The organism is Bacillus cereus group sp. BfR-BA-01309, assembly GCF_022664315.1.
In the GTDB taxonomy this organism is placed as follows: Bacteria; Bacillota; Bacilli; order Bacillales; family Bacillaceae_G; genus Bacillus_A; species Bacillus_A mobilis.
In genome coordinates, this window is record NZ_JAKUHE010000008.1 from 115343 (window position 1) to 173013 (window position 57671).

Genomic DNA, 57671 nt, shown 5'->3' on the forward strand with positions numbered 1-57671 from the left:
CGTCTATGAGCTGGTGCAACATCAGTTACAATTGTTCCTGTGGCTGTTGTTGCCATACCGAACCCAATACCATGTAAGAAGCGAAGGGCAAGTAATAAAAATAAACTTTGCGCACCGAAATACATAACGGTAGCAGCTAAAAATAATGAAAGTGAAATAAATAAAATCTTCTTCCTTCCTAATTCATCAAGCCATTTTCCTGTAAATGGTCTACATAAAACAGATGAAATAAGAAAAACAGTTGCAACTAAACCAATTTCCTCAGGTTTTCCCTTTAGGCCGTCTATTACATAGATAGGTAAAGTAGTCATAAGCATATAAAATGTTAAGAAGAGAAATAGACTACTAAAACAAGTTCCGAGGAAATCCTTCGTCCAAAGTTTCTCACTTTGCATCGTCATCCCTCCAATTTAATCTAAGTTTTTAATGATTTTTTGTAACACTTGAAATGCTTGATGTAACTCGTCTTCGTTAATACCTTCTAGTGTCTTTTCTTCAAAAGTATCAACTTCTTCTTGCCATATAGGAATCATTTTTATCGCTGTTTCTGATAAAGAAATGAGCTTCTCACGGCGATCTTTTCCTTCAGTACGAATAATCCAGCCCATCGTTTCCATACGTGTTAATGTACGAGTCATCGTTGGCGATTCAACATTTAAATACTGACATAATTCTGTTTGCGTGCAAGAACCGGTTTGATTAATGCGGAAAATAACGGCCCATTGTGCACTAAATAGCCCAGTTGGAGATACGCGTTCATTAAATTTCTTTGTGAATTTTCGAGAAGTCTGGCTGACAATGTGAAAAAAATGTTGTTTTTCGTCCATATAGTTAGATCCTTTCAAATTAGTTACCTAGCTAACTATATACTTTTTTATTATAATTGTCTAGTAATAGACATGTTGATTTATGTAAAAATTTCGTATAGGTTTTATGTTGAGAACATACATTCTGCATGTTATTCTTTAAGTAAGTAAAGAATTTTCTTTCTATTAAAAAGAATGGGGGAACTTGTGATGATTAAGCCTGCAACAATGGAGTTTGTTTCACTATCGAACGGAGAAACGATTGCGTATCAGGAAGTTGGAAGGCAAAATACAGAAATTCTTGTACTCATTCACGGGAACATGACATCGTCACAACACTGGGATTTAGTTATTGAAAAGTTGCAAGATCAATACCATATTTACGCTCTTGATTTAAGAGGATTTGGCCAATCAACATATAATCAATCGATAGATTCATTACAAGACTTTGCAGAAGATGTAAAACTATTTATCGATCAATTAAAACTAGAGAAATTTTCATTAATGGGCTGGTCAATGGGCGGTGGTGTTGCGATGCAATTTACAGCGAATCATCCAACGTTTGTCGAAAAGTTAATTTTAGTAGAATCAGTGGGCATGAAGGGATATCCAATTTTTAAAAAAGATATAAATGGGCAGCCAATCGTATCAAGTTTAGTAAAGACGAAAGAAGAGGTTGCACAAGATCCCGTACAAATTGCTCCAGTGCTAGATGCGATAAAAAATATGAATAAATTATATTACCGTACAGTATGGAATCTATTAATATATACACATAATCAACCTGAACCGGATCGTTATGAAAAGTATTTAGACGATATGTTGACGCAGCGTAATTTCGTAGATGTGAATTATGCGCTCATTACATTTAATATTTCGGATGAACATAACGGAGTTGTAGAGGGAAATAAGCAAATTCATCATATTAAAGCTCCAACACTCGTCATACAAGGTGACAGAGATTACGTCGTACCGCAAGTAGTCGGTGAGGAATTAGCAAAACATTTACCAAATGCAGAGTTGAAGATATTAGAAGATTGCGGACACTCACCGTTTATAGATTGCTTAGATGTATTTATAAAACATGTTGAGGATTGGTTAGAATAGAAAGAATCCCCGAAAGTAAAAGTATTGCATATACTATAACATTTGTATGTAAAAGGGGAGAGTATCAATGCATCACCCATTTTTAGTCGCTTATTCGCCATATAATCATCATGTATATACAAAAATGGTGATAAATCCGCTGTATATGCAAGTTTCACCAGCTGTAGTTCCTTTACAAATGCAACATACGCAGCCACCAATTACTAACGCACAGCAATACGCATACGGAACTGCATTTTATAAAAATAAGTATTTTAAGCAATTTCATAACAACGTGAAAGCGCAAGTCTGGGAAGGATAAGAAGCTAAAAGATTCATTCTTTTAGCTTCTTTTTTATTGGTAATATTCGTACACGCATTTGAAGAAACGGTTTATAATGAAAAGGGGAAAGCATGAGAAGGAGAGGGAAAGGGATGTCAATGCGTTTTACATTTTGGATTATGGTTGGAATTGTAGCAATCTCAGGTTTGTCACAAGGGATGCTCTTACCGGCCATTGCAATGATTTTTGAACAAGAAGGGGTTAGCTCAAGTATTAATGGTATTCATGCGACGGCACTATATATTGGGATATTAGTTATTTCACCGTTTCTTGAAAAACCGATGCAAAAGTTTGGGATGAAGCCAATTATCGTTATTGGTGGGTTTCTCGTTATTATTTCATTATTCTTCTTTACACAAACTTTTTCATTTTGGGTATGGTTCGTTCTTAGATTTCTAGTTGGAGTCGGAGATCATATGCTTCATGTCGGAACACAAACATGGATTACGACAACAGCAGACCCAAGTAAAATAGGGAGACAAGTATCGATATACGGTGTATTCTTCGGAATTGGTTTTGCTGTTGGTCCGTATTTAGCAAGCACTGTGCAGTACGGTCTTGCAACGCCATTTATTATATCCACTATACTGTGCTTAATAGGTTGGCTATTATTACTGCCAACGAAAAATGCATTCCCGGCGCAAGATGAAAGAGAAGTGAAGCGTGAGTCATCATTTTCTCGTTATAAACAAGTTGTTGGATTAGGATGGATTGCACTGCTGGGACCACTTGCATATGGCGTACTGGAAGCGATGTTAAACAGTAACTTACCAGTATACGCGCTTCGAAAAGGATGGTCTGTTTCAGAAGTATCCTTCTTATTACCAGCGTTTGCAGTTGGGGGCATTATTACACAAATTCCGCTCGGTATATTAAGTGATAAATACGGAAGAGATCGTATTTTAACGTGGACGTTCAGCGTAAGTACGGGTATTTTCCTACTGGCAGCAGTATTTGATCAATATTATTGGATTGTCTTTGCCTGTATGCTATTAGCTGGTATGGTCATTGGATCGTGCTTCTCATTAGGCCTTGGATTTATGACAGATTTATTACCGAGACACTTATTGCCAGCAGGTAATATATTATCTGGAATCGCCTTTAGTTTAGGGAGTATACTGGGACCTGTATTAGGAGGCGTATTTATAGAAAAAATACAGTATACAAGCTTTTTTATTGCGGTTATGATTATAATAGGAATTCTCGCAATGTTATATATCGTCTACATGAAGAATCAATTCGCATCAAGAAAAATAGAAAGTAGGTTAGGGCATGACAAAACAACCTAATAAAAAGAAATTTGAAGTACTCGAAAACGAAACAATTACAGACTGCTTAGCACGTATGGAACAAGAAGGATACGCGCCATCACGTCGCATGGAAGAGCCAATCTTTCATGAAGTGAAGAAAAACGGCAAAACAGAAGTTGAACCGTGCGGTAGAAAGATTGTCTTTGAGGGGAAATTGAAGTAATACATTATATAAAAAGAATTTGCTTTCGGGTACAAGAAAGATAAAACATATAGTCACATAAAAAAATGCTGTTGATTTCAATATCAATAGCGTTTTTTTATTTAACAAATATATAGGTCAAAATGAATTTCTACTTGAATTGAAGAAAAATGCGAAACCTTTTTATAAAATATGGAAATGTTAAAACCCCTTTGATAAAATAGCAATATGCAAAAATAATTGTTTATTAATTCTTAATGTAATGAATATTCATGTTTAAATATACGAATTTAACTACATAGTTATTGTAATAAAGGGGGAGAAAGATGTTAGATGAATTGTATAATGCTTTTTTAAATGCATCGGGTTTTACAGAAAGCGCGAGGAAACGAGATCAGTATGATAAATTACATGATTATTTAAAAGATCAAGAAAGAGAGTTAAAACGCTTCATTCAAGATGCTGAATCAGCGAAGAGAGATTATGAGAGTAAAAGTAATGGCTTAGAAGCTAATAAAATTCCGGCAGTTGAATTTGAACAAAAACGTCATGAAAAGGATGAAGACTTACATACAGTATTATCCTACTTTAAAAGTGCATTAAGCGATGTTGGGTCTGCGATAGGTACAGCTTATGCAAAGTATTTGGAATATAAAGCGAAAGCAGAAGCGGAAAAAGCGTCAGCATACGCTGCAGCGACCAAGGCTTTTGAAGAAAAGAAAAAGGAAATTGAAAAACTTATCCATTAAGCATACAAAGAATGGGGGAATCAACATGAGTGGTAAAGAGGTTGAAATTATAGGAAATAACACTGCAAGTGCCATTTCTTACGCACAAAACATAGAGAACGGTATGAAGGATTCTTTAAATCAAGCGAAAAATTTAAAAGCATACGTTACATGTGCGAACTGGAATGGAAAAACGAGAGATGCCTTTTTAAGTTATCTAGATTTAATCATTCAATATAACTCAGAAATGGTAGAGGCATTTGAAGGACATACGAAAGCTTTGAAAGAGTTAGATAAAAGTATTCAAACGTACGGAGATAGATCGGAAGTAAGGGCGATAAAACAGTTGTGATGGAGAAATGAGGGATAAAAGAATGGGAAAAGAAATGAATTTTGCACCTGCTGAATTATACGTTCTCGCAGGTGCAGCTGGGGTTACGGATATATTTGGATTGCCAAACCGTGACGTAATTATTTTACTTGATGAAGAATGTGTCACGAAAGCAACTACGAGTTTAAAAGAAAAAGGCTTACTTACAAGTGAAAATGGAATTACCCCTGCAGCTTTTCAATTGATTGAGCTATTAAAGGAATATGAAAATTGTCATGAATACACGAGAATGAATAATGTATTAATTGGCTTTTTAAAAGAGGATAAAGACCGAGTGGCTGTATTAACGGAAATAGAGCCAAATAAAAAATACGAGATCGACTACATACCAAAGCCAGACGTATATTTTTCCTTATTAACACGCATCCCTTTCTTGTTGAGAGAACCGAGGGAGATAGAAGATACATTTTTCTCAAAGAGAATGACAGAAACAGAACAACAAACATTTGAGGAAAAAGATTTATCAAATAAAGACGTTATAGCGATAGAAACGTATACGAGGCCTCGTAGTAATAGAGGAGGAAAATGGGAATGTTTCTTATATTTCACTGAAGGAGAAGATTACGTTCAAATAGATGTAGAACGTAATCGATATGACTGGGTGAGTCTCTATGCGGTAAATAAGAAATTGTATGACGTGTTAAAAATGCCGTATAAAAAATTAGTTGATCCGAGACAATTTTCGTTAGGAGGTATTGAATAATGCAAGTATCAATGGGAGACGGTGGTTCTGGTGGTGGAGAAGAAGTATTAGTTAATTTTCAAGAACTACTTGATATAGTAATGAAATTAGAAGATATATATAAAATCCATGTAGACGTCATTGGAACGAATATTGAGAGTTTATTAAGCAGTGATTTTTATCAAAAAGGTGAAGCGATGAGAGTAATTGAAAAATATCCTGATATATTACACAAAACACTTGAATTTGCTGAACACTATTCTAGGTCGGCGAGACTTGTAAGGGTCGCATGTGTAGAAATGCTTGAAAAGGACGAACAATTACGTGAAATATTAAGTAAGTTGTAGAAATCACCATACGGCTGGGGGGATGAAAACGAAATGGATGTGAAATATAGACCTGAACCATGGCAAAACATGGGGGATGGTATGAATCGAATTACAAAAGATGTACTCATAAAATTACAGCGCGCAAATGAATTATTGAAAAAAATTGATGGAAGAATACGAGATTTAGACTCAGATGGCAGTATACATTTTAACCCAAAAGATCAATCGCAAAAAATCGGGGAATTACTTGATAGCTATTCGACATTACAAAGATATTGCGGAGAAGCAGGGCGATTGGTCTCTGAACATATAGATAAACCTTTTTTAGTAGAAATGGATAAATTCGCTCAAAAAATGAGAGATACATCTATTCTCAGTTTCGAAACAAATAACCGAATTGGCTCCACAACAACGACAGTATTACCAGATGCGCACGCAGGGTACGGAAGTGTACCACAAACAATACAGACGAAAAAAGATAAAATAACAGTAGAAGATATTTTTAAAGATTCACCTGCATTTGATAACGTACTTAAAGAAGAATACAAAGAACTAAAAAAACAAAATCCGGATGCAAAACTAAATTATGAAGAATACAAGAAAGTAGTCCCATCCACACGAGGATTTGAATACAAATCGATAGAAGATGAACAGAAAAAACTAGAAATGGTGCGAGATATAGGAATAGGTCTAGGAATCATCATCACAACAATCCTTTGCCCACCACTCGGAACCGCTGCCGCAGTTGTATACGGCGCTGTACAAATAAAAAGCGGTATCGACGGAGAAGACTGGGGAACACACCGGAAATTGAGCCAAGAAGAGAGGGTAGGAAACATCATTTTTGGCGGATTAGATGCAATCCCAGTTGTTGGAGCAGTAGGAAAAGGAGTAAAAGCATTCAAAGACACGAGTGAATTAGCTGATTTAGCGAAATTATTAAAATTCAAAGAAGGAATGCCTGGTTTTAATCCAAATTTGGGTGGAAATGTGGTACAATCATTGCGTGATAATAAAGCTACAATGCTTGACCGTTTGAAACTAGCGAGCCTTAAAATGGAGAAATCCGGAAATGAAAAGATGTATCAATTTGGCGAAAAAATAGCCAAAAGCATAGATGATAGGACAGCCAAATCGGCAAGTTTTGAAGTTGACGGAAATGGCTTACTATTATCTAAACAAGGTGGTGCAGATTTCCAAAACTGGGTGAATAAGCATCATACAGAAAGTAATAAGATTATAGATGATAAGATTAAGGGTGTAGAGGCTTCTCTTACGAAAAAGAATATTCTTCCGAATGAAAAATTAGCAGATCAAGAACTTATGCTGAAAAATAGTGAAGAAATTCTAAATGATGTAGGGTTAAATGAAGAGAGTATAGCATGGTTTTCTAATGCTTTAAAAAATGAAAAGATTCATCCAAATGATTGGAAAGGGAAGCTTTCATGTGTCAGCGGTGATGGAAAACATTTAACTGAGCGTGAATTAAAGTATATAAATCAAGAGCTAAAAAAGGGGCATGATGTAGATCTTGATCAGATAAAATCTTTGAGAGAAAAAGCAAGTCAAATAGCTGATGATTATGCAATTAAAATAAGAAGTGATGAAAAATGGACGCAATTAACTAAGGAACATGCAGTGTCAAAACAGCCTTCTACAATACTTGGTCATGAATTGGAAAATGCAGGTATTACAAGACCCCCAAGACATGAAGCGCATCATATTATTCCTAATAAACAAGGAGGATTAAGAAAGTATATAGAAAAATATGGTATAGATGTAAATTCAGCTTCAAATGGAGTGTTTTTACCGCAGAATTATCATCCAAATTGGCCTGGGCAAATTACGCATAGTGCACGAAATAACTTGAATGAAAAAGGGGATATGATGTTTAGACATGGTGATCAGTATATTCGATATTTAAGTGAAAAATTAAAAACGATCGATCGGTTACCTATAAGTCACCAGCTTAAGCGTGAAGAGATATTGAAGTTTATAGAGAATACTAGAAATAATTTATTAACGGGGAAAATAGAATTCCTATATAAAGATTAAGAGGAGTAGTTTAATGAAAATATGGAAAATTATTAGCAATTCTAATTTTGATCAATTAGAGTGTGAGAATGAGGAAGGACAAGAAATCTTTGATAATGCTTTTCAAGGTCAATCAGTAATTGATAAATGGGATCCACTGCAAATGAAACTTTTAAATGAGGGGGAATCATCAGATTTATTAAGTGAAATACCACTTGTTTTTACAAAAAAAGCGATAGAAGTAGTATTTGATTTAATTAAAAGGAAAGTTGAAATTCTTCCACTTGTTCATGAACGATACGAATGTTATGCAATAAATGTATTAAATGTATTAGATTGTATTGATTATGAGAATGCGGATCCTGATGATTTTGGTGGATTTGATAAATTTGCATTTATTACAGAGAAAATTAGGGGGGAGCATATTTTTTGTACATTGAATACAAAGCATAAATATGGAGATTTTCCGATTGTATCTGTACAAACTTTCGTATCAAACGAATTTAAAGAGAGAGTTGCAAAAAGTGAACTAAAAGGATTTGAATTTGAATTAGTATGGGAATCTGATGAGAAAAATGATGAACAAAAAATAGAAAATAATCCAATGATACGCCCAACGTCAATAGAAGATTTTAAGTCACATATTCAGCTACATTATGGAATGATTACGAATCATATAGAAGCCAATACAAAAATGATCACCGATGTAGAATTATATGATGTTGGACCAAATAAAATGGTTGATTTTCATACAGTAGTAACGTATCGAAATAGCTATTTCCGTATGCCAGCTCCATCGAGTGTAGATAGTGGTTATGCAGAGCTTGTCATGCATCTACCTAAGGATTGGGATGTATCAGTAGCCGCTTTGGCGAGTTCGAAATATGCTTGGCCTTTACGCCTTTTACAGGACTTTGGACAAGATGTAATGCGAAATGGATATTGGTTGGGGCAGTGGCTTGTATTTCCAAATCAATCAAAGGAATATTTAAAAAATTCGTATGTAGCCCAGTTAGGTGGAGCAGAACAAGATCTAAATGCGCCAATTCATCCATATAGTGAAGAAACAAAATTTTCCGGTGTTATGGTGGTACCACCGCTTCCACAATGTTCAGGTGCATTCAAAATGGAATTTCGTGAAGATGGTAAAAGAATAGAGGATGACTGGCCAGTATACTTCCATACATTATTACCATTATATAAAGAAGAAATCCATTGTTATTACACAGATGGACTTGATGTATTATTACAAAAATTAATGAAAAATGGCGTTGAATCAGCATTTGACTTTAATCGAGAAAATACTTGTAAGTAAGGAATAGTAAGATATTAAAAGATACTATGAAAGTATAATAATGAAGCCGTTAGTGCATAAGGTAATAATATGATCAGAAATTACACCAACCTTAAAACTATTATAGCTAATAAAAAAATTGTTACTTTATAGTGAACTAAATGGTTTGATTTAGTAAGCGATAATTGGAAATCCAGTTATCGCTTTTTGTTTTAACTAAGGGTACGGGTGATATTGGAACACCGCCTCGATACGGGGAAAGAAGAATCTCAAAGGAATCATATGATGAATTAAGAGATGGAACGCCTACTGCAAAGCTACGGGAAAAAGCTAATGAGGGCATTGAGGATAAAATAGGAACGCCTGACCCTGCTTTACCTGGTAAGTATATTACAGATAGACTTCAAGCTGATCATATCGTATCAATAAAAATATGGAAAATTTTTATAAATTAACGAAAGAACAATAACTTAAGGTTTTAAATAATGAAGAGAATTTTCTAGGATTAAGTGAAGCAGCCAATAAATCTAAGGGGTCTAAATCTTATTCTGATTGGACAATTTATAAGAAAGAAAAAATTTGAAGTTGATCCTAAGTTTAGAGAAGAGATGATAAAGAGGGAAAAGAATTAGAAATGAAATTACAAAAATAAATTGATGATTTTGTTGAAAGGAAATAAAAAAGTATATAGATAAATAAAGGAGATGACATAGCATCATTATGGAACAAAAACTTGGTTTTTTAAGAAAATATAAAAGAAATGCACAACTTATATCATGCCATGGGATTAATAAACTTGATTGTAAAAAAATACCAAATTCATGGTATGAATTGTTTCAAGAAGAAAACGTAGACAAGAGAGTTGAGAGTATTTTATCGATATGGAAAGAGCAAGTAGGAGTGGAATTAAGAAACACTATTTCTTATTTGTCTAGGCACCTTGAAGAAGTAGAGCTTATGGACATAAATGGTAGATATTCAATTTTATACACTATTAAAACAGATAATGGTGAAATTCTATATTATGAGGGGGGAAATCCCAAAGATGAGTTTAATAATGAAGAATTAGAAAAATCTTGGGATAAGATTCCTTCAACAATACGAAATTTTTATCGAACTGTTCATAATGGTTTCTATTTTTATGCGAGCCAATCTATGGGTTTAGTTCCTTTAGAAAATGTAACTTTTTTTAATGATGATGAATGGGGTATTATTGAGGAGTTAGAAGAGCCTTTACAAATTGATTTACAAACTACTTTTGGTTTCTTTAAAAGTGGTATGGGTGGTTATGTTGCAGTAGATTATAAGAATTCTAATAATGATAATGCGACTTTATGGTGGACGAATAAAGAGCCTAGATATAATATGAATTTTTGGGACATAGTTGATGAATGGATAGTAATTGGATTTGAAGTTTAGTTTAAAGGTTCTGTTGCAAAGTTTTTATATAAACAAAAAAATCCTAATTTAGTAGGTAGAGTTTATGCAACTTTGAATAGTTTCTCTAATTCATTGTACGTCGAAAAAACAAAGTACGAGCTTAGGCGAGATGACATTTTACCGGGCGATAAATATAAACACATGGAATGTATATTAGACTAACGAACTCGTACAAACTCGTAAGTTTTAACGTAACAATTGTCGCCACATGTAAAAGGTGCCATACTTGTGCTACAAAACTTACAAATTTATGCTATTTAAAAATATGTGAATTTAAAGCACTTGATTGTCGACTAAAGGCAACAATCAAGTGCTTTTTTTATAGGTAGGCATGCTATAAATTAAAGCTAACACAAATTACTAGTATTATATAATTGAAAATACATTAGCAAAAGGTGTGGACTCCGTAACCCCAATCTTTAAAGGTGTAGAAATAATGCCAGATGGAAGTGTCGTTAGATCTGGAACGAACTATAGCGGGAAATTCCAAGAAGCCCATGATGCCTCAAAGGCGAGTATTCAGAGTAGGATCTCGAATTTGGAGAGTGGTGGGGTTAAGGGTACGGGTAATATTGGCAAGGAAGCTAGTGAAGCTGGCAAACATGTAGAGGAAGTGACAATCCCTGAAAATATGCAGAAATGGGATTATCCACCTAGTGACGAATTATATAAGAAATATGAGAATGTATATAAGAATCCAAAATATTATAATCAAAAAACAGGAGAAATTCATTGGCCACCTAATGATGGATTTGTCTCGGGAACTCAAAAAGTAGAAACATTACAACCTGGAACGAGATTGGATAGATATGGTAACCCGGCGGGTTCCTTTTTAGCTCCTGAAAGCGATTCGTTCCCAAGTAGAGCTTTGGCTCCGCATAGTGAACAAGCACCTTATTATGTTTATGAGGTTATTGATGATTTTGAAGTAACTTTAGGGAAAATCGCTCCTTGGTTTGATCAGCCAGGTGGAGGAACACAAATTATTAAATATAAATCTAATGGTCGACCATACTCTATAGAAGAATTAATTGAGCTTGAAGTTATTAAACAAATAAACCCATAATGGAGTGTAAAGTATGGACTTAATTGGTATATACAATTTAATTGAAACCGAATTTAAAGTGATTAAAGGGGAAAAAGATATTATTTATGTTGCACCGGTAAGTGGAGAAGATTATCCTGAAGCTATAGTTAAGTTAACTTTCAATGAAGTAAATAATCAGTATGAGCTTTTTGAAGTTGTTAGAGGAAAAGAATACAAAGTAGATGTATTTTCAGATAAATATAAATCAGCAGTGGCTTTATATATTTTTTCGAAAAGTAAGTTAGAAGTAAGAAAATATGATGAAAATATTCAAAATGAGATTAAAAATGCAACATCATTAAGTATTATTCAAAAGATATTCAAAACTTTTTTAGATGAACAGTATTATTCTTTTTATGCACTTAAGCCAGACAGAATAATTTTAGAAAAAAGCACAAATGATAGATATAATGTATTATTTTTAGGAAAAGGTGACTCTAAGATTTATATAGATAAATCTAGAAAGTTAAATAGTGCCGCAGTTGTTCTATATAATTTTTCTTTTAAAATAAGCCAATTTTATGATTTGATTAATATGATTGGAGTAAAGACGGATTCTGATTTTATGGAAACTCTAAAAGAATTATATCTTTTGGGTTGAAAAATACAAATATATATTTTATAAATTGTTGAAAAAGCAGGTTGTTGCCTTTTCATAGATAGAGCTAGTAAGGGTAAAATATATTCTGTTGAAAATTCCTTAGATGAAATAAATGCTTTGGAAAGGTATTTTCAATGTTTTAGATATGAATAGGGTAAACGTTGGTTTTTTTAAAGGGTTACAGAAACTATTTCATACAATAATATTACGTTGTACAGGTTGATTATAGTCAGATAATCACTATGATTGGCCTGTTTTTTGTTTTAGAAAGAAAAGTGGGAAGCGTAGAGTAGTTTTATAAATATATTAAAGGTCGTGGAAAAGCTCAACAAGAGCTTGTTACGGAAGGGCAAGACTAAAGATATTACATTTACTTGTTATAGTATGTTTGATACGTAAGAATATTATGCCAGTATCCATTGACCATGGATGCTGGTTTTTTAACAGATATTCAAAATTGTAAGATTGAGTATATGTTTTTGAATGAAATTGCTTTAAAACGGGGTTATGCTGTAAATGTTACTAGTAAAATTAGATCATTCAGATAACTAGATACGTGTGATAGTTGTAGCAAAGTAATAACTGAATTTGCTAATAAATATAAGAATATTAAATTGGAAGTTATTCGCAATAACGGTGAAAGACTTAAACCATAAAAGAGGAGTTATATCATGGAAGACTGGGGATATAATGAAATATTTGAGGCGATTAACGAAGACTATAATGATTATTTAAAATTAAATAGGGGACATGAATATGTAATAGCAAGAACTGTTAATGAATATATAAATCTTGGAAAGGTAGAAGACTTTATTGTTGATACTGCTGTAGGTGAAATATTGTTATCCAAAAATAAGGTCTTTATTGAGTATGTTGAAGGGATAACAAAGAGATTAAGTATGTTTAAAGATTTAGATGATACAAACGAACTGACACATGAAGAAATAGCAGACTTGACTAAAAGGATAGAGAAAGTATTAGATGGTCTTAGTAAGGTTGAGATAGATTATAACCCTTATTCCAAGTAGTTATTTGCGAAATTGAACAAGAATATTTTTAAATTATGAATTGATGATGTAATTAACTAAGAAGCACTTGATTTCCTTTTAGGGCATCAGGTGCTTTTTATGAGATATTTATGCTTTGGACAACATGAATGATGATATGCTGAAATTCAGAGCCCATGAAGGTAGTACCATCATGGAGTACAATGTGGGATGATAGAATAGAAAAAAGTACGCGTATTAGTGAAAAGTCAAATAAGCCCATGATGCCTCAAAGGCGAGTATTCAGAGTAGGATCTCGAATTTGGAGAGTGGTGGGGTTAAGGGTACGGGTAACGCTGTTCATAGATCTGAAATTGACGAAGTAATTAAAAATAATTACGATAAAGACGGAAACTTGATTAATAGATCAATTGTTCCTAAGGGATATGATAGTGTTGAAGATTTCTTAAAACAAGTAGATGATACTACCATCAAAGAATTTGGGTATGATAGTGTTGAAGAGTTTAAAGAAGTTGTAGAACTAACAGAAACATATTTGAATACTAAAACGAAAAATAATATATTAAATAAGCCTTTAGCAGGAGGAACACATGTGAAAAAAGGAGTAGATTTTGATATTTTAGGATTCCCAATATTTAAAGGGGATGATGTTAAGTTTTCTTTAAAGTTAGAGAAAGATTTCTATGTTATGAAAGATACAGATCAATTTAGGGAATGTACTAAATTGGTAAAAGAAGCAATTGAGAAAGGCGAAATCTCAAAAGAATTATTCACTAAAAAGCAGTTAGCTCAAATAAATGATGGTTTGCCTAGAATAGATGGATTAATATGGCATCATCATCAAATACCGGGGAAAATGCAATTAGTAATAAAAGAAGTTCATAGTGTGAATCATTTAGGTGGAAATAGATTATGGGGAGGCGGAATTAGATGAAGAATTTAGAATGGAAGTATGCGGATGATTCGGTTACGGAAGAATTTGTGGAGAAAATAGGTCAATCACTGGGAGTTGAGTTTCCAAAAGATTATATCGAGTGTGCAAAGGTAAATCATGGGGCTAATGTAATACCATATTGTTTTGATGTTGAAGGAATAGAAAGAGTTTTTGGTGCATTACTTTCTTTTGATGAGGAGAGTAGTGATTATATTGTAAGAGATTATAATAACTACCGTGCTACCTTACCTAGAGATGTAATTCCTTTTGGAATTGATCCAGCAGGAAATTTAATTTGCTTTGATTATAAAAATCATGAAGAAAATCCAATTGTTGTTTTTTGGGAACATGAAGATGCATGGGAAAAGGAAGCGCTGATGGAAAGTGAAGGGATTACGGCAGAAGAAGCAGAGAAAATCGCAAGAGAAAATGTATTTTACATTGCAGATACATTTACTGATTTTTTAAGTAAATTACACGATTAAAAAATATAATGATGAATGAAAAATAAATTTTATGTGAAGTGGATAGAAAAAATAATAGGGTGTTTGAAAATAGATACTCTATGATGGTTGTACCATCATAGAGTATTATGTGCAATGATAGAATAGGAAAAGAAGTACGAGCTTAGGCGAGATGACATTTTACTGGGTGATGAATATAAACACATGGAATGTATATTAAACTAACGAACTCGTAAGTTTTAATGTAGTATTTGTTATGAAGTATAAAAAGTGTCATATTGTTACTACAAAACTTACAAATTTATGCTACTTAAAAACATATGAACTTAAAGCACTTGATTGTCAATTAAAGGCAACGAGTGCTTTTTTGCGTTTTAGCGTAGAAATAATGTGGTACAATCGCTTAAGGAAAATAAGACTTTAAAGAATGCACTAGATGCTATGAAAAATACTCCTATTCCAGTAGCAGTTAGGACGGTGGATACTGGAATAGGAATGAAGCTTCCTTATATAGAATCTTCAACTGTTGGAGAAGTAGCCGGAAAGTTTTCAAAGGCAAGTACGGCAGCTAAGGATGACGCTTATCAACTTGCTAAGGGTACGGGTGAAGCTACTAGACTTATTCCAGGTACCCCTGGAAAGGTTACAGGAGGTAGTTCTACAAAATTAGGGCAAAATTTATTGGAATCCATGGGGCTTCCACGTTCTGCATCACGGAAAGGATATCAGGCGCAACATATAATACCTAAAAATTTAAGAAATCATCCGGTATTAAAGAAAATTGGAATGGATATGGATCATGCTGATAACGGGATATTTTTACCGATACCAGCAAAAGATCCAAGTGCTTTGTCTAGGCATAGAGGATTTCATAGTGTATATAATAATGTGGTTAAAGATCAGTTAGATAAATTAAATATCAATCAAAGTATTAAGGAGTTGGAACAACAAGTATTTGAATTGCAACAAAAATTAAAAAAAGGTACAGAAAGTGGCTTGCCATTATACAAATCAAAGGTATTAGAAATTGGTATTGAGAAGTTTTACAAAACAAAATTAAATGAAGAAATAAAGATTTGGCAAAGAGGTGGCGGTGCTACTGAAGAACTTTGGGAAAGGTGGATAAATAAATGAAGTACGGAAAAAACACTCAATTAGTCGAAGAGGTTATTAATTTTATTACAAATTTACAACTTTTTCATAATGAAAACCTTCTAAATCGTGATGTTGTTATGGTTAATGAGTATGAAAGAGCACAAGAATTGGCATGGTCTCAAGATTTGGATGAGGTTGAAAACGTTTGGGAAGATATTAAATCCTCAGAAGGTGGGGAAATAATAGGACAATTATATGAGCATGATTTAAACTCTATGGAGCGTCCTATAAGGGAGATTATTCAATCATCTGAGAACTATCCAGGTGATTTTGTATTACAATATATTGATATTTTTGAAGAAATAATTGGAGATTTACATATGTGTGCACTAAATCGTTTAGTAAATGGAAAAGTTGATAATTTTTATGAAAGAATCTTTGAGGTTTATAAGCTTGGGGGATGGCCTTGTGGATGGGAAGGTGAATATCCACAAGGGAGAATAATTGTATATTCACCAGATAAAAAATAAAGTATATTTGTAGTGGAAAGAAAAACAATAAGTGGTTTAAAAGTAGAGACCCATGATGGTTGTACCATCATGGAGTATTACGTACAATGATAGAACAGAAAACGAGGTGCGAGCTTAGGTGAGATGACATTTTACCGAAAGATGAATATAAACGCATGGAAGAGACATAAAATTAACGAACTCGTACAAGCTCGTTAGTTTTAAATTAATATTTGTCACGATATATATAAGGTGTCATACTATTATTATAAAACTTATAAATTAAAGCTACTTAAAAACAGATGAACTTAAAGCGCTTGATTGTCAATTATGGCAACAAGTGCTTTTTTGCATTTTAGAGTAGAAATAAGTTGGTAAACGTATAATTTTATAAATGTATTAAGTGTTAAATTTTATAAACTGTAGTGGCTTTGTACAGTGTACGACACTACTAGAGAAAAAACTATTGTAAAAATAAAGGGTTGTATTATGTTTTGAAGTCATCGTAAAGTACGTTTTAACGGATTTACGTTACGAACACGTTATCCGCAAAAAAACGGATAAACGTTACAGGGGCTCAAATTACTGTAACGGGAGGGGATTTATGATGGGAAAGAAAGTAGTTGGTTACATACGAGTTTCAACGGAAGGACAAGTACGTGATGGGTATAGTTTAGCGTATCAAATAGAAGAGATTGAACGTTACTGTAACGAAAATAATTTAGAACTACTTCGTGTGTATGAAGATAGAGGATTAAGCGGAGCGACTGTTGATGAAGAGGGATTAACAGTTGAACGTGATGGACTACAAGAGCTATTGTCCGATATGGTGTATAAACAAGTAAGCTATGTTGTTGTGTTGAATACATCACGATTGTGGCGCTCTGATATGGCGAAAGTATTGATACAACGAGAACTAAAGAAACATGAAGTAGATGTGAAGGCAATTGAACAATCAAGCTATAGTATTTACACACATGATCCAAATGACTTTTTGGTGAATGGCATGTTAGAACTATTAGACCAATATCAAAGACTTGAAATTGCATTGAAGTTAAGTAGAGGTAGAAAGAAGAAGGCTGAACGAGGTGGATATGCAGGTGGTGGCGTACTTTTTGGCTACAAGGCCAAAAAAGGACAAAAGGTGTTAGAAGTAGATGCTGGGAAAGCAGTAGTTGTACGTAGACTATTTGAGTTAAGACACATTTTTAAACATTGGTCACTTACCCAATTGGCAGAACAATTGAATGTAGAAGGCTACTGCACAGCGAAAGGTAAACAATTTACGAAAGTACAAGTGAAACGCATGTTAGATAGAGAGAATTTTTATCGTGGCATGTATAAATACGGGAAAATACAAACAAAAGGACAACATGCAGCAATTATTTTATAAACTCACTTAAAAAATTAGCTCATTTTACTATACATACTACTAAAGAGATGAAAAATGGATAGGCTTGCGTACCTATGCGCATCGAAAGATGAACGCTCGAACTAAGGTTGCCGACATTTTTGTATATGACTAAATCATTGAATAGAGGGATGAGTTATGCATAATAGACAGAACTATTTGTATGTAGGAGTAGATTTACATAAGGAGCATCATACGGCTGTTATTATTAATTGTTGGCAAGAGAAATTAGGAGAAATACAATTTGAGAATAAACCATCTGCATTTTCGAAGTTTTTATTAGAAGTAGAGACATATGTGAGTGATGGTTTATCAGTTGTATTTGGTTTAGAGGATGTTGGCGGTTATGGAAGAGCATTAGCGAAATATTTAGTAGATCATGAACAAGTAGTGAAAGAAGTAAATCCAGCTTTATCATTTTTAGAACGAAAGAGCCAAGTGATGATACAAAAAAATGATAGTTGGGATGCGGAATGTGTGGCACGCATATTGGTAAACAAATTTAATCAATTGCCAGATGCAAAGCCAAACGATTTATTTTGGTCGATACAACAATTGGTTTCAAGAAGGAATGCATTAGTAAAAGCACAAAGTGCATTAAAGAACCAATTACATATTCAATTAAACCACCATTATCCAAGTTATAAAAAGTTTTTCTCAGAGTTAGATGGAAAAACAGCATTAGCGTTTTGGCAGCAATATCCGTCACCCTCTTGTTTAGAGGGGGCAAATATAAAGCAATTAACAGCTTTTTTATTAGATGTTAGCAACAATACATGTTCAGTAAAGAAAGCAAGCGAAATATTAAAACTTGTAAAAGAAGATGGACATACAATGAAGGAGTATCAAGAAACACGAGACTTTTTAGTAAGAAGTATTGTACGGGATATTGAGTTTAAAAAGACAGAAATGAAATACATCGAGAGAGAATTAAAACAGCTAGTAAAACTACTAGATTATCAATTAGAAACGATGCCGGGAATAGAACTTGTGACGGCATCAGCATTAATTGCAGAAATTGGGGATGTAAGGCGATTTCCAAATGCCAACAAATTAGCACGATTTGCGGGGATTGCGCCTGTTTACTTTGGTTCTGGTGGGAAAGGTAAGACACACAAAAGCAAACAAGGAAACAGGGCGCTACACGCTTTATTTTATAATTTAGCAGTACAGCAAGTGCAAGTAGCAAAAGGCAGTAAGATGCCACGAAATCCAGTGTTTCATGCGTACTATCAAAAGAAGCTTAAAGAAGGAAAAACAAAAGGACAAGCATTGGTATGTATTATGAGAAGGCTTGTAAACATTGTATATGGCATGATGAAATATAAAACGGCATATGAATTGCCGATAGTAGAAGAAAAAGAAGTAGTTTAATAAGGTTTACATGGTTTGCTTTTTTATTGTGAGGGTTTAAGATTACAACATAGGGTACGGGTGAAGGTAGTAGGATTATTCCTGGTACTCCGGGTATTGTAACAGGAGGGAATTCTACTAAATTATGAAAAAATATGATGACAGAAATGGGGCTTAGACGTTCAACTAAATGGAGTGGATATCAAGCACAGCATATTATTCCTTCTGAAATGGCAGATAATCCTGTAATTAAAAAGATAGGTATGAACTTTGATGACTCATCAAATGGTATTTTTCTAAGAGTACCAGATGATAATATAAGTACAATGGCTAGACACAGAGGTTATCATTCTGTTTACAATGAAGTAGTTGCAAGAGCATTAAATAAAATGGATATTAACCAAAGTATTGATAGTTTACAAAAGCAGGTATATGATTTGCAAAAAAATTTAAGAAAATTACAGGGGAATGGTTTACCATTGTACCCAAGCCAAGGTGCAACAGTAGAACTCTGGGAAAGAAAGCTAAAACAATTGGAAATACAAAATAAGTAAATATCAGTAAGGTGGTAAGGTGTAATGGAAAATAAAGATATTAGTTTGCTTGAAGAATTACTTTATAATACAAATAAAGAGGATACAATTAGCCGAATAAAGAATATAGATAATCCAATACTCCTTCATTGTTTTGCAGCAAATTATAATTGGAATAGTGGATTTGATATACCAAATGCAATTCTTGAAAACAAAGATTGTGACTTAGGAACGGGATTACTAATGTTTCATTATGCAGACGGATATCGATTATTAGAAAGTCCAAAGGAAGTTTCGAATTCTCCATTACAAGAATGGAAGGTTTTTATATTAAAACTTCAAAATAAAATTATGAATTTGGAGTTTAAAACACAAAATATATCATTTAGCTCTGAATTAACAAAAATTCAAATATTCAAGTTGAAAAAAAGGAACCCAAGTATTTCAGATATTCTTATTAATGAGTCACCAGGAAAAATAATTGATATTCCTAAAATATAAAATCACTATACTAAATTATATTTTATGTACGAATATGATAAAGTTCGCGGTGCTAAATTTAAATACGCATAAGTATATATGAATAAAAAATAAAGTATATTTGCAGTGAAAAAAAGCATAGGCTGTTAGAAAATACGTACTTCATGATGGTTGTACCGTCATGGAGTATTATGTGCAATGATAGAATAGAAAAAGAATTACGAGCTTAGGCGAGATGACATTTTACTGGGCGATGAATATAAACCATGGAATGCATATTAAACTAACGAATTCGTACAAACTCGTAAGTTTTAACGTAGTAGTTGTTACCACATATAAAAGGTGTCATACTGTTACTACAAAACTTACAAATTTATGCTGCTTAAAAACAGATGAAACTTAAAGCACTTGATTGTCTATTTGAGGCAACAAGTGCTTTTTTTATACATAGGCATGTTATAAATTTAATTATTTTTAAGAATTAAGGCTAACATATATTGGTAGTATTATATAATTAAAAATAAACTAGCGAAATATTTCGATAATAAACCTTCTCTCATTAAAGGGGTAGAAGTATGAATTAATAAAATTGTAAAAAGAAGTTCTTGTGGCCTGTAAGGAGGGTATTCAGTATGCAGAGTAGAACCTCGAACTTGGAAAGGTGTGTTGTTAAGGGAACAGGTAGTATTGTAAAAGAAGTAGCTTCAAAAAACTGTTACCAAGAGAAGGTGACATAGGAACGTATAAAAATCTAAATAAAGCAGGATCGGTTAGCTCAAATAAATGCTGGTTAAAGAAAAAGAACTTGAAAGAAAGATACAAAAACAGATTAACGACTTTAATAAACAATGAAAAATGGGAGATGGATAGTAGATGGATCAAAAACTTACTTATTTAAAAAGGTACAATAAAAATGTTCGAATATTAACAATCGATGAAATTAGTAGACTGGGTGATAATGAGATACCAATTGAATGGAGAGAACTGTTTTATAATGACGATATTAAAGGGCGAATTGATTTACTTCTGAACATATGGGGGAGAAATGTAGGGACTGAATTACGGAATACGATCTCTTATCTAAATAAACATCTAACAAATGTTGAAATTCTGGATGTAGAAGGGGCTTATTCGATTTTATACACAATAAGAAATTCCAAAGGAGACATATTATATTACGAAGGGTGTAATCCTCAAAAGGGACAAAAAACATAGAATTAGAGGATGCATGGGATAAAATACCTGCTTCAATTCGAAGTTTTTATGAAAATGTTCATGATGGATTTTATTACTATGCGAGTGAATCAATGGCTTAGTTCCACTTGAATCAGTAACATATCTTGGGGACGAGGATATTGAATGGAGTATTATTGATGATTTAGAAGAGCCTATAAAAATCAACCTAGATTCATCGTTTGGCTTTTTCACTAATGGTATGGGGAGTTACGTAGCTATAGATTACAATAATTGTATTGATAACACTGCTACCTTCTGGTCTGCAAAATTAAAGCCTAAATATAATATCGATTTTTGGGGTTATGTAGATGAATGGATTGTAATTGGCTATGAAGCGTAACTAGGTAAAGGTGTTTTTATTATAGTATTTGTCCACGAGAACGACAAACATCTTGGTGATAAGGTTTAAATTATAAAATTACCATGTTTAGTAAACTTTCATGAGTGTGCTCCATAGGGTACGAGTAATGTACTTAAAGGCTATTATCAAGATGCAAATGGAAAATGGCATCGACCTAATGAGGAATACGCCTGGGAATGGCTACAATATGGGTAGAGAAGTAAATAGAAAGAATGGAAAATTCAATTTCATCAAAAATCCGTACAAAAAGTGATGGTAAACTAGAATTTATGGCAAGTGATAATAAATGGTATCCTCTAGATCAAGCAGATATGGCTCATTGAAGTGATTCAGTTTCATGGTGGAATAGTACATACAGGTAGATATTATGGAGCGAAGTCCCCAGAGGTTAGAGAATGGATGTTAGACTCCAATAATTATGTATTAGATCATGATAGTTTAAATCGATTCGCAGGTACAAAGTTAAATGAAAACTACTTGCCACCAAATAAATAATTATGGGGGGATTTATATTGGAACTCAACGATCAAGTGTATGACCGAATTGTAAAGTTATGTAACGAAGGAGATGCTTTTGTTGAAAAAGGAAAAGATGATAAAGCAATAGAGAGCTATATCGCTGCTCTGGATTTGGTTCCGTTACCGAAGACCGATTGGGAAACAAGTACATGGATTTATACAGCATTAGGAGATACTTATTTTTTAAATCGTGAGTATGAGAAAGCAAAAAGTAATTTATATAATGCGCTAAACTGTCCGGATGGTATTGCAAATCCATTTATTTTACTGAGACTTGGAGAGAGTTTATTCGAGTGTGGGGAGCTTGATAAAGCTAAGGAGTATCTGTTAAGAGCTTACATTTTAGACGGCTATAAACTCTTTTTTAATGAGGATGATAAGTATTTTGAATTGATTAAGGATATGATTTGAGGAGGGTAAATATGGCTATTTTACAATCACATATAAAAGAAGAATTCGAAAGTCTTTTGGAAAAAAGCAATGAACAATTTCATAATGGTAACTATAATGACTCTATTGTGTTATTAGAAGAGGCATGGGATATAATCCCTGACCCTAAAGGTATTTATTGTGAAGAGAGTTACCATTTAGTTAAGGATATTATCTCCACTTGTTTTATGGTAAATGATTTAAAAAAAGCAAAGGAGTGGGCAGATAAAATATTTTTAACTGGATTTGCACGTATAGATTCCGGTGACAAGGAATTTATTGCAGGGAAAGTTTCTTTTGAATTAGGTGATTTAGAAACCGCAAAAGAATTTTTTAGTATTGCCAATACAAAATCAGAAGGTAGATGTTTTGGGAATCCGAAGAATACTAAGTATCTGAAAGTTTTAAAAAGTTAAAGGTTTAGCTGCGTAAAAAGAATTTAAGAAGCTGATTACATTATATCTGAAACAGTGGGCCTGATTTATTACCATTAGAACATAGAAAAATTGGAAAGGAGGATTAATATGGAAAGTCCAGGAGCTGTTTCTCTTTGGTTTGGAAATTGTACTAGCGAAATGGTGTTAAGAAAGTATGTAGAAATAAAATATGATAATGAGGGGAATAGGATTCCTTCGCGTTTTATGACTGATTTTCAAATAGATTTCATTGAGTATAACCAAGACTTATTAGAATGTACATATAATGAACATGTTACATCTTCTTTGTCTGAATTACTACAGAATGCTTCGTATTCTGAATCAATCATAAGTGAACTGATAGACTTTTATGGTGAAAATTTAGAAGAACAATACAATACTGTCATTAGGTTATATGATTTTGAGTATGGAGAACTTGTTGAAGAAGCAAAACTGGATGGTAGGAACTTTAAGTATATAGGATCGGTAATTTATGAAGATTAGAAATTTAATGTAATGGTTTTGTAGGATTTTAAAATGATATTGGGAGTTTCTAAGTTAGGAAGATGAAATATTAAAGGAGGTTTCACAGATCTTATAAACAATGTATTTATACCTTCGACATAGTAGTCCTGCAAATACATATTCGGATATGGATTACTTTATTTTGACTGTAAATACGGAGATTTATATGCTAAGTATGAAAGGGGCGATTATTAATGAACATACTACAGAACATCAGTGATATGTATACAGTCGATAATAAAGAACCTCTTTCGAAAGAAAAAGAAATTAAAGCGCTTCAGCATTTCTCAGTAATAGATGTACCTACAGAATATATAGAAATGATTCAGCTTGCTTCAAATGTTGAAATTAATGTTAATGACCAAATGTATATTAGGATATGGGGAGCTTCGGATTGCATAGAAATGAATGAAGCTTATAAAGTGCAGAATTACCTTCTTCATTCACTCGCAATTGGTGATGATGAAGGTGGGGGTGCATTAATTTATCTACAAGGTAAAGATGGTTTTGGTATATACTATAACAGTTTTGGAAATTTGGACATGGAGGATGCAGTTAAAATTGCACCATCTTTAACCGAGTTATTAGTAAATAATGTTGGTGTGAAGATCTTATTAGACATTTGAGAACATGTAGAGAATTTGGTGTTATAGTTTCATTGTAATTTGTTTTCTAATAGCTATAGGGAATACAGCAAAGAAAAAATAACAATATCTATTATTAATATTCTTGGCTTAGTTTGTTAGTAAACAACCAGATACAAAAGAATACATATAAAGTATGAATAAGGATGTAGTAAAAATGACAATGATACAATTTAATTCTTATCATCAAAAAGTAGAGATTAAGAGAAATTTAGAACTTATGAACTTAGAACATAAAAAAATTAGAGGGTATGTAAATTTTGATGTATGTTCTTTTGAGCAATTAGATGAATTTCAAGTAGGATACAGCATTGACACCGATGGAAACTCCCTTGTAACCGATGAGGAAGATACTTGGGATGCAAATTGGATTGTTATTGCATATGAAACTATGTGTGGAGATCCAATTATTATTGACTTAAGTGAGGAAGGATACCCTATATCTTCACTCATGCACGGAATGGATAGTTGGAGTGGTGGTGATTTTCTTGCAGATTCCATGGAATCATTTATTAATTTTATGAAAGATATAGGTGATTTTCTAACTGAGAAACAAGTGTTAGAAGGTAAAAGAATGATACTAACTAAAGAATTGGATATATTGTTAAATGAGTTTTTGGAAAGAAATAAATTTACTGATTTTGAAATATGGCACTCTTTATTAAGTCCATTATTTGATATTGCAGAAGAATATGAGCAAACAATGGAGATAAAAGTAAAAAAGATGAAGGAAGAAGGAAAGAAAATAACGGAGATTGCCCACATGCTTAATATAAAACCTAAAGAAGTGTATGAGTATATTAAGAAAGTTTAATAGTGCCTCTTCACTTTAGAGGGAACAATCAGGCACGATGATGGAGCGATACAGGCAGAAAATGCTTGGATTTTTTATAAAGCCCAAACAAAAATCTGCCTTATATATTAGTAGAAAGATCTCCATACGGTAAGGCGAAAAACTTATTGAAAAATTAGCAATTGATAGTAGTATACTGAATATAGAAACGACTGGAAAAAACAGTTAATGTTAGAGGGTAACTTTCATACGATTAGAGAAATCGATATGGATCCAAGAGAGTAAATGGGGAGAGTTAAAAATGATTATAAATGATGCAGTTTTTGGTGAGATTGAGTATACATATGGATGGGTTAAGGACATTACCGTTGAATTTTGTGGAAAAGAAGTTGAAATAGCATTGATAGTGAAAGGTGAAAAAGACGGTAAGTTTGATGAAGGACAATATACTGCTTATAATTCATTGTTGCAAAATTGGGAACAACTGCAGCAAGGTTTTTTACAAGCGATTTTAGACTATTACAAGCAAGAGCGTCAACAATTAGGGTATGATATTGGATTTAATGAAAATTATCCGTATATCGAAACAATTGACCAATTACATAGGAGAATCACTTTAGTTGGAATTGTAGTCCCATATGGAGATATTCATGAAGAGCGAGATATTGGGATAACTTTCGATTGTACGTGGGATACAGAGAATGGATTAGGAATACGTTTACTAAATGAAAAAGTAAATGAGGTGGGGTATCAAGACGTTGCCATTTAACTTTTAATCTAAGGGGTGAAAAAGTAGTATGAAAGAATTTGAGGAAAAGTTTAGTGAATTGCAAGCTGATATGATATCTATATGTATGGAATATGTTGAAAATAGAGCTGATAAAGTATATGTGTACGCTTCATGTGAAGAAGATATGATTTCTAGTAGTTTCTTTTATTTAATTAACAATAAATATGTAGAGTGTCACAAGGTTAATGATGCATTGAAAAATGGAGAAAAAAGATATGATGTATCTCCGGAACGAATGTTTCAGGTTCTACAAATTATAAGTGAAGATATCGAAAGAATTGAAATGTTATGCAAAGAATACGAAAAAGATATGCCAACTGAGATGAAATTAATATACGATACTAAGAGTGGTAAGTTTAAAGCTGAATATGAGTATGATTTAATCCATACAAATGATGATATAAAAACGGCTGATGATTTTGCTGATGAGTGGTTTGAGGAAGTGAAAAATAATAACCTTTAAAAGGGGTACAGTAATAGTTATATCTTAGTTAAATAGATAATGAGTGGGAGTAGAAAATGGAGAAATCAATGGAAAAGATAAGTGATTTTATATGTTTCGATAAGCCGTCGCAAGAGATTGTTGAAAAGTATACAGGTAAAGTTCCTGAACAAATAATAGATTTATGGAAACAATATGGATTTGGAAGTATGTTAAACGGATATTTAAGGTTGATAAACCCAGAAGAATATTTAGATATATTAAAGGGAAGTTATATCCGTTATGAAGAGGCTATCCCGGTTTTTACAACAGGTATGGGAGATATTCTTGTGTGGGAAAATAACTATTTATTATTACTTAAGTATCGAAGAGGTACGGTAGATGTAGCAGGTGGAAAATTTAAGTTTTTCTTTAAAAATATGAAAGATGACTATTTTCTAGAGAAAGTATTGGATTGGATGCCTTACAAGCAGGCAATACACAGGTACGGAAGTCTTGAAATTGATGAATGTTTTGGTTACACACCGTTACTTGCATTAGGTGGATCAGAAAAAGTAGAAAACTTACAAAAGGTTAAACTTATTGAGCATGTTTATTTCATTACACAATTTATGGGCCCAATAGAATAATGATGGTACGTATTGTTATATTTATGAATACAGTGACGCGTTTTATATTGAAAATAAAACAAGCATAGCCACGCCCTAAGTTTAGCAAGGTGTTATGCTCGTTTTAGGTTTTAAGATTAAATAACTTTATTGCATTTTTACAATTTCGGGTAATACTTCGATAGTTAGGAAAGATTCTAATCTTCTTCCTCTTGAGCTAAAGATAAAGAGATATCATCACGTACAACAGACAGCTTCTTTTTTTCTCCATTTGGATACACAATACTCCATAACGCATATCCATTGTAACGATCTGTGTAATTTTCATCACCTTTAACATAATTTACTGCCGCAATGGCAGCAGCTGAAGGACTACTATATTCTTTCCCTTCAAAAAGGATTTTGCCACTTGTTAAGTCGATTTCTGCCTTTGTTATGGGACCACCATAAGTAGTCTCTAGGTGTTTTTCGTCTTCGTTTAGTCTTGAATATACCTCTTTCCAAGAAATGTTTGATTTACGAGTCGGAGAAGACGTTTTGGCCTTTCTTGCTTCAGGCGTCTCATTTTTAACTGCATCGAATATCTCATCTAATACGTCCTTATATTTATCATATATAGCTACACACAACTCATCGTTTACTCTTGCCATCGGTTTATTCACTCCTTTATAGACCATGCGAAGATTATGGATATATTCCTCTAAAATATTTTTATTTGCTGTTGTAATTTTTGGGTGATTCACACAAGGCAATATAACAAAATCATATAGCCCTTGATAATCAATTTGAATAAATTCGGGACATTTAGGTTTTATCGTGGCATCTGGAGACAAAAAGACCTTTAGTTCATACTGATACGAGTCCTCCATCTGTTTTAAGATTTTCGTATAGGTTTCAGTCTGGTCTTTGTTTTCTCGTGCCAATACCTTATTTTCCACAATAATTCTCATTGAATCATTTGTCATATATAAATCAAATCGAGCCCGCAATTCCTGGTTTGTTTCTGGAATAACTACAGACTCTGCTACCTCAGTTGCCACTTCTAATTCCTCTAGTTTAAGTGATGGATCCGATTCAATTAAAGCAAAATTAAAACCGGTTTTCTTACTTGATATATTTTCCTCACTAATATAATAGAGAAAACGCTTCAGTGGGAAAGTACCTAAATTCAATGAAGACATTGGTGAAAGTAACCAACTGATAAAAGAACTATGCATCGTTTCGCGGTGTCCAAAACCCAATAATTGAAACAAGCTTTCTTTTTCAAAAGATTCTTGTAAGCGCAAGAAATCAGGATCGCTAATTAACTTATTCAATTGGGTTTTCAACTCTTTATCATTTCTTATCATCTTTTAACCTCCAAATCTTAGTAGATATGAATATCGTAAACTAAAGTTACTGTAATAATCAAATTTTTTATAAAAATAATAAAAAAATATGAAACTTTACTCCAAGTGTATAATCAATATTTACCCTGCTATTTGTAGGTAGTAAAACTTCATCTCCAAATTCTGCTAGAGTAAAGAAGTGAGGTGAGAGTCAGGCTACCCGTAAAAGCTCGATTGGTAAGTAAAGGCTAATAATTGGTGTGGGATGAACAAAAACTTACTAACTAAAGTTTTACTTTATTTTAAACCTACAACCATCAAGTGGTTGATCGCTTTATGTCACAACGAATTATTGGTAAAACCTTATAATCAAAATTAAAAAAATTAAACAAAATGTTAAAGTATGTAATTATTTGTTTTATAATGGAATTGTGGTTTGGTAAGAATATTTTAAATGTTTGTAATGTAAATCAAACAGGAGGTTGTAAATATGGGGAGGAAATATGTAATTAGGATTCTAGCTTTACTCTCTGTCATATCTCTTTTTTTTAACTTAATGTTACCAAAGGCTAGCGCAGAAATTGAAAAGATTCCATCAGTGAAAGCAACAGCGACAAACAAAGCTGATGGCGGAAAAGAGATGCATGCAAAGGAGTCTATCACGATCCAAGACAAAGTAGAGTACACTAACTTAGTTGTTGGTAAAGAGTACACTGTAAAAGGTAAACTAATGAACAAAGTTACGAATAAGCCGTTATTAATTGATGGAAAAGAAGTAAAGGCTGAGACAAAGTTTACAGCAAAAGAAAAGAATGGTTTTGTAACATTAGACTTTCCTTTCGTTGGTGCCGAACAGCAAGGTAGAGAAGTAGTAGTGTTTGAAGAGCTGTATCAAGATGGTGTCTTAGTGGCAACTCATGCTGATATTAATGATGTAGGGCAAACAGTTCGATTTGTAGAACCAACAATCAAAACAACAGCTACAAATAAAGCGGATGGTGGAAAAGAGATGTATGCAAAAGATTCCATCACGATTCAAGATAAAGTAGAATACAAAGATTTGATCGTAGGGAAAGAATATGTTGTAAAAGGTAAACTAATGAACAAAGTTACGAACAAACCATTATTAATTGATGGAAAGGAAGTAACTGCTGAGACTAAGTTTACAGCAAAAGAAAAGAACGGTTTTGTAACATTAGACTTTCCTTTCGTTGGTGCAGAGCAGCAAGGAAGAGAAGTGGTAGTGTTTGAAGAGGTATATGAAGACGGTGTTTTAGTGGCAATTCAATCTGACATTAACGATGTGGGGCAAACGGTTCGATTTGTAGAACCAACAATCAAGACAACAGCGACAAACAAAGCAGACGGTGGAAAAGAGATGCATGCAAAAGATTCCATCACGATCCAAAATAAAGTAGAATATAAGGACTTGATCGTAGGAAAAGAATATGTTGTAAAAGGTAAATTAATGAACAAAGTTATGAACAAACCATTATTAATTGATGGAAAAGAAGTAATAGCTGAGGCTAAGTTTACAGCAAAAGAAAAGAATGGTTTTGTAACATTAGACTTTCCTTTCGTTGGTGCAGAACTACAAGGAACAGAAGTAGTAGTGTTTGAAGAGGTATATGAAGACGGTGTTTTAGTGGCAATTCAATCTGACATTAACGATGTAGGGCAAACAGTCCGATTCGTAGAACCAACAATCAAAACAACCGCAACAAACAAAGCAGACGGTGGAAAAGAGATGTATGCAAACGAATCTGTCACGATCCAAGATAAAGTGGAATACAAAGACTTAATCGTAGGAAAAGAATATGTTGCAAAAGGTAAACTAATGGATAAAGCAACAAAGAAACCTTTACTAGTAAATGGTAAAGAAGTAGCAGTAGAATCTAAGTTTACGGCAAAAGAGAAGAATGGTTCTATCACACTTGATTTCACATTTAATGCTTCTAAACTACAAGGTAAAGAAGTAGTAGTATTTGAAAAACTATATCAAGATGATATTTTAGTAGCAATCAACGTTGATATTGAAGATGCGGGCCATACAGTGAAGTTCAAAGCGGAAAATTTAGGAAAACCGCAGCAGGAAAAGCCGCACTTAGAACAACCTAAAACAGGAAAAACGTCAAAAGCTGGAACATTACCAGCTACAGGTGGAAATACGTCCTTTATGTGGTTCTCAGTCGGAGCCGGTCTTTTGTTATTAACTCTTGGAGCAATATTATTTATGAAACGTAGAAATGCATAATAATTAAATAGTCTTTTAGACAGAAGATATGGATAGGAAATATAGTCATAAAGAAAGGCTCTCTTTTGATTCGACTTTTCAAAAGAGGGTCTTTTCTTAGTAACATGCTGGTTGGTAAACGAAATATTACTAAGGAATATATGTATAGAACTAGATACAAGTAATAGTTGAGGAAAGGCCATTGTTGGAGTGGTGAAAAATAGAAATAAAATTTATGATAATTAAATAGGAGGACATAGTGAACAAGAACAGGCAGTTAATTCAACAAGTAAAAGTCGTGATACATAAGTTGGAGAAAGACTATGTGAAAGATATTAATAGTGGTATTTTACAATTAATATATAAAAGATATAAGAAAGCGTTAGAAATATTAGAGAATAACGGGGATATTAAGGGAATAACCATTGTGGGTGGCGTACGTGCATATATGGACAGTCACAATGATTATCCACATACATTATTAGAAGAATTACATAAAGCTGAAACAATCGCCAAAGAATTAACTAACAGATAGTGATAGAGGAAAAACAAGAAGTGATAAAATAAGGGAGAAGTTTTTTACAAAAAGCAAAAAATAGTTCTTGTACAATGCTTGAGAATAAGGAGAGCTATTATGAAGTTATGGCAACTTATTAAACTATAAATTTTTTGAAACTCTTCAATAAACTCTACTCAAAGTATGGAGGGTAATAAATGTCATTAGAAAAAAAGATATTTATTTTAAAAAGAATACGTTTTCTGGACCATGAAGATGATAGTATTGAGCTATTTGAGGAAATCTTAAATGAAATATTGCAAAGGGCAGATAATAAAGTAATTATTGATTTGTGCAGTGTATTTCATGATGAAATAGATGAACCTTCGATTGTTGGTGATTTAATTGAATCGATTTTTTATATAATCGAAAAAAATGGAGTTGAAGATGGTTTAAATAAAATTATTGAAGGGATAAGCATTGTTTTGCCACAAGCTAAATATTGTGCTAAAAGATTCTATAGAAGTCTTCTAGCCTCAGATGATTTTATTATTCCATTTATTAATGTATTGAAGAAGGCTAAAACTACAAATAAAGAAGGCGTTATTAAAATTTTGAAAGAAATAAGTGAGAAACAACCACAACAATATTTTGAAAAAGTTGATTTGATTTGTAAAGAGGTTATTTAATACTTTAATTATAAAATAACTCTAAAGTTTGCGTGTAGGATCATGAAAATAGCTTTAATATATTTCATTAAAATATCAATCTAGATAAATCATATGGTTAATACTAGCTAGAGTGGCTTCCAAAAATATTTGAATAGCACGCCAAAAGCAATGGGCAATTTGAAACCAATCCTTGTAATGGGGCGTACTATTGAGGATAACTTTGTGTAATTCTAGCCTAAAAAAGGATTGAATATTTATTAGAAGGTGAAGTTATGTGAAGAGTTTGACAGTGTATTAGAAAACTTAGCAGATTGTGATGATGAGAAGCTTATTAAAGAGTTGTGTATAGTATTTGAGGATGAAACACAAGAGGAAGAAGTTATGTTTGGTCTAGTTCATTTTATTGAAGATTTTGAAATGGGAAAATATTTAACAGAGATGCCTAAAGCTTTACCAAAAATGGTTGAGAGTGCAAAAGAGTGGGCAATGCTACTAAACATAAGAATTTTAAATAATGATTTATATAGAAGTGAGTATGCTAAAGTACTTGTAGGAATGAATCATGATATACAACTAACGATAATTAATTTACTTAATGAAATTATTGCTGATAACCCTAAAAGATTTGAGAGGACTGCCAATGAGGTTCTTAGTCAATTACAAGGAGTTCATAAAAATAAATAAGAAGTGTAGAAATACTGTATTATAGATAGAACTAAGAACACCCTAGCGAAGAGCTAGGGTGTTTGTGTTATATAGTTTCATCATATGCTTCCGAATTCGGAGCAGGAGTAATCAACGAATCTTTTTTAGCGTTTCCTATAATAGAATGTAGGTGTTTAACATTTAAATATAGAAAGAAAAACAATTAAGCTTTTATTTTATTTAAAATGGTTACTCTATTAGTAGTGAATAATAAATAATTTTGCTTTACTGTCTTAATTAAAATACGATCAGTTGTACCATATGCTGTTCCAATTCGGATTACGCTTTTTTCTTCAACACCAGCATATGTATTATCTTCCGTTACCTCAGTGATTTCACATAATGGAATATGAATTTTAGAGAATTGCCATGAAATAATTAGTTCATCTTTTGTTTTTTCAACATGAATACCTAACATGTTACCAGAACCTTTCTATAATAAAATTTCACTCGTACTATTTTATTATACAAATTTACAGATTGTATTTCTATTTTTTTACAGAGAGTATACAATTAACAACGAGAAAATGTTCATTATTACTTTCATCCCTATTATAACGAATTCTACAATAGAAAACAGAACGTATATTTGGTATAATCGAAATATACTATATGAAACGATGTACATGAGTTTGGGATTTATGAAAAAAGGTAACATAATAATACATACGCTATAGGATTCAGTTCATGTTATACAAATCAATCGTTAGAAAGGAAAAGAAGTATGAATCAAATTTCATTCGAAGATTTATTTGAAGAAGAAAACAAACGAGAAAAGGTGGAGGTAGCTGAGATTCCCGTACCTTTATCGCCCTTACAAAAGGATATTTTAGAATTAATTAATTGTGAAGAAATAAGTGCACTTGAGTTATGCGAACAATTAATAAGAGCTGGTAAAATATCAGATGAGAGATTCACAACGAATAAGCCTAAAGCATACGGGCAAGTATGCTTACTGTTAGAAGGTTTTGTTAAAGAAGAAAAGCTTATTTTTGTCAAAAGTGATGAGAAAAGAGATAGAGTATATAAATTGAAATACGAAGATTCTAACGAATAAAATGTATAAAGTATAGTAATGAAATAAGGAAGTCCTCATAATTGTGTTGAAAGATTATTTTCACATAAGCGTGGGGATTTTTTTGAGGGAGGATGTATGAAAGATTGGGAGTATAATGAATTATTTCATGCAATTCGGGAGGCGTATGAAGAGTTATTAGATGAAGAGAGAGGGGATCGATATGCTATAGCAAAACTAGCGGATGAATTTGATAATTTAGGAAAGATTGAAGATGTTATCGTTGATACTGCCATAGGCGAAATAGCAGTCGAACATCATATGGTTTTTGTTGGACGTATTAAAGGTATAACAAAGAGGCTAAGTATGTTTAACCTTCAAGAGGCAGAAGGTGAATTGACAGTAGAGGAAATAAAAGATTTATCGATAAGAATAAATAATGTAATAGAAGGATTAAAAAATGTAAAGGTTGCTTATAAATCTTCGATTGAATAGTTCATGTTTCTGCAAATGTAAGAGACATAATTAGACAAGAGAACAGAAATTGCTGCATACATAAAGCGTAAGATGGATAAGAGATAATAAAGATTGTAAAAGGGATAAGGCTAAGAATAAAGAGATTAGTAGGGGCAGTGTTTAATGATTGTGATTTTGAACTGGCTGACTTTAGAAGTTGTAATAGTATTGCCTTATTAATATTGTAAAGGAGTATGAACATGACAAATAGAAATGATGCATATGGAGGGTTTATTGTATCTAGAAATGTTTTGAATGGAGTACCTATTCGATATAGTTTTCGAGAAGAAAGTTCTATTTCTCAATTAAATGGTTGGAACATCTTTTCAGAAGTGGATGATGATGAATATGTAAACAATCCAAAAAACTTTTGCATAATTAATGCAGAATCAATGTCTTCAATTGCACCTCAAATGCTAGAAATATTTGAAGCACCATATGGAACAGACCTTTTTGGGGTATATGAAGATAATGTACATGTTGGTTTTTACGATTTAGTGAAAGACTGTATGACAGATATAAATAAGATTTTAAATGTAATTTATTAAGGTCTCTTATAACTGTTTTAGATGTGTAGTAATTAATTAAGGAAATTCAGAGGGATGGTGCGAGATGAATAAAGTGGAATGGAGATTACCAGATAAGCCTTTATTGCGAGAAAATGTAAAGAATGTGGAAAAGGAGTTGGGCATTCATTTTCCTTTAGATTATATAGAATGTGTAATGAAGAATAACGGAGCACATGTTAGCCCAGAAGTATTTGAAATTGAGGGGAAGAGAAAAGTTTTTGGTACATTACTAACTTATGATATGGATGATGATGAAAATATTATTGAGGTATTCTATGACTACAATGACACATTACCGAGTGCATTGGTGCCATTCGCATTTGATCCAGCAGGAAATTTAATTTGCTTTGATTATAAAAATCATGAAGAAGGTCCAATTGTCGTCTTTTGGGAACATGAGGGGGCATGGGAAAAGGAAACATTGATGGAAAGCGAAGGGATTACGGCTGAGGAAGCAGAGGAAGTAGCGAGAGAAAATGTATTCTATATTGCTAATGATTTTACGGAGTTTTTAAATAAGTTACATGATTAATAATATTATTCATATGAAATGGTTCGTATAAATGTAAGCAGTAATAAAAGGCGGGAGAATGATGGATTTAGAGCATCTAAAAAAAGATGTTTGGTATGGAGAAGTTTCTACTCATACAATTGAAACTCTTAAGTCTAACTTAAGGGATAGTGCAACAGAGACAGAATGCTTTATTTTAATTAACGAATTGTTAAAGTTAGGTGATTTCTCCGTAAAGGGGTTACTAATTGAACTTATGAATAGTACTCGAAATGAGCTTGTTTTACATTTATGTACTAGACTATTTTGTTCAGTAGCTACTCACGATGATTTATTAGAAACGAATAATTTGAAATTCCTTTCAAGTGCTTCAGAGGATGGAGTTCATAATTTTGTAGTAAGTGCTAGTGAAACTCTTTCATATCATGTAGTACCATATCTTTTAGCATTACTAGAAGAGTGGGAAGATACCTTTGTTGAAAAAGCTATAAGAAATGAACTTTCATGGATGCTTAGAATTGAGGACGAGTATTATGAAGTATCGTTAGAAGAATTTAATGAAGCTTATTCTGCTTTTATCGAAAATAACGATACGCAAGAATACTATTATCGTAATAGACTATCTTTTCCTGGAGATTTGGCAAAGGAGTTAGTTTCGGAAGTTATGAGTTCTTTAAGAGATAGAACTACTTATAATGTTGTTACTATACCTTCCGTTTTATCAATTTGGAGTGGAATCAAATGTCCCATTCAATACGATACGATAATAACAGATGAAAAAAATAGAGAGTTGATGTCATATATCGATGTTCTAACAAAGAAAGAATGGAAGATTGGTAAAAAGTATTTTTATGGACATGTAGTCGTATAAGAAAACGATATATGTGATGAATATAAAACATTCTATGGCATCCTGTTAAGGAGTGATTTTTACTTTAACGGAAAGCTTTAATAGGAGGTATTTTTTATGTGGAAAAGTAAAAAACAACTAGTAGCCCAATTAAATCTTAAAAGATATAAATACATCAAGAAGGTGAAAAAATGATACTACCAGAGGATTTTCGAGAGAAATGGGATGTTAATAAAGATGGCCCACTCATTACATTTCCTGAAAAAGAATTAATAAACAAAAACTTTTCAGCTGAAGTGAAACGATTTTTGTCTATAGGAGGCTTACCGGAAACACCGCCACCATATTTAGAATTTACTTCATCTCAGTCTTTCGTAAGGTCTATTATAAATGTATTTCAAATGCCAGAAGAGTTTCGAAAATATTGGTATTTAGGAACAACAAGTTCAGGAGATCCAATTTGTATAATTGAAAAACAAGAAAAAATAGTATTTCTAAGTAATAGTGATGAGTATAATGAAGTGTTTATGAATTCTTCTATACATCAATTTGCAGAATGTTTATTAGTATATTCAAAAATGATCGATAGGGCAGTAGAGATAAATGGTGAGGATGCCTTTATCGATAATAATATACCAGAGTGTACAATAAGTTGGTTGAAGGAAGAATTGAAAAAAATTGATGAAAAGTGTATGGAAAAGGGATCTTTTTGGTTGATTGAAATTGAGAACTTATATGAATAATTGAAAGTGAAAAAGAAAATGTATGGTGCATTGAAGAGGAGTATGGTGATAGTGAAGAATGCTATGAGTACATATTTTAAATTAAGAAAAGAATATTTTGATAGAGGTTTGAATTTCTTATTTAAAACACCATATAACGAAAAAGTCAATTTCGTTATATATCATGGTGAAATAGAGGAAGAAGAAGTTTCATGGAAACCGGTTGAGAAATATATTAAAACGGATTTAAGAATACTTGAGGAACGGTTCGAGATTAAGTTTCATGATTCGGTTTATCACTATTTTAACTCATATTGGTTCGCTGATTTGGATGGGTTTATCGGTGACCATTATATTAGTTTAGAAGCTGTATTACCAAATATAGAATTGGAGAATTTTGAAGGTAAGTTAGAAGGATATGAAAAAGATTATCGTAAGCTAGATAAGATTCCTATAGGAGTAGAAGGAAATGGTTTACTAGTTGTTTTAAATAATGTAAGTGGCAAAGTCGAATTGGAGGATTTCGAACGTGGGTTGTCTATGGAGGTTTCGAATAGTTTAAATGAGTTGATTTCTAGTTTGAGATTACAAAAATAGTAAAGTGAAGAATGTTTATATGAATTATAGACCGGCTAGAGGGGGGGGAAGTGGAATATAGTGGAATGGCTTCAATTTGGTTTGGAATTTCTAAATCACTCCAAAATCTTGAGGAGTATGTCGATATAGATTACACGATAGATGGTGATTCAGTTCATTCAAATTTTGGGACGAGCTTTGAATTCGGTTATTATGATGAAGATAATATTGAATTTTGTTTTTATGAGAATAATAAAAGGGACGTTGAACATATTTTAAGTGATTTTTCTTACAGTGAACGAATCACTCCTAAAATAAAAAAGCTAATAAACGGAGATAGTTTAGCGAAAGATATTAACTTTGCTATTGTTCTTTATGATTTTAAATATAATGAAGCGAAAAGAGAAGATATGTTTGATGGTTTAGAGGTAAAATTTATTGGTTCTATGCCGTACAGGTAGTTTGTACAGAGTTGCTAATTTGTACTATAAGCAATTTCTATGAAGAGATCAAATACAAGGTAATTGAAGTAGGTTATCAGGATATTACTTTTTAATTTCAATACGTTTCAATAAACGCCTGTATATTACTTTAAAAATAAAATAGCTGATTTACTTATGGAATTTATGATAAAGATCTATCGGGACAGTGAATATTTTGAAGATGAAAAAAAGAAAGGATAATCTCTTTTGGATACTAAAGAACATTTAAATCGATTATATGATAACCGTTTGCTAGAAAATGAAAATGAGATACAAGAGTTTAATGAGTCATGCATACGAGTGATTGAGTGTAACGATGTTTCTATTATTCCAGATTTATGTTTAGTCTTTGATGATGATACTGAACAACCTGAAGTGATGTTTAGTTTGATTCATGGGATAGAGGGCTTATATGAAAATCATATAGAAGAGGGATTGAAATGTATTGCTACAGCTGCTCCGTCGATGATGAGCGGCGCTAAAGACTGGGTAGAGATTATACATTACAGAATACTTAATAATCTCCAAATAAGAACGGTGTATGGAAAAGTACTTTCGCAATTTGATTTATCCATTACAAGTAGCATTAAAGAACTATTATTGGAAATGAAAAATGAAGATCCTGATATGTTTAGTAAATCTATTAATGAAGTCATTGAGCTTATCTAATAGTCGAATAATCTCAATAAAAAAAGGTGTCAACCTTTCTCGAATTGACACCCAGATACGAATCTGTTTAACATCTTACATACTTACGCTTAAAACCTAGTCTTCCTCTATCAAGTTCTTTCTGAATACTCTCTGTAGCATGTAGCAAACTGCTTTTTTTGTTATCACGTTTGATTTCAACTATACCAACTTCTTTTGCAATCTCGACTGCTTTTTCGTGTAGTGGTACATATGAAATTGCTACCGTGTTTAGGAAATTATTCATAGCGGATTTTGTTCGTTCTGGAGAATGATGAATTGTATCTTTCACCATTTCAAGCATATCGGAAATTTTACTTTCGGAAAATTCATTGTCTTTGCGATTTCCTAAAAGCCAACAGTAGCAACTCCAGCCGGCAGACATTTTAAGCTCGTCCCCACTTGCGATCCATTGATCAGCAACGTCTTGTGCAATATTTGACTCCGATAAAGTTACTGCTACAACATAATCAGATAGCATATAAAAATAAGCCCCATCTATCCAACGATTAAAATCCGATTCACTCATAGCTTTTGGGTCGGCAATAATGCCTGCAAAATACATAGCATCGTAGTTGCCTGTGGCATAAAGTTCTTCAGCTAATTCTTGATTTAATTTTATTTTTTTAGCGATTGGTTTCATGGCACCTGTAGCTACGCCAAAAACTGGCTCATGGGCACCGTTAGATATGTATATTTTTTTCGTACGTTCCTTACCTAGATCTTCAAGTTCTTGCATAACTGTTTTAAAGTCCATAGCTGTGCACTTCCTTCCTTCCTTCATGTAAGAGCCTTTTTAAGTCTTTCATATTTCTTATGTTAATACTAATTGTATTCAAGAGGTATGTCTACTTTCTAAAGGTATCGAAACCAGTTAGTGATTTTGAAGACTTTAATTTTGTAACTACTACAAGCTATCTATAATGGTAAGTAGGTCACTGTAAGGTAAGGAAAAATGAAAAGTATGTATAGTTTTTCCAATAAATATTTGGTATGATGATGAATGGGAAAAATATACAAGTTGTTAGTGGCTCATAAAAGGGGGATTGTATTGAAAAGAACGCTTGAATTCGTACTAGGTTTAATTGGTGGCATCATAGGAATTATTATTTCCATACTATTAATAGTTGTAGCGTTTAATATTATGGAAGGTTTTGATTATGAACTTTTAGCTTATTACTCTATTATTTTAACGGTTCAAATAGGGTTGCTTATTTTATCATGTTTAGTAAACAAGGTTAATAATAAAGTTTATGGAGTTTGTATGATTGTGATTCCTATAGTTATGTTATTTATGTCATTATTCTTTTTACTTATTCCAACAATATTACAAATTATGTCTGGTTCATTTGCATTTAGAACACTAAAGTTAGAATCGAATGTAGGATAAATGTAATTATTCATGTCTGAATATTCGGTTTGTTAGATGTTTTCGTTTGCAGTTCAAATTAACATAAGGTACAAAGTTGTGCGCTTTAGGAGGAGAAATAGATGATTATTTGGTCTGGTTGGGGTTTTTTAGTCGCAATTATTGTAATTATTAATACTCTTTTGGGTAAGGTTATCTTTGGATCTATAACGGGGGACGCTACATATTTTCAAGACCATAGTTGGCCAATGGCAATAATGCTTATTATATCAGGGGTTATGTCTTGGTATTTAGGAAAATATATTAATAAGCCAAATGGGAAAGTTTATATAGATGCCGAAACTGGTGAAAAAGTTATGTTTAACAAAAAGCATTCACTATTTTTTATAAAAATGGAATATTGGGGACCGATTCTAGGAGTTATTGCGATTGTAACTTTAATTACAAGATAAAAAAAGAGGCTGGGTATAGTAAGAATAATCGATTGAAGTAAAAGGGGAAATTAGTCATGAATGTAAAGAAACTACTAGGGGTAGCAGTTCCGGTCATGTTGTTATTTGGTTGTGGAGTGTCTGAGAAAACGACCACTTCTAAACAGGAGAAAACAGAAGAGTCTAAAGTAAAAGAATCGAAGTCTAATAGTAAGAAAGAAAAAGTTTCAAAGGAAGACTATCCTAATAAAGTGTATAAATTAGGGGTAGAGTTTGATAAGTTGTTTACGGAGCATAACAACATTACGAGAGAGGTTTTTGACGGTAAGAAAAAGAAATCAGATATAGTAGATAGTGTGAAAGAATTAAATAAAGTGTTAGATAAATTTGAGTCGATAGATCCGCCTGCAGAGTATGTAAATCAACAAAAGGATTTTGAAAAAGCAATTGGTTATTTTAGAGAGTCTTTTTCTTTAATAAATGAAGTATTCACCCGAAAAGAAAAAAGAGAAAAAGGTGATAAAACTGATAAAGAGTTAATGGAGAAATCCGAAAAGTTAGTGAAAGAAGGAGATATTTACTGGCTTAAGGCATTCAAAGATCTTGAAGGAGATATTAAAATCGGTGACGGTACAGTATCTGTGAAAGATTTGAAAGAGTTAGATAAGAAAGCTGGAATTAATACGGATAACGTTATGAAGAATGTGAAAGATGGTACGGAATTAATCGGTAATTGGGGATTCAAAGGAACAGACGGTTTCATTATGTCACTCATTCTAAAAGGTGATAAGACATTTGAAACGTATGGTAAAGGTGAGTATCCAAATAAAAAGAATTATATTGAAGGCACTTGGGAATATGATAAGGAAGCTTTTACAATCTATTTACATCTCAATAAACGTTTAGTAGACGGTGTAGAAGATACAATTCAAAAAAAGAAAATAGCATATAAAGTTCAAGATTATGATGGGGAAAACTTACGATTATTTAATGAGGCTTCATTCAATACAATTAAATATGTGAAGCAAAGGTAAAGTTATGTAGGACTAGGTTTAAATGGCCTGGTCCTTAATTAAAATGTGGGAATGCAACTAATATTTTATCGTTGGCTTTGCCTATTTTATATCATGTTATTATTTAATAAATTGATAAATGGAATTTAAATGTAAGTATGAGGAGTTGCTTATAAATGATAAAGAAATTTACTAGAGTAGTACTAACTACGGTGATGCCAATTAGTCTTATCATGGGTTGTGGGAACGCTGAAAAAACTAAAGCGCAAGAGACGAAGGCGGCACAATCGGAGAAAAAGGATTATAAGGATTACTCATATGGTAGCAAAGGTATAGTAGTAAGCAGCAAAGCGAAAAAACGTCAACAATACGAGGTTGGATTTATAGATGGCAACAAGTTAATAGGTATTGATGAAAATATTGAGGACTGTATTATTTTAGATAATAAAGATGAAGCAAGTCTCGTTTGGAAACAAGTAGAGCGGGGAGCTATTATTGAAGTGCAATTTGGTAAGGACCGCAATGATATCGTAGGCGTACAATTAGTAAGAGACCGTGAGCCATACGAAATTAGTGATAAGTTTGATCGGAATACGATAAATGAGATTGTTGAAAATGTTAAAGGGAATTTGTAATAGAAGCTAAAATAAAAAATATTTAAGGTTACTATTAATAAAGTCGATTCCTTATTAAAATAAGAAATCGACTTGTTATAATTATTTATTTTGTAAGTTGTCTTTCCAAAAATTATAGCTATTATCAATAACCTCTTTTAATTTGAAATAGTTTTCCAAAGTATCTTGCACATGGTAGAGAGTTTCGCCTTCATCTATAAAAACATTACTGTAATCATTTATATATTTCCAGTCCTCGTCATGGTTAAAGTAGTACATTACGAATTGATTGCCCTCATCATTTAACATGTCGTCTGCTAAAACGCCATCCCAGTTCATATAAATTTCTGTGCCAGTCATTTGTCTAAGTTTAAACTGTTTAATTTCGTCTTGAGACTCTTCCTCAAATTCTTGACTACATAAATGATGTTCAATTATCCATCCTAAAAACATACCAGTATGTACAAAAGCTTGATCAATTGGTAAGTCCTCAGGAAAATCACCTTGATAATGGTACTTCGCTTTATCGTAAACAATCGTATCTAACAATTCGTTCATCCCCTTTAACGTATGATCTAATAAATTTGTACTGTTTGTTTTAATAGTTCAACTATGTTTTCAAGCCATTCTAGTGGTGTTAGTTCTAGCTCTTCAAAATATATCCCATCTGATGAATATCGAATGTACTCTCGTTTTTCTTCATCATTTTTTGGTCTTCTTTATTTCAGCTATCGATATGAGCAATCTTTTCCAAATAAAACTCCCTTCAATATAAAAAGTTACATCTATATTATCGCAAGAATGTAAAAATGTTAATCTTTTCAAAGAGAACAAGTACAAAGAAACAAGATTTATTTAATAGATACATAGTAGTTATGAAAAATCATAATGTTCCTTCTGATTGAAGAAAATCAGTAAAAAAGTATCCTAATCTATTTTTGAGAAGGAGTAGTGTGTATGAGGGTAAGTGCTTTTGACGACATTTGCAATTGGTTATGAAATAATGTCTGTTAAGAAATTTTCTAGAAACTATAATTCGCCTGCTGAGGATAAAATGAAATGTTTATAAAAAGGCGGAATAAACATATTTTTATACATAGTAGATTCATAGTCTTTCACGAATGAGAAAATAAAAGGAAGTTAGGATGCTTACATGAACTGTGTAGGTATTTCATACAGCAATGAATATTAAAAAACGAGTAATCACACTATCAACAAGTTTAGTAATGTTAGGGAGTGCACCTTTAGCGATATTAGCAGAAGAGATAAACAAATCTCATACTGACCAGCTTAGTATTGCCCAAGGGGAACGTGGAACAAGCGGTTTAAGTTATTCGAATTTCAATCTAGAAACTCCAGATTACATGCAAATTAATGAGGCAGAAGTATTAGAAAATGAGAAAGTTCTTCTGGAAGAATATAAGCATTAACATTCTGAATCAGAAGAATTACATAAAATGAAAGAAGCGAGCTATTTGATTCAAATGAATTTAATCCAGCTGAACCTAGCATGGAGTTAGTCGTAAATGGTGGCGGTATAAACATACGTAGCGGTGCAGGAATTATTAGCGGTTGTGGCGGTGGGATTTTTGATCCGAATACACCAATATCTATCATGATTGACAACACATTACAGTATAAAGGTGTTACAGGTGAACTAGTCGCATTACCATTTAGGGATAAACATTTGATCACATACAAACAGCCTGTTCAACGATTATACAGTTTACAGGTAGTCACTGGTGTTGGAAATAATGAGTTTAACCCTAAAGGTACAACAACTCGTGATGAGGCAGCTGCCTTTTTAGTGAAGATGTTAGATGCAAGTCAAAAATAGAAAGAATGGTAAAGGAGCTATCCAAAATGAGAATTTGGAACAGCTCCTTTTTATATTAGCCCCTATGAAGCCCCTTCCAAGCCCCTTATAAGCACCTACCAAGTAATAAATCACTAAGAAAAAACAAAACAAAAACAACTACAAGAACAAAAAAGCGCGAAAAAATAAAACCGTCGTTGTAGTAGTTAAAAAAATTTGGAATTCAAACGCAAAAACCAAGCCCTCCTTCCTATATGTATATGGAAGGATTGAAACTTGCCTTTTTAAAAATAAAAGGAGGAGGTAAATATATGGCGGTGTACCGTAATGTGCAGGTGAACTTTTGGCAAGATGAATTTATATTAGATTTAACGCCAGAGGAGCGTTATTTTTACATATATTTGTTAACTGGTACAAAAACGCAGCAATGTGGAATTTACATATTACCGAAGCGTTTAGCAGAACTGGAAACAGGCTACAGTATGGAGACTGTTGAGAAGCTGTTAAATAGGTTTGTTGCATATGGAAAGATTTTATACGATGTAGAAACGAAAGAGTTATACATACTAAATTGGCTACACTATAACCCTATTTTAAATACGAATGTAGAAAAGTGTGTGTTACGTGAATTAAAGACTGTAAAAAGTAAAGAATTCATACATATGTTTTTACGTACATGTCTTGAAGAAGAATGGAAGATTCCATTGTTATTGCAGCATTTTGGTATGCCGAAAGAAGAGGATAATAGTAGTTTACAAGTAGTTACCGAGGAGAAGGAAGAAGAGATAGAAGAGGATACGCCGCATAGTGAAGTTTATAATTTTTACGAACAACATATAAGTAGTTTATCTCCATATATCGTGAAGGAATTAAAAGAGTGGATACAAAAAGTTTCAGGAGAGACAGTACTAGAGGCACTTAAAATTGCGTTTGAACAGAATAAGCGAACGCTTGTTTATGTGAAGGGGATTTTGAGGAATTGGTATGAGAAAGGACGGGGGAATTTAGGTGAAGGAAAGGAAGGAGAAGTTTGTTTACATGATCCATAGTATGAGAAAGTATGGGCTTTTCAATTTTTCTAAAAGGTTCTTCCTTAAATAAAAGCGAATTGTTTGAGAAAGGAGGGGTTATATGGAAGTCGTCATAAAGAAGAAACGAACTAGAGGTAAGAGAATTTTTATTTGGTCTAGTAGTATCGTTCTGTTGTTAATTATCTGCACAGCGATTTTTTTGAACATATATACGCTTAGATCTGTGCCAAAGATAGATGGAACGATAAAGCTAGAGGATCTGCAACGTGCTGTTCAAGTAAAGCGAGATAGTAAAGGGGTACCGCATATTAAAGCGGAAAATGCACATGATTTATATTTTTCGCAAGGGTATGTACAAGCGCAAGATCGTTTGTTTCAAATGGATTTAAGTAGAAGGCAAGCTTCTGGGATGTTGAGTGAAGTTGTAGGGGAAGCAGCTGTTGATCGAGATAAATTGTTTCGAACGCTCGGTTTACGGCGAGCAGCCGAAGCGTCTGTTAGTCAATATGACGGAGAAGCGAAATATGCCCTGCAGTCGTTTGCTGATGGGGTGAACGCTTTTATACGCGAGGCAAAAGAGGAAAAGAGATTGCCGGTTGAGTTTACTATATTAGGTTATGAACCTGCTGAGTGGTCAATTGTGGATTCTTTAACGATTGGAAAGTATATGGCGTTTGATTTAGGTGGACATTGGCACGGACAGGCATTTCGATATTGGGCGCTGAAAAATTTACCGAAAGAGCAAGCCAATGAGCTATTTCCTACATATCCGAAAGATGCGCCTAGATTGTTAGCTGAACTGGAAAATACAAATGTGAATGTAGCACAAAGTTTTGCAAAAACGATCATTCCGCCTGAGTTTAACGGTAGTAATAACTGGGTCATAAGCGGTGAGAAGAGTGCGTCTGGTAAGCCGATTTTAGCGGATGACCCACATTTATCTCTTGCGACGCCTTCTATTTGGTATCAATCACAACTTGAAATGAAAGATTTACATGTGAGTGGCGTTATTTTCGCAGGCGTACCAGGTGTTATATTAGGTCACAATGACAAAATAGCATGGGGCGTTACGAATACTGGTCCTGATGTACAAGATTTATATATTGAAAAGAGAAATCCTAATAATGAAAATGAATTTTTGTATAACGATAAGTGGGAAAAAGCTACAGTTGTTGATGAATCGATTAAAGTAAAAGGTGGGAAAACAATTCCGTATAATGTGACGGTTACGAGGCATGGTCCAGTCATTTCAGAGTTTGCGGATAAGGGGAAAGATAAAACGAAAACAGTATTCGCTTTGAAATGGACTGCTTTGGAGCCTTCCGCTGAATTAAAGGCTGTATTAAATATGAATAAGGCGAAAGATTGGAATGAGTTTGAAACGGCACTTCAAGATTTTCATACACCAACTCAAAACTTTGTATTTGCATCAAATGACGGCACAATCGCTTATAAAGCGAATGGAAATATACCAGTGCGTAAAAAAGGTGATGGTAGTTTGCCTGTACCAGGATGGACAGACGAATATGAATGGGAAGGGTATATCCCGTTCGATCAACTTCCAAAAGTAATCAATCCAAAACAAGGATTTATTTCAACAGCGAATAATAAAATTGTGGATGATAATTACCCGTATCATATTAGTAATACGTGGGCGCAGCCATATAGACAAATGCGTATTCAAGAGTTTTTACAAGAGAAGGAAAAATATACGGTTAAAGATTTAGAAGAGTTACAGATGGATCAAAAAAATTTATACGGGAAAGAGTTTACTCCTATATTGTTAAAGGAGTTAAATAAAGTATCTTTAAATGAAGTAGAGAAAGAAGGCGTAAAACAATTAACAAAATGGAATTTTTACGATAGTAAAGATGAAGCGGCACCATTACTTTTCCATTTATTAATGAAAGAGATTTCGAATACGTTATTTTCAAAAGAAATACCGAAAGATGTGATGGAGTTATTTGAAGGGAAGTCACAAGTAGTTGATGAATTGATTCGAAAAGAAGTAGCAGGAGAAAATAGCGCTTGGTTTTCGAAGTATGGAGGTTTCACGAAAGTTGTGCATACATCGTATGAAAATGTAATGAAGAAATTGCAGAAGGAATATGGACCGAATGTTGCGGAGTGGAAGTGGGGCGATTACCATCAACTTGCTTTTACACATCCAATTTCAAAATCATCTAGTATGTTAGCACTACTCGCATTTAATCGCGAAAAACCAGTTCCAATCGGTGGAAGCCAAGTTACAGTCCAAGCAGCGAGTTACGGAGATAACGGTATTGTCAATCACGGAGCTTCTTGGCGATTTGTGATTGATACGAAAGATATGTCAAATGGTTATCATATCGTAGGGCCAGGACAATCGGGACATTTTAGAAGTGATTGGTACCATGATCAAATCGATGATTGGGTAAATGGAACGTATCATACGACTACGTTGAATACGGATGGGATAGAGGGGAAAGTGTTAACTTTAGAGCCGAAGTGATAATATTTCCACTGATGAAAACTGTTAAATTAGAACATAACCAAGTTTTTAAGTAATTTTAATAGCCTACTATCAGTTAAATTGATAGTAGGCTTTTGTATTTTAGAGGATAAGATTCAATGATTTTATTATGACAAAACAGTAAATGTTTTAACATTTACTTATACGATAACGGGCCTTATTTACTCTGTTACAAAAGAAATCACACAAAGCGTTCTGTTTCTTTGTTACTCATTTTTATATACCGCAAACCATTTTGTTATTCAATAATGCCAATTTCTAGAGCCTTTTGAATAGCTTCTTCTTTGTTACGGACTCCTAACTTTGTATAAGCTGTGGAAGCATAATTTCTGACTGTGCCACTCGATAAATATAATCTTGATGCTATGGTAGTGTATCGAAGTCCTTTTGCTACTAGCTGCAATATTTCTATCTCCCTAGCTGTTAGCTCATAAGCGGTTGCTTTTGATTGTGGTGTCTCTTTTGGCTCATCAAACTTCTCAAATATTTTGTGAGACATTCCCTGATCAATTAGTGTCCCACCTTTGTGAATAAGTCGGATCGTATTAGCTAGCTCCAACGTTTCAATAGATTTAAGTAAAAAACCATCCGCACCGTTGCGAAGTGATTCCAACGCCTGTTTGGTATCTTGAAACGTTGTAAAAATCAATACGCGGATATGTGGCCATTGTTGCTTAATCTTTTTGGTTGCTTCGATTCCATCCATGTGCTGCATATCTAAATCCATAAGTATAACATGGGGTTGAAGGCGCCCACACAAATCGATGGCTTGATTGCCATCCTCAGCCAAACCGACTACATTTAAATCTTCATATCTATCGAGTAATGTCCTCAAACTTTCCCGAACAAATGGCTGATCGTCTACAATTAACAAACGAATAAGTCCATCTTTTATTTCAGTTTGTCGCGGTATGGTGCATGTAACAAGCATTCCTTCCTCTGGCTTTGTATATACAGACAAATGACCTTGCAAGTTCATTGCCCGTTCTTTCATCGCATTCATACCGAAGCCTTCCTGCCATTCTACATTTCCTTTTCCATTATCTTGAACTTCTAACCTCGTATATTGTTGTTCAAACTGCAATGAAACTATAATTTCAGTCCCTTGACCATGACGTACTGCATTCGTAAGGGACTCCTGTAAGCAACGAACGAATGCGATCTTCGCTTGCCGAGATAGTTGATATTCCTCTCCGAATGTCCTAAAACTTACATTTACCTGAGCGTGCTCCTGAAATTCGGCTCCAAGATTTTGTAGAGATTGAATTAAGGAAGGCGATTGACACGGAGAATCCATTTGATGTAGGTAACCTCTCACGTCCTCAATACTTTTACGTCCCATTTCAAGCAGAGAATCTAGCCTCTGTATACCCATCTCAGTAGCAAGTTCGGTACGCAACGTTTCCATTCCCATAATAATAGAAGTATAAGCGTGACCAACTGTATCATGAAGCTCACTCGACAGTCTGTTCCGTTCTTCTGCCAGTGTAATGCGTTCAATCTGAGACATATATTGCTCAAGTACCGCGTTTTGTTTACGAATTACTTCATTTTGCTTATGATTGGCGATTAATAAATGAAAAGCGAATCCCATTACATAAGCGAATCCATAGTAGGTGACCATAGTCCAATAGCTATTACTTGGCGCAACCGCATAGAAAATTCCAGTTGTTATAAAAACTGTTGTTGGAGCTGTCCAATAATAGGACAAATGCTTACTATTTACAGCAATCAGAAAAACCGATATAAGAAATGTAACGTTAGCTCCCGGAAATAAAGAAGTTAAATATATACATTGTCCACCATATAGCAGTATTTCTGTGAACAAGTAATATTTATAATTGAATAGTAAGGCTACCCATGGAACAGAGAAGGCAATAATTTCCCAAAGAATAATAATCCAAAGTGGCAATGTTAACCCATCCTGAAAACTTAATGTAGCTAGGATGATAGACACACTAGTAAGTAGACGTATCCCTAACATAATCCAATCGTACCAAAACCAATACTTAACCATATCTAACAAGTCATTTACCCCCTAAGTAGCCTACCTTTTTACTTCCTATATTATAAATTAATCCTTCATACATTGTTATACTTTTTAATTTTACACTGCAATTCTCTCACAAAAGTCAAACTTCTATCGATTTAGTTGCCGAATCATGCTACGTGTATAACCCCCAAGTTTCTTAGTCAAACGATCTACTATTTTAATACTTATGGCGGTAAATACTATACCTATAAGCATTACAAAGAGTGACTTGGAAAACGTATCTATCTGTATGAAAATAATATTCATTTCGATGTAGCGATACAGTAGTGGTGTCAACAGGAACATAAGTGGCATTACATAAAAAATGATTGCACTAATGAGACTGAAAATACCAATCACTAATTTCTGCATTAACCAAAAGACAGCGGACCAAGTACGACGATCTGTAAGCGCTAATTTCACCTGAGCCCAGTTTGATGTATCCATTTTTATACTTCTATCGTAAGTGTCGGTCGAAATATCTGCATAAATTTTCGTCTGTATGCGTTCGAATTGGATAAAAGGTGTAGTAGTCTGTAGTACACGTATAATTAGTGGAATCCCAATTACCGTAAATGAAAGGGTGAAGCTGAATAGCAGAGCTATTAGATAAAAACAAAAATAAAACAACCCTGTAACGAAAGTTAGTAATAAAAAATAACCATTCTGGATGAATCTTGATTTCATAAAGTTCTCGCTCCTATCTATGTAATAACCGAATTGTACTGCTTTTTTTGTCATTCTCACTAGTGTAAAAGTGTCATATGACATTTCTAAATGATGCTAAAAAGGGGAGAGTAACCTACTTCTGGTTAAAAAAGATGCTTATATGAATCACCATAAAACAATCCCGTTCTTGCAGATGCAAGAACGGGATTGTTGTGTACTTTTATTTAATATGAGATGGACTTGTTTTTCGAATATGAAACATAATATCAAATTGCTCAAGCAATGACGTATCAAAGTATGCCAATTGGTTCGGTAAGAGTCGTGCCCCTATACTTAGTAATGGTCTTTTTGTTTTAACCCATTTTTCTGCCGGTCCTTTAAGGTGACGGTTATCCAATAAAAACATTTTATATGGTACTTTTCCAAGGGTATAATTGAAACTATTTACATCTTGTGGAATCGGATCTGTTATAATCTTATCTCCGGTGTCGTTGTATAAGGTGAAATTCCCCTCCGTAGTTGTACTGCCAATTGTGACATAATTATTGTCTAAACGTTCCTTCAAATTATGCCCGGCAACATAAGGGTATAATTCCTCATCGAAAATTCCTTTAGCTATATGAACATTGTGTCCCCATACCATCGTTTTACCACCCAATGTCTCTTGTGCCCACATTACATGATCGGCCAGGTATTGCTCATGTAGCTTTAACATACTTGGATAGTCGTTAGGAATTAGCATTGTTGTATATTTCTCTATTGCACTTGCCGTTGCTTTCGCCCAGATGTACTCGGGTGAAGCTATTTCTGTGTTGGCTTGCCCATTCTCATCTTTTAGTAATTGGGCTACTCTCTCAGCGTTTGCTTTGAACCTTTCCTTTATTTCAGGAGCAAGGTCCATATATTCCTGTAAACCTCCATTAAAAGCCGACAATTCTTTATAATTTTCTTCTACTTCTGCCAGCAAATCTGGTCGATGCAGTCTTACATAATCAATTACTTTATTAAAGCAGCCTTGGTCCAACTCCTTTAAGTCGAGCCCAATAAATTGGATCTTTTTTTTATTGGATGGATCAGCATTATAATCTTTCATCCACTCAATCATGGCTATAATTTCATCAGTAGGATATAAATAATTTAAAAATTCCCTAGGGTTTCCTTTTCCTGTTTGGATATATTCATTTAGTTTTAAGCCGTTTCCCCAATCTTCTTCCATTGTGAAATTTGTAAAACCCATCTCAGTAACCAAATATTTCACAAGGCGAAACTTCATAGTAAAAATTTCAGAGCTTCCATGAGTATTCTCTCCTAATCCTACATATTGTGCGCTCCCAATCATTTTCTTAAGTGGTTTTAAATCCTCAAATGATTTTGACGGCTCTATCGTTTTTAATGGGTAAGCCTGTGATTGTATGGATTTAACTATATTTTTTTGGATTGATTGACCTGAATTTTCGACTGCTACTGTTTGAGCCTTTCCTACTTCTACACATCCTGTGACTAATAAAGCTGTACTAACCATTGCAATTATGCTTTTCTTATTCATTTTTTCCACCTCAATTGAATTATTTGTAAAAGCAAGATTGATTCATTGTACTTGCACGAATCAATTGCCTTAATTCAATTGTTATCTATCCCATATCATATTTTCTAGTTACATATTGTCATAAGGTTAATTGACACAGGTCATAGACTAATCATTACATTTTTGTACTATCGGTTATGACAACTTATAAATAATAATTGCATGGATGAGTCGTAAGTAAGACTAGACTATAAATTTGGGAGGGATTTTAAAGATGAATGAATCTGTATACAAAAATATTTTTATTCCAAGTTGTGTCTGTAGAAATGACAAGAAGTAAATTTGATAAACAAGTGAATTATAGGGGAAGGGCGGATTACAATGATATTACACGCAAAATCGTTCCATAATAAAGATAAAATCCAACGTGCTAAAATAGGACTTCAACTTTTTCTGAGTATCTTAATCATTACTTCTATTATTTTAAATGTAGTAGTAATAATTACGGAAAGTAGGCCGCTTATTGTGGTATATATGTTTACCCCAGCATTATCTTCTATTTTGACTCGCATAATACTGAAAGAAGGGTTTAAAGATGTATCTTTTAGTCTCGGTAACTTAAAGATATGGAAGGGGATTGGTTTTGCTCTGCTAATCCCTATGATTATTTGTGGAATTACGTATTCTATCGCCTGGTTGAGTGGAATTGCAGGGTTTCAGTATCCCGAAGGTGGTATGATGTTAGAACCGATCTACAATATGCTTGGGCTTCAGTATGTAACGGCACCAGTCAGCTTCATTTATCTAGTAGTATTGAGCGGCATTTTCGGAAGTTTGCTTAACTTAATCCCAGTTTTGGGAGAAGAAATGGGTTGGCGAGGTTATATGCTCACAAGGCTAGTCGATGCAGAGTTTTCACGGCCCATCCTTATTAGTGGATTGATTTGGGCAACGTGGCATGTTCCAATAGTTATTGCTGGTCTATATGTAGCGGGACCATCTGTCGTTCTTTCAGTACTTGGTATCTATCTTTGTATTGTACCATTCGGTTATATTATAGCTTATTTACGACTTATCACAGGTAGCATTTGGCCTTCGGTTATCATCCATGCTACTTGGAATGCCATTATTCAAGGACCTTTCGCACGTGCAAGTACAGGGTATCAAACTGAGATTTGGATTGGAGAATCTGGCTTGATAACCGCTATTATTATATTAATTACTGCAATAATTACGTCTCGAATAGTAAATTCCACGAAATAGCATATGGATGTGTTGTAAATTCAATTAGTGAAATATGACGAGGCGAAATAAGATGCTCCTAAAAATATTAGAAAAATATAGTTAACTCATGCATTCATAATTAGGCAGATGTTATATGTGAATACGATTGAGGTGCAATTATGAATATCCAAAGAAATGAAAGAACTACGAATGAAGTAAATGTAAAAGTAATACAAACAAAAAGCGAATATAGATAAAATTTTTTTGATACATTTATGAGTATAAAAATTTATTTATACGAAAAATAGAATTTAATTAGGCCGTTAGAAGGAAGGCGACAATTTCAATTGTATAAGGACAAAAAAAGGAGCGGAAATAAGCTCCTTTTTTATTTACCTTACTATTTTTAGGAGGTTAGTATGAATAAGGTGTGAATAAAGGATGAATAGCATTTTTATGGATGGAAATTCCACTCTTTTTTTATATGGAATATATGTGAAACGTTGTATAAAATAAGCAGGTATGTCAAAAATAATAGGAGGAAAGATGTGAAGAGAAATAAGAGTTTAGTAAGTTTTTTAGGAGTGTGTATGATGTTGTTTTCTTTTTGTTTCCAAGGAAATGTACAGGCAGATATGAATACTGTTCAATCTGGAAAAATAAAGTCAGGAAACGTAACGGTATGGGAAGTTGGAAATGTATCGAAAGTATTAGCAGATGTGAATCGCTTAAATTTAAATACAGTAAATGTACCGATTCAAATTGATATTCCGAATGTTACTTCTACTAATATGGTAATTAATCAAGCGCAAAAGAAAAAGGCTATTATTTTAATTCAAGAATTATTAAAGCGTAATATTCAAGTTATAGTGGAACCGTTCCCGTATATTCAGCAAGGAAATGTTGGGGAAACGGAATGGAATCCGAGTAATATGAATGATTTCTTCTGGAATTGGAAAACGGTTATTCTACAAGACATCTTTAATTCGATTACAAGTAAATACAATGTGTATGGAGTCAAGATTGCCTCTAATTTCGTGAATATGGAATATGCAGAGGGATACTGGAGCGATACGATTGATTTTGTTCGTAAGCAGTATAAAGGAAATGTTTTGTATCAAATGAATTGGTGGTTAACAGCAAGTTGGGATCTTTCGTATGAAGCGAAGTTTAAAGAGAAAATCAATCGTCCGTATTTAAAAAAAGTGGATATTGTAAGTATCGATAGTTGGTTTGAAGTTTCAGGGAAAAGAAATCCAACATACGAAGAAGTAAAGAAAAGTTTATTTGCGACGACAGTGTATAATCGTGGGCAAAATGTTGTGCAGCAATTGGAACAATTACATAAAGCAACGGGAAAACCCGTTTATTTTGGTGGATTTAACGTTCCGGCGCGTGAGCTTGGATTACAAAATCCGTGGAATCCAGATGTTTCAAATGTGTTTTCAAAAGATGTACAACGAAATGGATGGCGTGCTTACCGAGAAGTATTAGAAACGAAACCGTATTTTAAAGGTTTTTCTATTTGGTTTATCGGCTCTCATAATAGTACGCATGCATATCAAATACATAGTAAAGAAGCAGAAACAATTATACATGGCTGGTACCGAAAATAATTTTAATTAAATAGGTAAGTTTTGAATTTTACCACATATATTTCTAGTGAAAGGCCTTTCACCATCTTATCACCTAGGGGGCAATCATAATGAAATTTTTGTCTTACCTTACAGTAATTTTGGTGATTCTTGGCGGTTTGAATTGGTTATTTGTGGCGTTAGATTACAATGTAGTTGAGAAATGGTTTGGTTCAATGCCGGCGCTTGTGGACACTATTTATTGGCTCTTTGGTCTTTCTGCTATTTATCAAATTTTTGATCGGTTCTTTACGAACAATTAGCTATCATTCTTTTACTATTAAAGTGTTAAGTACGATTATGTACTTAACACTTTTTTGTATGTGTATAAAAAATAGTTTGCACATGCAAGCGATTCCATTGCGTCTTGCGCCGTAATAATAGAAAACAAATTGACCATATATTATATTTTAGGTTATAATTCAGAAAGTTTAAAAAATAACAAAATGAGAAATAGGGAGGTTATTAGGGTGATGGAGAGAGTATATAATTTTTCAGCTGGACCATCAATACTCCCTTTGCCAGTTTTAGAGAAAGTGCAAAAGGAGCTTGTAAATTATAACGGGACAGGCATGTCTATTATGGAAATGAGTCATCGATCTTCTTATTTTCAAAGTATTATAGATGAAGCGAGTAATCTACTTCGTGAATTAATGAGCATTCCGGATGAGTATGAAGTACTATTTTTACAAGGCGGTGCGTCATTACAATTTTCTATGATACCGTTAAACTTAATGAATACGTATAAAAAAGCAGGGTACGTATTGACTGGCTCATGGTCTAAAAAGGCGCTGCAAGAAGCTGAAAAAGTAGGGGAAGTACAAGCGATTGCTTCTTCTGAAAAAGAAAAGTTTACTACAATTCCTAAACTGGATGGTTTACTGAGTGATGAAAAACTAGATTATGTACATATTACAACGAACAATACAATTGAGGGAACGAAATATGTGGACATTCCACATTTAGATAAAGTACCGCTCGTTGCGGATATGTCCTCGAATATTTTATCAGAACAATATGATGTTACGAAGTTCGGTCTTATATATGCGGGAGCACAAAAGAATTTAGGGCCAGCGGGCTTAACGATTGCGATTATAAAAAGAGATTTAATTGGGGGAGCGGATCGCTCTTGTCCTACGATGTTAAACTATGAAACTTACAGCAAAAATAACTCCTTATATAATACACCGCCAACCTTTAGTATTTACGTAACGAAACTTGTACTAGAGTGGTTGAAAGAGCAAGGCGGGGTATCTACGATTGAAGAACAGAATAGAATGAAATCTTCACTTCTTTACAATTTCTTAGATGAATCAAAATTGTTTACTTCACCAGTTGATCTTGCATATCGATCACTTATGAACATTCCGTTTACAACACCATCAGAAGAGCTGAACAATGAGTTTTTACAAAAAGCGAAAGAACGCGGCCTTGTTACGTTAAAAGGACATCGCTCAGTCGGTGGTATGCGTGCAAGTATTTACAATGCGATGCCAGTACACGGCGTACAGCAATTAGTAAATTATATGAAGGAATTTGAGCTTGAGAATAGATAGGGAGATGGGGATATGTTTCGTGTTCAAACGTTAAATCAAATTGCGGAAAAAGGTTTGCAAGTACTTAGCGGAGATCGTTATGAAGTAGGGGATAGAATGGACCACCCAGATGGTATTTTACTTCGCAGCTATTCTTTACATCAAGAAGATTTTTCAAAAGACTTAAAGGCGATTGCAAGAGCTGGTGCAGGTGTAAATAATATTCCTGTCGAGCGATGTACGGAAAAAGGGATTGTCGTATTTAATACACCAGGAGCGAATGCTAATGCAGTAAAGGAACTTATTATCGCCAGCCTTATTATGTCTTCACGTAACATTATTAACGGAGTAAGCTGGACGAAAAATTTAGAAGGTGAAGAAGTACCGCAGCTTGTGGAATCTGGAAAAAAACAATTTGTCGGATCAGAAATTGCAGGGAAACGTCTAGGTGTTATCGGCCTTGGCGCAATCGGTGCTCTAGTTGCGAACGATGCGCTAGCTTTAGGGATGGACGTTGTCGGATATGATCCTTACATTTCAGTTGAAACTGCATGGCGCCTTTCTACACATGTGCAAAGAGCATTTAGTTTAGATGAAATTTTCGCAACGTGTGATTATATTACACTGCATATTCCACTTACGAATCAAACGAAGGGAATTATTGGTGAACACGCTGTAGAAAAGATGAAGAAAGGTATGCGTTTATTCAATTTCTCAAGAGGAGAACTTGTAGATGAAAAAGTTCTTCAAAAAGCGTTAGAAGAAGAGGTTATTGCACATTACGTAACAGACTTCCCGAATGAAAATGTGATAAAGATGAAAAATGTAACAGCGACGCCTCACCTTGGTGCATCTACATCTGAATCGGAAGAAAATTGTGCGATCATGGCAGCGCGCCAATTACGTGAATATTTAGAGACAGGAAATATTCGTAATTCAGTCAACTATCCAAACGTAGAATTACCGTATATCGGAAAGAAACGAATTACGATTATGCATCAAAACGTTCCGAACATGGTAGGACAAATTACAGGATGTTTAGCAGAGCATCATATTAATATTGCCGATATGATTAATCGCAGTAAACATTCTTGGGCGTACACAATGATTGATATTGATAACGGAATTGATGATATAATAAAAGAGAATATAGTGGAAAATATAAGCAAAATTACAGGTGTTGTAGCCGTTCGAATGATTGTGTAAAGGAGAGAGGGAATTGGCAAAAATCCGACCGTTTCGGGCCATTCGTCCAGTAGAAGAAAAAGCAGCGGAAGTTGCAGCTTTACCGTATGACGTATTAAATAGTGAAGAAGCAAGAGAGGTTGTAAAAGGGAATCCGTATTCTTTCTTACACGTTGATAAAGCAGAAATTGATTTAGATCCGGCACTTTCGCCGTACGATGATCGTGTATATGAAAAAGCCGGTGAAAATTTAAATCGATTTATACGAGAAGAAGTATTCATTCAAGACGAAGAGCCAGCGCTCTACATTTATGAACTGACGATGCAAGGAAGAACGCAGTCAGGCCTTGTCGTTTGTACATCTATTGATGAGTATGAAGATGATACAATTAAAAAACATGAAAGAACGCGTCATGAAAAAGAGCTAGATCGCATTCGTCACGTAGATGTGTGTGACGCGAATACAGGTCCTATCTTTTTAACATATCGTACAAAAGAAGAGATAAAGCGTTTCATTGCTAGCTGGAAAGAAGAACATGCGCCAATCTATACATTTACAGCAGAAGACGGAGTTAGGCATGTTGCGTGGAAAATAGCTGATGAAGAAGTAATTGCAAGTTTAGTAAACTTATTTGAAGATATTCCTAATTTGTACATTGCGGATGGGCATCACCGCTCAGCATCAGCGGCAAAAGTTGGGCTCATGCGAAGAGAACAATATCCGAATTACACAGGAGAAGAAGAGTTTAATTTCTTCCTATCTGTTTTATTCCCTCACGATGAATTATCCATTTGGGACTATAACCGAGTTGTAAAAGATTTAAACGGCTTATCAGAAGAACAGTTTTTAAAACAAATCACGCAATACTTTTATGTAGAAGAAGCATCACTTTCACCGT

Annotated in this window: 66 protein-coding genes and 6 pseudogenes (2 of these 72 running past the window's edge); 63 read left to right on the top strand and 9 right to left on the bottom strand. The window is 33.5% G+C overall.

The window, feature by feature from the left end; all coding sequences use genetic code 11:
• Positions 1-395, bottom strand: the 5' portion of a protein-coding gene (locus tag MR115_RS16605; protein ID WP_061679220.1) for an MFS transporter. Its footprint begins 805 nt before the window's first position; only the first 395 of its 1200 coding nucleotides appear in the window; the start codon lies at positions 393-395; the stop codon falls past the left edge of the window.
• Between the two features lie 15 nt (positions 396-410).
• Positions 411-827, bottom strand: a complete 417-nt coding sequence (locus MR115_RS16610; RefSeq protein ID WP_142324912.1) for a MarR family winged helix-turn-helix transcriptional regulator — start codon at positions 825-827, stop codon at positions 411-413.
• A gap of 174 nt (positions 828-1001) precedes the next feature.
• Between MR115_RS16610 and phaZ the strand changes: the two genes are divergently transcribed.
• The 37 genes and pseudogenes from phaZ (at position 1002) to MR115_RS16790 (ending at position 26842) form a co-directional block, all read left to right on the top strand.
• Positions 1002-1913 (top strand): intracellular short-chain-length polyhydroxyalkanoate depolymerase, encoded by a 912-nt coding sequence (gene phaZ / locus MR115_RS16615; RefSeq protein WP_141434966.1) that lies wholly within the window; start codon positions 1002-1004, stop codon positions 1911-1913.
• Positions 1914-1980: 67 nt separating this feature from the next.
• Positions 1981-2214, top strand: a complete 234-nt coding sequence (locus MR115_RS16620) for a hypothetical protein (protein ID WP_242242034.1) — start codon at positions 1981-1983, stop codon at positions 2212-2214.
• Positions 2215-2327: 113 nt separating this feature from the next.
• Positions 2328-3524 carry an MFS transporter gene (locus MR115_RS16625; protein ID WP_242242035.1) on the top strand — a complete coding sequence of 399 codons (1197 nt, stop codon included), beginning with the start codon at positions 2328-2330 and terminating at the stop codon, positions 3522-3524.
• Positions 3508-3708 carry an NETI motif-containing protein gene (locus MR115_RS16630; protein ID WP_000166305.1) on the top strand — a complete coding sequence of 67 codons (201 nt, stop codon included), beginning with the start codon at positions 3508-3510 and terminating at the stop codon, positions 3706-3708. The genes MR115_RS16625 and MR115_RS16630 overlap by 17 nt, the downstream gene beginning before the upstream one ends.
• Positions 3709-4013: 305 nt before the next feature.
• Positions 4014-4436 (top strand): hypothetical protein, encoded by a 423-nt coding sequence (locus MR115_RS16635; RefSeq protein ID WP_061679920.1) that lies wholly within the window; start codon positions 4014-4016, stop codon positions 4434-4436.
• A 25-nt stretch (positions 4437-4461) separates the two neighbouring features.
• On the top strand, positions 4462-4767 hold the full coding sequence (locus MR115_RS16640; protein WP_063261462.1) for a WXG100 family type VII secretion target: 306 nt from the start codon (positions 4462-4464) through the stop codon (positions 4765-4767).
• Between the two features lie 22 nt (positions 4768-4789).
• Complete coding sequence (locus tag MR115_RS16645) at positions 4790-5509, top strand: DUF5081 family protein (RefSeq protein WP_242242036.1); 720 nt, start codon at positions 4790-4792, stop codon at positions 5507-5509.
• Positions 5509-5835: a hypothetical protein gene (locus tag MR115_RS16650; RefSeq protein ID WP_001198193.1), complete on the top strand. Its 327-nt coding sequence runs from the start codon at positions 5509-5511 to the stop codon at positions 5833-5835. The genes MR115_RS16645 and MR115_RS16650 overlap by 1 nt, the downstream gene beginning before the upstream one ends.
• 33 nt (positions 5836-5868) lie before the next feature.
• Positions 5869-7872: an AHH domain-containing protein gene (locus MR115_RS16655; RefSeq protein ID WP_242242037.1), complete on the top strand. Its 2004-nt coding sequence runs from the start codon at positions 5869-5871 to the stop codon at positions 7870-7872.
• A 13-nt stretch (positions 7873-7885) separates the two neighbouring features.
• A complete protein-coding gene (locus MR115_RS16660) occupies positions 7886-9166 on the top strand; it encodes a suppressor of fused domain protein (protein WP_242242038.1) in 1281 nt (426 codons plus the stop codon).
• Between the two features lie 164 nt (positions 9167-9330).
• Positions 9331-9600, top strand: coding sequence for a hypothetical protein (locus MR115_RS16665; protein ID WP_242242039.1), 270 nt, complete (start codon positions 9331-9333; stop codon positions 9598-9600).
• A pseudogene (locus MR115_RS16670) lies at positions 9579-9797 on the top strand (hypothetical protein). The gene MR115_RS16665 and the pseudogene MR115_RS16670 overlap by 22 nt, the downstream one beginning before the upstream one ends.
• A 68-nt stretch (positions 9798-9865) precedes the next feature.
• Positions 9866-10564, top strand: a complete 699-nt coding sequence (locus tag MR115_RS16675; protein WP_242242040.1) for an SMI1/KNR4 family protein — start codon at positions 9866-9868, stop codon at positions 10562-10564.
• Positions 10565-11021: 457 nt separating this feature from the next.
• Positions 11022-11651 carry a glycohydrolase toxin TNT-related protein gene (locus MR115_RS29990; protein WP_242242041.1) on the top strand — a complete coding sequence of 210 codons (630 nt, stop codon included), beginning with the start codon at positions 11022-11024 and terminating at the stop codon, positions 11649-11651.
• Between the two features lie 13 nt (positions 11652-11664).
• A complete protein-coding gene (locus tag MR115_RS16685; RefSeq protein ID WP_044584680.1) occupies positions 11665-12273 on the top strand; it encodes a hypothetical protein in 609 nt (202 codons plus the stop codon).
• Positions 12274-12833: 560 nt separating this feature from the next.
• Positions 12834-12929: pseudogene (locus tag MR115_RS16690) on the top strand (deaminase domain-containing protein); the annotation flags it as partial.
• A gap of 15 nt (positions 12930-12944) precedes the next feature.
• Entirely contained in the window at positions 12945-13301 is a 357-nt protein-coding gene (locus tag MR115_RS16695) for an Imm3 family immunity protein (RefSeq protein ID WP_098048319.1), read from the top strand.
• A gap of 247 nt (positions 13302-13548) precedes the next feature.
• Positions 13549-13602: pseudogene (locus MR115_RS29860) on the top strand (hypothetical protein); the annotation flags it as partial.
• A 72-nt stretch (positions 13603-13674) separates the two neighbouring features.
• Positions 13675-14214, top strand: a complete 540-nt coding sequence (locus tag MR115_RS30240) for an HNH endonuclease (RefSeq protein WP_194787164.1) — start codon at positions 13675-13677, stop codon at positions 14212-14214.
• Positions 14211-14699, top strand: coding sequence for an SMI1/KNR4 family protein (locus MR115_RS16710; RefSeq protein ID WP_033706965.1), 489 nt, complete (start codon positions 14211-14213; stop codon positions 14697-14699). Before MR115_RS30240 ends, MR115_RS16710 begins: the two co-directional genes overlap by 4 nt.
• A gap of 474 nt (positions 14700-15173) precedes the next feature.
• Complete coding sequence (locus tag MR115_RS16715; protein ID WP_375337816.1) at positions 15174-15812, top strand: AHH domain-containing protein; 639 nt, start codon at positions 15174-15176, stop codon at positions 15810-15812.
• A complete protein-coding gene (locus MR115_RS16720; RefSeq protein ID WP_000873545.1) occupies positions 15809-16303 on the top strand; it encodes a hypothetical protein in 495 nt (164 codons plus the stop codon). The genes MR115_RS16715 and MR115_RS16720 overlap by 4 nt, the downstream gene beginning before the upstream one ends.
• 586 nt (positions 16304-16889) lie before the next feature.
• Positions 16890-17675, top strand: a complete 786-nt coding sequence (locus MR115_RS16725; RefSeq protein ID WP_033669545.1) for a recombinase family protein — start codon at positions 16890-16892, stop codon at positions 17673-17675.
• Positions 17676-17831: 156 nt separating this feature from the next.
• Positions 17832-19067 (top strand): IS110 family RNA-guided transposase, encoded by a 1236-nt coding sequence (locus tag MR115_RS16730; protein WP_242242042.1) that lies wholly within the window; start codon positions 17832-17834, stop codon positions 19065-19067.
• A 134-nt stretch (positions 19068-19201) separates the two neighbouring features.
• Positions 19202-19600 (top strand): AHH domain-containing protein, encoded by a 399-nt coding sequence (locus MR115_RS16735; protein WP_033682200.1) that lies wholly within the window; start codon positions 19202-19204, stop codon positions 19598-19600.
• Between the two features lie 24 nt (positions 19601-19624).
• Complete coding sequence (locus MR115_RS16740; protein ID WP_060487700.1) at positions 19625-20080, top strand: DUF4274 domain-containing protein; 456 nt, start codon at positions 19625-19627, stop codon at positions 20078-20080.
• Between the two features lie 852 nt (positions 20081-20932).
• Positions 20933-21635, top strand: a pseudogene (locus tag MR115_RS16745) (SMI1/KNR4 family protein).
• 345 nt (positions 21636-21980) lie between these two features.
• Positions 21981-22151 carry a hypothetical protein gene (locus MR115_RS16750; RefSeq protein ID WP_161940840.1) on the top strand — a complete coding sequence of 57 codons (171 nt, stop codon included), beginning with the start codon at positions 21981-21983 and terminating at the stop codon, positions 22149-22151.
• A gap of 17 nt (positions 22152-22168) precedes the next feature.
• Positions 22169-22585 carry a tetratricopeptide repeat protein gene (locus MR115_RS16755; protein WP_000422368.1) on the top strand — a complete coding sequence of 139 codons (417 nt, stop codon included), beginning with the start codon at positions 22169-22171 and terminating at the stop codon, positions 22583-22585.
• A gap of 11 nt (positions 22586-22596) precedes the next feature.
• A complete protein-coding gene (locus MR115_RS16760) occupies positions 22597-23019 on the top strand; it encodes a hypothetical protein (RefSeq protein ID WP_242242043.1) in 423 nt (140 codons plus the stop codon).
• A 108-nt stretch (positions 23020-23127) separates the two neighbouring features.
• Positions 23128-23523: an immunity 22 family protein gene (locus MR115_RS16765; protein WP_063261444.1), complete on the top strand. Its 396-nt coding sequence runs from the start codon at positions 23128-23130 to the stop codon at positions 23521-23523.
• Positions 23524-23738: 215 nt separating this feature from the next.
• Positions 23739-24170 (top strand): SMI1/KNR4 family protein, encoded by a 432-nt coding sequence (locus tag MR115_RS16770; RefSeq protein WP_242242044.1) that lies wholly within the window; start codon positions 23739-23741, stop codon positions 24168-24170.
• Positions 24171-24345: 175 nt separating this feature from the next.
• Positions 24346-25002, top strand: coding sequence for an SMI1/KNR4 family protein (locus MR115_RS16775; RefSeq protein WP_242242045.1), 657 nt, complete (start codon positions 24346-24348; stop codon positions 25000-25002).
• 86 nt (positions 25003-25088) lie between these two features.
• Positions 25089-25210, top strand: a pseudogene (locus MR115_RS30065) (SMI1/KNR4 family protein); the annotation flags it as partial.
• Between the two features lie 72 nt (positions 25211-25282).
• Positions 25283-25750 carry a DUF2004 domain-containing protein gene (locus MR115_RS16780; protein ID WP_098915031.1) on the top strand — a complete coding sequence of 156 codons (468 nt, stop codon included), beginning with the start codon at positions 25283-25285 and terminating at the stop codon, positions 25748-25750.
• 28 nt (positions 25751-25778) lie between these two features.
• Positions 25779-26234: an immunity protein YezG family protein gene (locus tag MR115_RS16785; RefSeq protein ID WP_242242046.1), complete on the top strand. Its 456-nt coding sequence runs from the start codon at positions 25779-25781 to the stop codon at positions 26232-26234.
• A 68-nt stretch (positions 26235-26302) separates the two neighbouring features.
• On the top strand, positions 26303-26842 hold the full coding sequence (locus MR115_RS16790; protein ID WP_046958102.1) for a T6SS immunity protein Tdi1 domain-containing protein: 540 nt from the start codon (positions 26303-26305) through the stop codon (positions 26840-26842).
• A 176-nt stretch (positions 26843-27018) separates the two neighbouring features.
• Here the strand turns inward: MR115_RS16790 and MR115_RS16795 are convergent, their stop codons facing one another.
• Positions 27019-28170, bottom strand: coding sequence for a PD-(D/E)XK nuclease family protein (locus MR115_RS16795; protein WP_242242047.1), 1152 nt, complete (start codon positions 28168-28170; stop codon positions 27019-27021).
• A 469-nt stretch (positions 28171-28639) separates the two neighbouring features.
• Here MR115_RS16795 and MR115_RS16800 point away from each other — a divergent pair, with 469 nt between their 5' ends.
• From MR115_RS16800 to MR115_RS16815, 4 genes are all read left to right on the top strand, one after another.
• Positions 28640-30403, top strand: a complete 1764-nt coding sequence (locus tag MR115_RS16800; RefSeq protein WP_242242048.1) for a VaFE repeat-containing surface-anchored protein — start codon at positions 28640-28642, stop codon at positions 30401-30403.
• A gap of 238 nt (positions 30404-30641) precedes the next feature.
• A complete protein-coding gene (locus MR115_RS16805) occupies positions 30642-30917 on the top strand; it encodes a hypothetical protein (RefSeq protein WP_061679930.1) in 276 nt (91 codons plus the stop codon).
• 179 nt (positions 30918-31096) lie between these two features.
• On the top strand, positions 31097-31567 hold the full coding sequence (locus MR115_RS16810) for an Imm30 family immunity protein (protein WP_163094613.1): 471 nt from the start codon (positions 31097-31099) through the stop codon (positions 31565-31567).
• Positions 31568-31813: 246 nt separating this feature from the next.
• Complete coding sequence (locus MR115_RS16815; protein WP_242242049.1) at positions 31814-32233, top strand: Imm30 family immunity protein; 420 nt, start codon at positions 31814-31816, stop codon at positions 32231-32233.
• 184 nt (positions 32234-32417) lie between these two features.
• On the opposite strand, the gene MR115_RS16820 is transcribed toward MR115_RS16815, so the two are convergent.
• Entirely contained in the window at positions 32418-32672 is a 255-nt protein-coding gene (locus MR115_RS16820) for a SunI/YnzG family protein (protein ID WP_000900623.1), read from the bottom strand.
• A gap of 306 nt (positions 32673-32978) precedes the next feature.
• On the opposite strand from MR115_RS16820, the gene MR115_RS16825 reads away from it, so the two are divergent.
• From MR115_RS16825 to MR115_RS16865, 9 genes are all read left to right on the top strand, one after another.
• Positions 32979-33311, top strand: a complete 333-nt coding sequence (locus tag MR115_RS16825) for a DUF3895 domain-containing protein (protein ID WP_063261438.1) — start codon at positions 32979-32981, stop codon at positions 33309-33311.
• Between the two features lie 96 nt (positions 33312-33407).
• A complete protein-coding gene (locus MR115_RS16830; protein WP_163094611.1) occupies positions 33408-33764 on the top strand; it encodes an Imm3 family immunity protein in 357 nt (118 codons plus the stop codon).
• A 221-nt stretch (positions 33765-33985) separates the two neighbouring features.
• A complete protein-coding gene (locus MR115_RS16835; protein ID WP_242242050.1) occupies positions 33986-34333 on the top strand; it encodes a DUF2185 domain-containing protein in 348 nt (115 codons plus the stop codon).
• A 64-nt stretch (positions 34334-34397) separates the two neighbouring features.
• Positions 34398-34886, top strand: coding sequence for an SMI1/KNR4 family protein (locus MR115_RS16840; protein ID WP_163094609.1), 489 nt, complete (start codon positions 34398-34400; stop codon positions 34884-34886).
• A gap of 61 nt (positions 34887-34947) precedes the next feature.
• The gene (imm47, locus tag MR115_RS16845) at positions 34948-35736 is read left to right on the top strand and encodes an Imm47 family immunity protein (RefSeq protein ID WP_163094784.1); all 789 of its coding nucleotides are present in this window, start codon (positions 34948-34950) and stop codon (positions 35734-35736) included.
• 170 nt (positions 35737-35906) lie between these two features.
• Entirely contained in the window at positions 35907-36458 is a 552-nt protein-coding gene (locus tag MR115_RS16850; RefSeq protein WP_098881220.1) for an SUKH-4 family immunity protein, read from the top strand.
• A gap of 63 nt (positions 36459-36521) precedes the next feature.
• On the top strand, positions 36522-37034 hold the full coding sequence (locus tag MR115_RS16855; protein WP_242242152.1) for a SecY-interacting protein Syd: 513 nt from the start codon (positions 36522-36524) through the stop codon (positions 37032-37034).
• A 50-nt stretch (positions 37035-37084) separates the two neighbouring features.
• Positions 37085-37474, top strand: a complete 390-nt coding sequence (locus MR115_RS16860) for an immunity 22 family protein (protein ID WP_242242051.1) — start codon at positions 37085-37087, stop codon at positions 37472-37474.
• 228 nt (positions 37475-37702) lie between these two features.
• Complete coding sequence (locus tag MR115_RS16865) at positions 37703-38164, top strand: Imm30 family immunity protein (RefSeq protein WP_063261431.1); 462 nt, start codon at positions 37703-37705, stop codon at positions 38162-38164.
• Positions 38165-38231: 67 nt separating this feature from the next.
• Here MR115_RS16865 and MR115_RS16870 read toward each other — a convergent pair whose 3' ends face one another.
• Entirely contained in the window at positions 38232-38939 is a 708-nt protein-coding gene (locus MR115_RS16870; RefSeq protein WP_242242052.1) for a DNA alkylation repair protein, read from the bottom strand.
• 294 nt (positions 38940-39233) lie between these two features.
• On the opposite strand from MR115_RS16870, the gene MR115_RS16875 reads away from it, so the two are divergent.
• From MR115_RS16875 to MR115_RS16890, 4 genes are all read left to right on the top strand, one after another.
• Entirely contained in the window at positions 39234-39572 is a 339-nt protein-coding gene (locus MR115_RS16875) for a DUF4064 domain-containing protein (RefSeq protein WP_063261426.1), read from the top strand.
• Between the two features lie 101 nt (positions 39573-39673).
• Entirely contained in the window at positions 39674-40003 is a 330-nt protein-coding gene (locus tag MR115_RS16880) for a hypothetical protein (protein ID WP_098375286.1), read from the top strand.
• 56 nt (positions 40004-40059) lie between these two features.
• Positions 40060-41016 carry a DUF3994 domain-containing protein gene (locus MR115_RS16885; protein ID WP_242242053.1) on the top strand — a complete coding sequence of 319 codons (957 nt, stop codon included), beginning with the start codon at positions 40060-40062 and terminating at the stop codon, positions 41014-41016.
• A gap of 155 nt (positions 41017-41171) precedes the next feature.
• Complete coding sequence (locus tag MR115_RS16890) at positions 41172-41630, top strand: hypothetical protein (RefSeq protein WP_242242054.1); 459 nt, start codon at positions 41172-41174, stop codon at positions 41628-41630.
• 81 nt (positions 41631-41711) lie between these two features.
• On the opposite strand, the gene MR115_RS16895 is transcribed toward MR115_RS16890, so the two are convergent.
• Positions 41712-42158: a DUF7832 domain-containing protein gene (locus MR115_RS16895; protein ID WP_242242153.1), complete on the bottom strand. Its 447-nt coding sequence runs from the start codon at positions 42156-42158 to the stop codon at positions 41712-41714.
• Between the two features lie 632 nt (positions 42159-42790).
• On the opposite strand from MR115_RS16895, the pseudogene MR115_RS16900 reads away from it, so the two are divergent.
• The 3 genes and pseudogenes from MR115_RS16900 (at position 42791) to MR115_RS16910 (ending at position 46947) form a co-directional block, all read left to right on the top strand.
• A pseudogene (locus MR115_RS16900) lies at positions 42791-43446 on the top strand (S-layer homology domain-containing protein).
• Between the two features lie 290 nt (positions 43447-43736).
• Entirely contained in the window at positions 43737-44474 is a 738-nt protein-coding gene (locus MR115_RS16905; RefSeq protein ID WP_242242055.1) for a DnaD domain-containing protein, read from the top strand.
• Between the two features lie 82 nt (positions 44475-44556).
• Positions 44557-46947 (top strand): penicillin acylase family protein, encoded by a 2391-nt coding sequence (locus tag MR115_RS16910; RefSeq protein ID WP_242242056.1) that lies wholly within the window; start codon positions 44557-44559, stop codon positions 46945-46947.
• Positions 46948-47206: 259 nt separating this feature from the next.
• On the opposite strand, the gene MR115_RS16915 is transcribed toward MR115_RS16910, so the two are convergent.
• From MR115_RS16915 to MR115_RS16925, 3 genes are all read right to left on the bottom strand, one after another.
• Positions 47207-48994: a helix-turn-helix transcriptional regulator gene (locus MR115_RS16915; RefSeq protein WP_242242057.1), complete on the bottom strand. Its 1788-nt coding sequence runs from the start codon at positions 48992-48994 to the stop codon at positions 47207-47209.
• A gap of 114 nt (positions 48995-49108) precedes the next feature.
• Complete coding sequence (locus tag MR115_RS16920) at positions 49109-49687, bottom strand: sensor domain-containing protein (RefSeq protein WP_242242058.1); 579 nt, start codon at positions 49685-49687, stop codon at positions 49109-49111.
• Positions 49688-49889: 202 nt separating this feature from the next.
• A complete protein-coding gene (locus MR115_RS16925; RefSeq protein ID WP_242242059.1) occupies positions 49890-51215 on the bottom strand; it encodes an erythromycin esterase family protein in 1326 nt (441 codons plus the stop codon).
• A 360-nt stretch (positions 51216-51575) separates the two neighbouring features.
• Between MR115_RS16925 and MR115_RS16930 the strand changes: the two genes are divergently transcribed.
• The 6 genes from MR115_RS16930 to MR115_RS16955 all read left to right on the top strand — a co-directional run.
• Positions 51576-52457: a CPBP family intramembrane glutamic endopeptidase gene (locus MR115_RS16930; RefSeq protein ID WP_242242060.1), complete on the top strand. Its 882-nt coding sequence runs from the start codon at positions 51576-51578 to the stop codon at positions 52455-52457.
• A 509-nt stretch (positions 52458-52966) separates the two neighbouring features.
• Positions 52967-54034 carry a glycoside hydrolase family 113 gene (locus MR115_RS16935; RefSeq protein ID WP_242242061.1) on the top strand — a complete coding sequence of 356 codons (1068 nt, stop codon included), beginning with the start codon at positions 52967-52969 and terminating at the stop codon, positions 54032-54034.
• 89 nt (positions 54035-54123) lie between these two features.
• Positions 54124-54315: a DUF378 domain-containing protein gene (locus MR115_RS16940; RefSeq protein ID WP_000670802.1), complete on the top strand. Its 192-nt coding sequence runs from the start codon at positions 54124-54126 to the stop codon at positions 54313-54315.
• Positions 54316-54525: 210 nt separating this feature from the next.
• A complete protein-coding gene (gene serC / locus MR115_RS16945; RefSeq protein WP_242242154.1) occupies positions 54526-55608 on the top strand; it encodes a 3-phosphoserine/phosphohydroxythreonine transaminase in 1083 nt (360 codons plus the stop codon).
• Positions 55609-55620: 12 nt separating this feature from the next.
• Entirely contained in the window at positions 55621-56793 is a 1173-nt protein-coding gene (locus MR115_RS16950; protein WP_132132949.1) for a 3-phosphoglycerate dehydrogenase family protein, read from the top strand.
• Between the two features lie 13 nt (positions 56794-56806).
• Positions 56807-57671 carry the 5' portion of a DUF1015 domain-containing protein gene (locus MR115_RS16955; protein ID WP_242242062.1) on the top strand. The gene runs 383 nt beyond the window's last position, so the window shows 865 of its 1248 coding nt (coding positions 1-865); it begins with the start codon at positions 56807-56809; its stop codon lies off the right edge, out of view.

What these genes read in the sequence shown, in the direction of transcription:
- MR115_RS16685 (WP_044584680.1), top strand. Translation starts at nt 11,665, where the DNA reads ATGGACTTAATTGGTATATACAATTTAATTGAAACCGAATTTAAAGTG.
- imm47 (WP_163094784.1), top strand. Translation starts at nt 34,948, where the DNA reads ATGGATTTAGAGCATCTAAAAAAAGATGTTTGGTATGGAGAAGTTTCT.
- MR115_RS16885 (WP_242242053.1), top strand. Translation starts at nt 40,060, where the DNA reads ATGAATGTAAAGAAACTACTAGGGGTAGCAGTTCCGGTCATGTTGTTA.
- phaZ (WP_141434966.1), top strand. Translation starts at nt 1,002, where the DNA reads ATGGGGGAACTTGTGATGATTAAGCCTGCAACAATGGAGTTTGTTTCA.
- MR115_RS16820 (WP_000900623.1), bottom strand. Translation starts at nt 32,672, where the DNA reads ATGTTAGGTATTCATGTTGAAAAAACAAAAGATGAACTAATTATTTCA.
- MR115_RS16920 (WP_242242058.1), bottom strand. Translation starts at nt 49,687, where the DNA reads ATGAAATCAAGATTCATCCAGAATGGTTATTTTTTATTACTAACTTTC.
- MR115_RS16855 (WP_242242152.1), top strand. Translation starts at nt 36,522, where the DNA reads ATGAGTACATATTTTAAATTAAGAAAAGAATATTTTGATAGAGGTTTG.
- MR115_RS16795 (WP_242242047.1), bottom strand. Translation starts at nt 28,170, where the DNA reads ATGATAAGAAATGATAAAGAGTTGAAAACCCAATTGAATAAGTTAATT.
- MR115_RS16740 (WP_060487700.1), top strand. Translation starts at nt 19,625, where the DNA reads ATGGAAAATAAAGATATTAGTTTGCTTGAAGAATTACTTTATAATACA.
- MR115_RS16625 (WP_242242035.1), top strand. Translation starts at nt 2,328, where the DNA reads ATGTCAATGCGTTTTACATTTTGGATTATGGTTGGAATTGTAGCAATC.
- MR115_RS16835 (WP_242242050.1), top strand. Translation starts at nt 33,986, where the DNA reads ATGACAAATAGAAATGATGCATATGGAGGGTTTATTGTATCTAGAAAT.
- MR115_RS16825 (WP_063261438.1), top strand. Translation starts at nt 32,979, where the DNA reads ATGAATCAAATTTCATTCGAAGATTTATTTGAAGAAGAAAACAAACGA.
- MR115_RS16840 (WP_163094609.1), top strand. Translation starts at nt 34,398, where the DNA reads ATGAATAAAGTGGAATGGAGATTACCAGATAAGCCTTTATTGCGAGAA.
- MR115_RS16610 (WP_142324912.1), bottom strand. Translation starts at nt 827, where the DNA reads ATGGACGAAAAACAACATTTTTTTCACATTGTCAGCCAGACTTCTCGA.
- MR115_RS16695 (WP_098048319.1), top strand. Translation starts at nt 12,945, where the DNA reads ATGGAAGACTGGGGATATAATGAAATATTTGAGGCGATTAACGAAGAC.
- MR115_RS16640 (WP_063261462.1), top strand. Translation starts at nt 4,462, where the DNA reads ATGAGTGGTAAAGAGGTTGAAATTATAGGAAATAACACTGCAAGTGCC.
- MR115_RS16785 (WP_242242046.1), top strand. Translation starts at nt 25,779, where the DNA reads ATGAAAGAATTTGAGGAAAAGTTTAGTGAATTGCAAGCTGATATGATA.
- MR115_RS16655 (WP_242242037.1), top strand. Translation starts at nt 5,869, where the DNA reads ATGGATGTGAAATATAGACCTGAACCATGGCAAAACATGGGGGATGGT.
- MR115_RS16645 (WP_242242036.1), top strand. Translation starts at nt 4,790, where the DNA reads ATGGGAAAAGAAATGAATTTTGCACCTGCTGAATTATACGTTCTCGCA.
- MR115_RS16940 (WP_000670802.1), top strand. Translation starts at nt 54,124, where the DNA reads ATGAAATTTTTGTCTTACCTTACAGTAATTTTGGTGATTCTTGGCGGT.
- MR115_RS16635 (WP_061679920.1), top strand. Translation starts at nt 4,014, where the DNA reads ATGTTAGATGAATTGTATAATGCTTTTTTAAATGCATCGGGTTTTACA.
- MR115_RS16660 (WP_242242038.1), top strand. Translation starts at nt 7,886, where the DNA reads ATGAAAATATGGAAAATTATTAGCAATTCTAATTTTGATCAATTAGAG.
- MR115_RS16950 (WP_132132949.1), top strand. Translation starts at nt 55,621, where the DNA reads ATGTTTCGTGTTCAAACGTTAAATCAAATTGCGGAAAAAGGTTTGCAA.
- MR115_RS16735 (WP_033682200.1), top strand. Translation starts at nt 19,202, where the DNA reads ATGATGACAGAAATGGGGCTTAGACGTTCAACTAAATGGAGTGGATAT.
- MR115_RS16780 (WP_098915031.1), top strand. Translation starts at nt 25,283, where the DNA reads ATGATTATAAATGATGCAGTTTTTGGTGAGATTGAGTATACATATGGA.
- MR115_RS16800 (WP_242242048.1), top strand. Translation starts at nt 28,640, where the DNA reads ATGGGGAGGAAATATGTAATTAGGATTCTAGCTTTACTCTCTGTCATA.
- MR115_RS16715 (WP_375337816.1), top strand. Translation starts at nt 15,174, where the DNA reads ATGAAGCTTCCTTATATAGAATCTTCAACTGTTGGAGAAGTAGCCGGA.
- MR115_RS16790 (WP_046958102.1), top strand. Translation starts at nt 26,303, where the DNA reads ATGGAAAAGATAAGTGATTTTATATGTTTCGATAAGCCGTCGCAAGAG.
- MR115_RS16890 (WP_242242054.1), top strand. Translation starts at nt 41,172, where the DNA reads ATGATAAAGAAATTTACTAGAGTAGTACTAACTACGGTGATGCCAATT.
- MR115_RS16650 (WP_001198193.1), top strand. Translation starts at nt 5,509, where the DNA reads ATGCAAGTATCAATGGGAGACGGTGGTTCTGGTGGTGGAGAAGAAGTA.
- MR115_RS16810 (WP_163094613.1), top strand. Translation starts at nt 31,097, where the DNA reads ATGTCATTAGAAAAAAAGATATTTATTTTAAAAAGAATACGTTTTCTG.
- MR115_RS16675 (WP_242242040.1), top strand. Translation starts at nt 9,866, where the DNA reads ATGGAACAAAAACTTGGTTTTTTAAGAAAATATAAAAGAAATGCACAA.
- MR115_RS16880 (WP_098375286.1), top strand. Translation starts at nt 39,674, where the DNA reads ATGATTATTTGGTCTGGTTGGGGTTTTTTAGTCGCAATTATTGTAATT.
- MR115_RS16930 (WP_242242060.1), top strand. Translation starts at nt 51,576, where the DNA reads ATGATATTACACGCAAAATCGTTCCATAATAAAGATAAAATCCAACGT.
- MR115_RS16910 (WP_242242056.1), top strand. Translation starts at nt 44,557, where the DNA reads ATGGAAGTCGTCATAAAGAAGAAACGAACTAGAGGTAAGAGAATTTTT.
- MR115_RS16760 (WP_242242043.1), top strand. Translation starts at nt 22,597, where the DNA reads ATGGCTATTTTACAATCACATATAAAAGAAGAATTCGAAAGTCTTTTG.
- MR115_RS16730 (WP_242242042.1), top strand. Translation starts at nt 17,832, where the DNA reads ATGCATAATAGACAGAACTATTTGTATGTAGGAGTAGATTTACATAAG.
- MR115_RS16630 (WP_000166305.1), top strand. Translation starts at nt 3,508, where the DNA reads ATGACAAAACAACCTAATAAAAAGAAATTTGAAGTACTCGAAAACGAA.
- MR115_RS16850 (WP_098881220.1), top strand. Translation starts at nt 35,907, where the DNA reads ATGATACTACCAGAGGATTTTCGAGAGAAATGGGATGTTAATAAAGAT.
- MR115_RS16720 (WP_000873545.1), top strand. Translation starts at nt 15,809, where the DNA reads ATGAAGTACGGAAAAAACACTCAATTAGTCGAAGAGGTTATTAATTTT.
- MR115_RS16830 (WP_163094611.1), top strand. Translation starts at nt 33,408, where the DNA reads ATGAAAGATTGGGAGTATAATGAATTATTTCATGCAATTCGGGAGGCG.
- MR115_RS16925 (WP_242242059.1), bottom strand. Translation starts at nt 51,215, where the DNA reads ATGAATAAGAAAAGCATAATTGCAATGGTTAGTACAGCTTTATTAGTC.
- MR115_RS29990 (WP_242242041.1), top strand. Translation starts at nt 11,022, where the DNA reads ATGCCAGATGGAAGTGTCGTTAGATCTGGAACGAACTATAGCGGGAAA.
- MR115_RS16775 (WP_242242045.1), top strand. Translation starts at nt 24,346, where the DNA reads ATGACAATGATACAATTTAATTCTTATCATCAAAAAGTAGAGATTAAG.
- MR115_RS16905 (WP_242242055.1), top strand. Translation starts at nt 43,737, where the DNA reads ATGGCGGTGTACCGTAATGTGCAGGTGAACTTTTGGCAAGATGAATTT.
- MR115_RS16870 (WP_242242052.1), bottom strand. Translation starts at nt 38,939, where the DNA reads ATGGACTTTAAAACAGTTATGCAAGAACTTGAAGATCTAGGTAAGGAA.
- MR115_RS16725 (WP_033669545.1), top strand. Translation starts at nt 16,890, where the DNA reads ATGGGAAAGAAAGTAGTTGGTTACATACGAGTTTCAACGGAAGGACAA.
- serC (WP_242242154.1), top strand. Translation starts at nt 54,526, where the DNA reads ATGGAGAGAGTATATAATTTTTCAGCTGGACCATCAATACTCCCTTTG.
- MR115_RS16770 (WP_242242044.1), top strand. Translation starts at nt 23,739, where the DNA reads ATGAACATACTACAGAACATCAGTGATATGTATACAGTCGATAATAAA.
- MR115_RS16710 (WP_033706965.1), top strand. Translation starts at nt 14,211, where the DNA reads ATGAAGAATTTAGAATGGAAGTATGCGGATGATTCGGTTACGGAAGAA.
- MR115_RS16620 (WP_242242034.1), top strand. Translation starts at nt 1,981, where the DNA reads ATGCATCACCCATTTTTAGTCGCTTATTCGCCATATAATCATCATGTA.
- MR115_RS16765 (WP_063261444.1), top strand. Translation starts at nt 23,128, where the DNA reads ATGGAAAGTCCAGGAGCTGTTTCTCTTTGGTTTGGAAATTGTACTAGC.